This is a genomic window from Actinokineospora auranticolor, from assembly GCF_002934265.1.
GTDB lineage: Bacteria > Actinomycetota > Actinomycetes > Mycobacteriales > Pseudonocardiaceae > Actinokineospora > Actinokineospora auranticolor.
In genome coordinates this window covers 285,036-342,706 of sequence record NZ_PTIX01000007.1, presented here as the reverse complement: position 1 = coordinate 342,706, position 57,671 = coordinate 285,036, and the positions used below count along the sequence as shown (strand labels likewise).

The 57,671-nt window shown below is 71.9% G+C and carries 48 protein-coding genes; 12 read left to right on the top strand and 36 right to left on the bottom strand.

The features are described from left to right. Window positions 1-303 precede the first annotated feature (303 nt). The 12 genes from CLV40_RS16280 to CLV40_RS16225 form a co-directional block, all read right to left on the bottom strand. Window positions 304-837: a phage tail protein gene (locus tag CLV40_RS16280; protein ID WP_245931325.1), complete on the bottom strand. Its 534-nt coding sequence runs from the start codon at window positions 835-837 to the stop codon at window positions 304-306. Then, window positions 837-2,762, bottom strand: a complete 1,926-nt coding sequence (locus CLV40_RS16275) for a putative baseplate assembly protein (RefSeq protein ID WP_104479735.1) — start codon at window positions 2,760-2,762, stop codon at window positions 837-839. The genes CLV40_RS16280 and CLV40_RS16275 overlap by 1 nt, the downstream gene beginning before the upstream one ends. Further along, window positions 2,762-3,169 (bottom strand): GPW/gp25 family protein, encoded by a 408-nt coding sequence (locus tag CLV40_RS16270; RefSeq protein WP_104479734.1) that lies wholly within the window; start codon window positions 3,167-3,169, stop codon window positions 2,762-2,764. Before CLV40_RS16270 ends, CLV40_RS16275 begins: the two co-directional genes overlap by 1 nt. A 9-nt stretch (window positions 3,170-3,178) precedes the next feature. Continuing rightward, a complete protein-coding gene (locus CLV40_RS16265; protein WP_104479733.1) occupies window positions 3,179-5,092 on the bottom strand; it encodes a phage baseplate assembly protein V in 1,914 nt (637 codons plus the stop codon). Beyond that, a complete protein-coding gene (locus tag CLV40_RS16260; RefSeq protein ID WP_104479732.1) occupies window positions 5,093-5,857 on the bottom strand; it encodes a LysM peptidoglycan-binding domain-containing protein in 765 nt (254 codons plus the stop codon). It abuts the gene before it with no gap. A gap of 34 nt (window positions 5,858-5,891) precedes the next feature. Then, window positions 5,892-6,350: a phage tail protein gene (locus CLV40_RS16255; RefSeq protein ID WP_104479731.1), complete on the bottom strand. Its 459-nt coding sequence runs from the start codon at window positions 6,348-6,350 to the stop codon at window positions 5,892-5,894. 3 nt (window positions 6,351-6,353) lie between these two features. Further along, the gene (locus CLV40_RS16250) at window positions 6,354-6,818 is read right to left on the bottom strand and encodes a phage tail protein (RefSeq protein ID WP_104479730.1); all 465 of its coding nucleotides are present in this window, start codon (window positions 6,816-6,818) and stop codon (window positions 6,354-6,356) included. A gap of 8 nt (window positions 6,819-6,826) precedes the next feature. After that, complete coding sequence (locus CLV40_RS38045; RefSeq protein ID WP_181043537.1) at window positions 6,827-8,167, bottom strand: eCIS core domain-containing protein; 1,341 nt, start codon at window positions 8,165-8,167, stop codon at window positions 6,827-6,829. A 1,247-nt stretch (window positions 8,168-9,414) separates the two neighbouring features. After that, window positions 9,415-9,630: a DUF6760 family protein gene (locus CLV40_RS40545; protein WP_104479728.1), complete on the bottom strand. Its 216-nt coding sequence runs from the start codon at window positions 9,628-9,630 to the stop codon at window positions 9,415-9,417. Further along, complete coding sequence (locus CLV40_RS16235; RefSeq protein WP_104479727.1) at window positions 9,564-9,974, bottom strand: hypothetical protein; 411 nt, start codon at window positions 9,972-9,974, stop codon at window positions 9,564-9,566. The genes CLV40_RS40545 and CLV40_RS16235 overlap by 67 nt, the downstream gene beginning before the upstream one ends. Beyond that, window positions 9,971-10,432 (bottom strand): phage tail protein, encoded by a 462-nt coding sequence (locus tag CLV40_RS16230; protein ID WP_104479726.1) that lies wholly within the window; start codon window positions 10,430-10,432, stop codon window positions 9,971-9,973. Before CLV40_RS16230 ends, CLV40_RS16235 begins: the two co-directional genes overlap by 4 nt. Before the next feature lie 24 nt (window positions 10,433-10,456). After that, window positions 10,457-11,995 (bottom strand): phage tail sheath family protein, encoded by a 1,539-nt coding sequence (locus CLV40_RS16225; RefSeq protein WP_104479725.1) that lies wholly within the window; start codon window positions 11,993-11,995, stop codon window positions 10,457-10,459. Between the two features lie 192 nt (window positions 11,996-12,187). Here CLV40_RS16225 and CLV40_RS16220 point away from each other — a divergent pair, with 192 nt between their 5' ends. Genes CLV40_RS16220 through CLV40_RS16210 form a run of 3 tightly spaced genes read left to right on the top strand, consistent with a single transcriptional unit; the run spans window position 12,188 to window position 13,933 of the window. After that, on the top strand, window positions 12,188-12,787 hold the full coding sequence (locus tag CLV40_RS16220) for a Pvc16 family protein (protein ID WP_104479782.1): 600 nt from the start codon (window positions 12,188-12,190) through the stop codon (window positions 12,785-12,787). After that, window positions 12,784-13,179: a PAAR domain-containing protein gene (locus CLV40_RS16215; protein WP_245931324.1), complete on the top strand. Its 396-nt coding sequence runs from the start codon at window positions 12,784-12,786 to the stop codon at window positions 13,177-13,179. The genes CLV40_RS16220 and CLV40_RS16215 overlap by 4 nt, the downstream gene beginning before the upstream one ends. Before the next feature lie 10 nt (window positions 13,180-13,189). Continuing rightward, entirely contained in the window at window positions 13,190-13,933 is a 744-nt protein-coding gene (locus CLV40_RS16210; protein WP_104479724.1) for a papain-like cysteine protease family protein, read from the top strand. Window positions 13,934-14,150: 217 nt separating this feature from the next. Here CLV40_RS16210 and CLV40_RS16205 read toward each other — a convergent pair whose 3' ends face one another. Then, entirely contained in the window at window positions 14,151-14,786 is a 636-nt protein-coding gene (locus CLV40_RS16205; RefSeq protein ID WP_104479723.1) for a hypothetical protein, read from the bottom strand. 224 nt (window positions 14,787-15,010) lie between these two features. Here CLV40_RS16205 and CLV40_RS16200 point away from each other — a divergent pair, with 224 nt between their 5' ends. Further along, window positions 15,011-16,090, top strand: a complete 1,080-nt coding sequence (locus CLV40_RS16200) for a GNAT family N-acetyltransferase (protein WP_104479722.1) — start codon at window positions 15,011-15,013, stop codon at window positions 16,088-16,090. Window positions 16,091-16,168: 78 nt separating this feature from the next. After that, entirely contained in the window at window positions 16,169-17,728 is a 1,560-nt protein-coding gene (locus CLV40_RS16195) for a succinic semialdehyde dehydrogenase (protein ID WP_104479721.1), read from the top strand. Between the two features lie 191 nt (window positions 17,729-17,919). On the opposite strand, the gene CLV40_RS37260 is transcribed toward CLV40_RS16195, so the two are convergent. The 4 genes from CLV40_RS37260 to CLV40_RS16170 all read right to left on the bottom strand — a co-directional run bounded on the left by CLV40_RS37260 (window position 17,920) and on the right by CLV40_RS16170 (window position 23,425). Next, window positions 17,920-21,300: a helix-turn-helix transcriptional regulator gene (locus tag CLV40_RS37260; protein ID WP_146108051.1), complete on the bottom strand. Its 3,381-nt coding sequence runs from the start codon at window positions 21,298-21,300 to the stop codon at window positions 17,920-17,922. A 612-nt stretch (window positions 21,301-21,912) separates the two neighbouring features. Next, window positions 21,913-22,089 (bottom strand): hypothetical protein, encoded by a 177-nt coding sequence (locus CLV40_RS38040; RefSeq protein WP_181043535.1) that lies wholly within the window; start codon window positions 22,087-22,089, stop codon window positions 21,913-21,915. Window positions 22,090-22,339: 250 nt separating this feature from the next. Next, complete coding sequence (locus CLV40_RS16175) at window positions 22,340-22,546, bottom strand: DUF397 domain-containing protein (protein ID WP_104479720.1); 207 nt, start codon at window positions 22,544-22,546, stop codon at window positions 22,340-22,342. 15 nt (window positions 22,547-22,561) lie between these two features. Beyond that, window positions 22,562-23,425 carry a helix-turn-helix domain-containing protein gene (locus CLV40_RS16170; RefSeq protein ID WP_104479719.1) on the bottom strand — a complete coding sequence of 288 codons (864 nt, stop codon included), beginning with the start codon at window positions 23,423-23,425 and terminating at the stop codon, window positions 22,562-22,564. Window positions 23,426-23,843: 418 nt separating this feature from the next. Between CLV40_RS16170 and CLV40_RS16165 the strand changes: the two genes are divergently transcribed. Further along, window positions 23,844-24,125, top strand: a complete 282-nt coding sequence (locus CLV40_RS16165) for a hypothetical protein (RefSeq protein ID WP_146108050.1) — start codon at window positions 23,844-23,846, stop codon at window positions 24,123-24,125. 321 nt (window positions 24,126-24,446) lie between these two features. On the opposite strand, the gene tesB is transcribed toward CLV40_RS16165, so the two are convergent. The 7 genes from tesB to gltB all read right to left on the bottom strand — a co-directional run bounded on the left by tesB (window position 24,447) and on the right by gltB (window position 35,651). Beyond that, on the bottom strand, window positions 24,447-25,358 hold the full coding sequence (tesB, locus tag CLV40_RS16160) for an acyl-CoA thioesterase II (protein WP_104479717.1): 912 nt from the start codon (window positions 25,356-25,358) through the stop codon (window positions 24,447-24,449). A gap of 38 nt (window positions 25,359-25,396) precedes the next feature. Continuing rightward, window positions 25,397-26,821 carry a pyruvate kinase gene (gene pyk, locus CLV40_RS16155; RefSeq protein ID WP_104479716.1) on the bottom strand — a complete coding sequence of 475 codons (1,425 nt, stop codon included), beginning with the start codon at window positions 26,819-26,821 and terminating at the stop codon, window positions 25,397-25,399. A 97-nt stretch (window positions 26,822-26,918) separates the two neighbouring features. Beyond that, window positions 26,919-27,584: a DUF2461 domain-containing protein gene (locus tag CLV40_RS16150; RefSeq protein ID WP_104479715.1), complete on the bottom strand. Its 666-nt coding sequence runs from the start codon at window positions 27,582-27,584 to the stop codon at window positions 26,919-26,921. Further along, window positions 27,581-28,357, bottom strand: a complete 777-nt coding sequence (locus tag CLV40_RS16145) for an aminotransferase class IV (protein WP_181043534.1) — start codon at window positions 28,355-28,357, stop codon at window positions 27,581-27,583. The genes CLV40_RS16150 and CLV40_RS16145 overlap by 4 nt, the downstream gene beginning before the upstream one ends. 1,058 nt (window positions 28,358-29,415) lie before the next feature. Continuing rightward, window positions 29,416-30,936, bottom strand: a complete 1,521-nt coding sequence (locus tag CLV40_RS16140; protein ID WP_104479713.1) for a glutamate synthase subunit beta — start codon at window positions 30,934-30,936, stop codon at window positions 29,416-29,418. Further along, window positions 30,929-31,093, bottom strand: a complete 165-nt coding sequence (locus tag CLV40_RS38035; RefSeq protein WP_181043533.1) for a hypothetical protein — start codon at window positions 31,091-31,093, stop codon at window positions 30,929-30,931. The genes CLV40_RS16140 and CLV40_RS38035 overlap by 8 nt, the downstream gene beginning before the upstream one ends. After that, window positions 31,086-35,651 carry a glutamate synthase large subunit gene (gene gltB / locus CLV40_RS16135; protein ID WP_104479712.1) on the bottom strand — a complete coding sequence of 1,522 codons (4,566 nt, stop codon included), beginning with the start codon at window positions 35,649-35,651 and terminating at the stop codon, window positions 31,086-31,088. Before gltB ends, CLV40_RS38035 begins: the two co-directional genes overlap by 8 nt. A gap of 266 nt (window positions 35,652-35,917) precedes the next feature. On the opposite strand from gltB, the gene CLV40_RS16130 reads away from it, so the two are divergent. Then, window positions 35,918-36,529 (top strand): class I SAM-dependent methyltransferase, encoded by a 612-nt coding sequence (locus tag CLV40_RS16130; RefSeq protein ID WP_245931323.1) that lies wholly within the window; start codon window positions 35,918-35,920, stop codon window positions 36,527-36,529. Between the two features lie 262 nt (window positions 36,530-36,791). Here the strand turns inward: CLV40_RS16130 and lgt are convergent, their stop codons facing one another. The 6 genes from lgt to CLV40_RS16095 all read right to left on the bottom strand — a co-directional run bounded on the left by lgt (window position 36,792) and on the right by CLV40_RS16095 (window position 43,540). Beyond that, complete coding sequence (lgt, locus tag CLV40_RS16125) at window positions 36,792-37,862, bottom strand: prolipoprotein diacylglyceryl transferase (RefSeq protein WP_104479711.1); 1,071 nt, start codon at window positions 37,860-37,862, stop codon at window positions 36,792-36,794. A gap of 637 nt (window positions 37,863-38,499) precedes the next feature. Further along, a complete protein-coding gene (trpA, locus tag CLV40_RS16115; protein WP_104479709.1) occupies window positions 38,500-39,297 on the bottom strand; it encodes a tryptophan synthase subunit alpha in 798 nt (265 codons plus the stop codon). After that, window positions 39,298-40,545: a tryptophan synthase subunit beta gene (gene trpB / locus CLV40_RS16110; RefSeq protein ID WP_104479779.1), complete on the bottom strand. Its 1,248-nt coding sequence runs from the start codon at window positions 40,543-40,545 to the stop codon at window positions 39,298-39,300. It lies immediately after the preceding gene. Further along, a complete protein-coding gene (trpC, locus tag CLV40_RS16105) occupies window positions 40,542-41,351 on the bottom strand; it encodes an indole-3-glycerol phosphate synthase TrpC (RefSeq protein ID WP_104479708.1) in 810 nt (269 codons plus the stop codon). Before trpC ends, trpB begins: the two co-directional genes overlap by 4 nt. 115 nt (window positions 41,352-41,466) lie before the next feature. Next, entirely contained in the window at window positions 41,467-41,991 is a 525-nt protein-coding gene (locus tag CLV40_RS16100; protein ID WP_104479707.1) for a Trp biosynthesis-associated membrane protein, read from the bottom strand. Further along, complete coding sequence (locus CLV40_RS16095; protein WP_104479706.1) at window positions 41,984-43,540, bottom strand: anthranilate synthase component I; 1,557 nt, start codon at window positions 43,538-43,540, stop codon at window positions 41,984-41,986. The genes CLV40_RS16100 and CLV40_RS16095 overlap by 8 nt, the downstream gene beginning before the upstream one ends. An 86-nt stretch (window positions 43,541-43,626) precedes the next feature. Between CLV40_RS16095 and CLV40_RS16090 the strand changes: the two genes are divergently transcribed. After that, complete coding sequence (locus CLV40_RS16090) at window positions 43,627-44,244, top strand: TetR/AcrR family transcriptional regulator (RefSeq protein ID WP_374066559.1); 618 nt, start codon at window positions 43,627-43,629, stop codon at window positions 44,242-44,244. A 755-nt stretch (window positions 44,245-44,999) separates the two neighbouring features. Here the strand turns inward: CLV40_RS16090 and hisI are convergent. From hisI to hisF, 3 genes are read right to left on the bottom strand one after another with little or no spacing between them, the layout of a single operon-like run. Continuing rightward, window positions 45,000-45,338: a phosphoribosyl-AMP cyclohydrolase gene (gene hisI, locus CLV40_RS16080; protein WP_104479703.1), complete on the bottom strand. Its 339-nt coding sequence runs from the start codon at window positions 45,336-45,338 to the stop codon at window positions 45,000-45,002. After that, window positions 45,335-45,697 carry a hypothetical protein gene (locus tag CLV40_RS16075; protein WP_104479702.1) on the bottom strand — a complete coding sequence of 121 codons (363 nt, stop codon included), beginning with the start codon at window positions 45,695-45,697 and terminating at the stop codon, window positions 45,335-45,337. The genes hisI and CLV40_RS16075 overlap by 4 nt, the downstream gene beginning before the upstream one ends. After that, a complete protein-coding gene (gene hisF, locus CLV40_RS16070) occupies window positions 45,694-46,467 on the bottom strand; it encodes an imidazole glycerol phosphate synthase subunit HisF (RefSeq protein WP_104479701.1) in 774 nt (257 codons plus the stop codon). The genes CLV40_RS16075 and hisF overlap by 4 nt, the downstream gene beginning before the upstream one ends. An 87-nt stretch (window positions 46,468-46,554) precedes the next feature. Here hisF and CLV40_RS16065 point away from each other — a divergent pair, with 87 nt between their 5' ends. The 4 genes from CLV40_RS16065 to CLV40_RS16050 all read left to right on the top strand — a co-directional run bounded on the left by CLV40_RS16065 (window position 46,555) and on the right by CLV40_RS16050 (window position 52,739). Continuing rightward, window positions 46,555-47,154, top strand: coding sequence for a TetR/AcrR family transcriptional regulator (locus tag CLV40_RS16065; RefSeq protein WP_104479700.1), 600 nt, complete (start codon window positions 46,555-46,557; stop codon window positions 47,152-47,154). Window positions 47,155-47,263: 109 nt separating this feature from the next. Continuing rightward, on the top strand, window positions 47,264-48,205 hold the full coding sequence (locus CLV40_RS16060; RefSeq protein WP_104479699.1) for an ATP-binding protein: 942 nt from the start codon (window positions 47,264-47,266) through the stop codon (window positions 48,203-48,205). Then, on the top strand, window positions 48,202-50,385 hold the full coding sequence (locus tag CLV40_RS16055) for a hypothetical protein (RefSeq protein ID WP_104479698.1): 2,184 nt from the start codon (window positions 48,202-48,204) through the stop codon (window positions 50,383-50,385). The genes CLV40_RS16060 and CLV40_RS16055 overlap by 4 nt, the downstream gene beginning before the upstream one ends. Continuing rightward, window positions 50,382-52,739, top strand: coding sequence for a KAP family P-loop NTPase fold protein (locus tag CLV40_RS16050; RefSeq protein WP_104479697.1), 2,358 nt, complete (start codon window positions 50,382-50,384; stop codon window positions 52,737-52,739). The genes CLV40_RS16055 and CLV40_RS16050 overlap by 4 nt, the downstream gene beginning before the upstream one ends. 4 nt (window positions 52,740-52,743) lie before the next feature. Here the strand turns inward: CLV40_RS16050 and CLV40_RS16045 are convergent, their stop codons facing one another. From CLV40_RS16045 to CLV40_RS16035, 3 genes are all read right to left on the bottom strand, one after another. Next, window positions 52,744-53,658, bottom strand: coding sequence for a hypothetical protein (locus CLV40_RS16045; RefSeq protein WP_104479696.1), 915 nt, complete (start codon window positions 53,656-53,658; stop codon window positions 52,744-52,746). A 22-nt stretch (window positions 53,659-53,680) separates the two neighbouring features. Then, entirely contained in the window at window positions 53,681-57,376 is a 3,696-nt protein-coding gene (fxsT, locus tag CLV40_RS16040) for an FxSxx-COOH system tetratricopeptide repeat protein (protein ID WP_104479695.1), read from the bottom strand. A 64-nt stretch (window positions 57,377-57,440) separates the two neighbouring features. After that, window positions 57,441-57,626 (bottom strand): hypothetical protein, encoded by a 186-nt coding sequence (locus CLV40_RS16035; RefSeq protein ID WP_104479694.1) that lies wholly within the window; start codon window positions 57,624-57,626, stop codon window positions 57,441-57,443. Window positions 57,627-57,671: the final 45 nt, after the last annotated feature.

The following is a 57,671-nucleotide window of genomic DNA, read 5'->3' as shown; positions in this document are numbered from 1 at the left end:
GTGGCCGTGGAGGGCCGGGAGTGTTCGCGGCGGCGGGTCTGGGGGCACCAGGAGCGCCGGCCGGTGTCGGTTTGGTGGGCTCGGGAAGCGGCGGACGATGCCCCACGTCGAGGTAGAGCGCGGACTGGAGGCGCGCGAACAGGCCGCGCTTGGGCGGCTCCTCTTCCTCCTCCTCAACCACCACAACGGCCTTCACCGGTGTCGGGGCGACCTTCTCCCCCGTCCACTCCAGAAACCCACCGCACTTCCCGCAGAAGGTGTCGGTGTCCTGGTTGTGACTGGCGCACGACTTGCACACGATCATCACGCCACCTCCACCCGGTGCACGACATGGGCGGGCTTGGCGGCCGCGACCACCGCGTCCACCAAGTCCTCCGGGGCCGACAACGGGTCCTGCACCCGTACCCGGACCGCCAGCCGGGGGTGGGCGTCACCCGGCAGCTCCGCGTCCGGGTCCAGTGAGTGGGCGACACCGCCGCTGTCGACGATCTCCACAACGCCGCCGGTCAGGACCTCCAGGTTCGCCCGGAGGCCCGACACCGTGCCGCGCATGCGGTACATCTCCACCGCCGTGCCGACCACCGCGCGTCGGCGGTCGAGCGGCCAGCCCTCGTCCAGTTCGATGCCCACCCAGCCGGACAGCCACTCCAGGAAGTCCTCCGGGGCCAGCAGCGGGTCGAGGTAGTCCGCCACGCAATCCACTGTGGACAGCACCGGCGCCAGCACGTCGTCGAACCCGGCCATGAACCGCTCGGTGAACGGGTCCTCCTGGTAGATGGCGGGCAACAGTTCCAGCATCGGGACGGCGGAGGGCAGCCCCGCGACAGCACCGCGCATCAGTGGTCCTCCACCTTCACGTGGTGCTCGAAGGAGAACACCAGGCTGTGCCGGTCGACGTCAAGGCGCTGCGTCTCGTCGCCGCGTTCACCGGTGACCGGGTTGGCACCGAAGAGCCGGACGTCCTCGACCATGTCCACGCCTCGGACCCGTTGCAGGAGCGCGTGGATGTCACCCGCCTGCACCGGTCTCCCGAAGCGCCAGCCCGCGCCGTCCGACCCGCCGGTCACCGGGTTCAGGTGGCCGTACAACGCGGCCAGCGCCTCCGACCGCACGCGCGCGCGGTCCACCCGCGGTCGAGCGATCACCCGCGCGACCACCGTGACACCCCGGTACTTCGGCGGCGAGACCAGCACCCTGGTCCCGATGAGCCGGACCTCGTCCAGGCGGTCGGTGATCCGGGCCAGGGTCTGCCGCTCCGGCACCAGGTCCGCGAACTCGATGCGCCCGTCGAGTTGGGCGACGGTGGGCACGACCAGCACCCGCACCGACCCCGCGTCCGCGTCGTCGTCGCCCGCCGTCACGCACCGGACGCGCGCCACCTCCGGCGCGGCCTCCCGCGTGATCGCCTCGTAGTCCTCCGCAGTCACCGCCCGGCCACGGGTGCGCAGCAAAATTGGACCACGGGCCTTGGCCTGGTCCAGAGTCTCCCCGTCGACACCACCGGTCGCCGCGTCCAGGTTCTCCACGTCAGCCACGAACGGGATGGAGGAACTGAGCATGCGAATCGCGCCACGTCCGACATTGCCGCTGCGCCCGCCACCGTAAGCATACCCGCGAACACGGATCGTGCAACGTTGATCCGGCACGGCGCCGTACTGCCGCACCGTCCCATCCGGTTCTCGGATAGCGGGTCCGAACTGGACCACGCCCGTGGCACCGTCGAGCCGGTAGTGCCGATCGGCCGGACCGCTCCCGGCGAAGTGCGGCACCAGGGTCCACGGCACCCAACCGTCGTCGGACGTCGTCTCCAGCAGTCCACTCGCGACGATCGGCGCCCGGCCGAGGGTGAACTGCTGCCCGGGCACCCCCTCGGACTGCCCCAACACCTCGTCCTCGACGACATCGCAGTGCTGGGCCGTCGCGGTTCCCCCGACCGTGCTCGCGGCGAGCGAGGTGATCACCGGGCTCTCGTGGTACGTCGGGTACTCGTCGTCGACCTCGACGACCCGCGCGCGCAGCCACCCCGCGCTCTCCCCATCGATCACGGACGTCACGTGACCGGCCGGGACGTGCACATGCACCCAGCCGTCGGTGTTGATCGCGTCGGTCGTGTCCTGGCCGACCCGGCACCGCACCCACTCGGTTCCGTTATACGCCTCCCACACCAGCGGCGGGTGGTCCGGATGCACACCGACACCCGTGACCTGGCAACCGATGTCGACCCGGACGACACAACGCGGCACGGCGACGTCAAGCCCCACCAGCAGCGCGTCCCCGACCTGGGGCTCGGGCGAGAATGCCGGGAACGACGTGCCCATGCGCAGCTTGTCCGTCACGTCCCCGGCCGGATTCACCACCCGGGTCAGCACGCTCGGCACGATCCAGAGGTCCTCGCACGTGCTGAACACCACCGACTCGGCGGCTTCCGTCCGCGCGGTGGACACCTCCGTCCCCACCGACACGCCGACGGCCGTCACCGCGGGCGATGACAGCCAGAAGGTCACCGGCACCTGCGCGGCCGTCGGCGGTACCAGCCGAAGCCCGATCATCTCCAGGAACTTGACGTACAGGCGCTCCGGGACCTGGTTGAGCCGGAACAGCACCTGGTCGGTCATGAACGCGAAAGTCTCGATCAGCGTCACGCCCGGGTCGGACACGTTGTGGTCGGTCCACTCCGGACACTTGCGCATGACCATCCGCTTGGCTTCGTCCACCAGGTCCTGGAAGCGGCGGTCGTCGAGGTTGGGTGCGGGTAGCACCATCAGTAGTCACTCCCGTCCTCGGGGATGGTGTAGAACGGGAAGACCAGGTTGCGGCGGTCGTTGGTGTCCTTGACGACGTACCGGATGTCGATGTAGAGCAGGCTGCTGTCATCGGGGTCCGGTTCGACGCCGACGCCTTCGACGTCCACGCGCGGCTCCCAGCGCAGCAACGCGTCGCGGACCTCCTGCGACAGCTCGGCGGCCGTCTCCAGGTTGACGGGCCGGAACACGTAGTCGCGGATGCGGCTGCCGAACGCGGGGCGCATCGGCCGCTCGCCCGGGTAGGTCGCCAGGATGAGCCGCATCGCCTGCTCCAGCTCCACCTCCCGGCGCACCAGGGCGATGCCGCCCTGCGGCCCGACACCGAGCGGGAACGCCCAGCCCGCGCCGACGAAGTCCTGCGCCATCCGACCCTCCTAGTTGAGCTTGAGCATGGAGCCCTTGACCTCGGTGACCCCGGGGCTCGTGATCCGCACACCCAGTTTGCCGCTGAGTTCCAACGTCCCCTCGGACTCCAGCTTCATCCCGCCCGCGCCCGCGCGGATGGTGACCGTCCCGGCGCCGCCGCACTCGATGGTCAGCGAGCCCACGGGGTTGCGGCTGGCCGGTGGGCTGGGGGCGCAGGACAGCGTGACGGTGCCGCCGACCTGGTCGACGCTCAACCCGGTCTTCCCGTCCGCGGTACCGAGTTCGATCTTGGACTCGGTGGGTGGGGCCGGGGCCAGTACGCGGTCGGTGAACAGCAGCCGCGTCCCCGAAGGGGTGACTATGCCGCGTTTGTTGATGGTTCCGGCGGCCACGGCGGTGCCCAGGTGCCCGAAGGAGCAGGTATCATTGAGCAGGCCGCCCAGCACATACGGCCGACGGGCATCGCCGAACTCGAAGCCGACCAGCACCTCGTCACCGACTTCCGGCAGGAAGAGCGGTCCGCTGCGCTTACCCGCTCCGATGTGGACTGTCCGGGCCCAGTCGGACTCGTAGTTGTGCGCCAGCCACGGCAGGGTGACCTTGACCCGGCCCTTCTGCTCGGGGTCCTGCACGTTGGTGACCACGCCGCACACCAGACCGGTGAACTCCTGCGGGCGCTGGGGCGGGTTGGTGAGGCCGAGGAGGTTGCGGTTCTGCCGTCCGCTCACCCAGAACCGGGTGTGGTAGCCGTTCTCCTCGGCGTCGAAGACGTGCCGCGCGTTGGTGATGACCCAGGTGCCGACGAACTTCTCGGGTACGCCACCGATCTCCACCTCGGCGCCCGCCTGGATCGCGGGGTCGCCCAGCGCGTCGCCTTCGGCCTCGGCGAAGACGCTGCCGACGTGGTCGGCCACACCTTCGGCGATCTCCTTCGCGGCCGCGTCGGCGCTCGGCCCCCGACCAGCGGGCCGGTCGACGACCAGGTGCGCGGTCGTGCTCGGCGGCCGCACGAAAGCCAGGCCCGGGTTCAGCACCGGCGGGGGCAGCGCGGGGATCGGGACCATGCCCCGGGTGGCGTCCCTGGCCAGGTCGCCGGGTTCGTCGTCGAGTTCGGCGGTGCCGGTCATGACCCGGTTGCCCGCGACGGCGACTCGCGCGCGTTTGGTGTCCCACACGCGGACCTCGACGTCCGGCGTGAGGTTGGCGGAGGTGACGCGCGGCAGGAACGTGAGCAGGTTGTCCTTGAACACGAGCTTGGTGCTCAAGCCCAAGATGCTCTTCGCCGCGTCCGCCACGGCACCCGCGACTCCGCCCAGCGCGCCACCCGCCGGGCGCCCGGACGCGCGGCGGAAGAAGAACTCCCCGCCCTCGACGCCGGTCTCGAAGCCGATCTCGCGGGCCCGTTGGGTCAGGAAGTCCCAGTCGGTCTGCGCGACCTGCGCGAGGTGCTGGTGCACGGTGCGGGTCGTCTGCACGTCGCCGACGCGCAGACCCGCGGCCCGGGCGATGTCCGTGGCGATCTGGCTGTCGCGTTTACCCAGCCAGGTCCGGGTGCGTTTGGCGCGCTGCAGCCGGTGCGCGCGTTCGTACCCGCGCACCACAGAGAAGATGAGTCCGTCTTGGCAAATGGCCTCTATGGCCGTGACCTCGCCCGAGATCAGTGTACTGGTTCCGCTGTCATCCGCGCGACCCGCCGCGATTTTCACCGTGGTGCCGATGTCCAGTCCGGCGGTGGAGACGATGTTCCCCTCGTCGTCGGCGAAGATCAGCTCGAACATGTCCGGCAGGTGCAGGTGCGTGTCCACTACGGCGCGCACCAGGTTGGGCATGGCCAAGGGGTTGAGCGGGAGACCGACCATGCCGACCCGGATCGACGGCCAGACCAGGGCCGCGCTCTTGCCGCCGAGCAGACCTTCGAGCACCTACGCCTCCTGGAGCTCTTGCGGGTTGGGCAGGTAGACAGTCGTTCCAGGACGGACGCGCATGGGATCCTGGATACCGTTGACCTCGGCGATCCGCCGCCACGCCGCGGGGGTGCCGTAGTTGGCCGTGGCGATGGATTGCAGCGATTCGCCTTCGGCGACGGTGTGCCTGCGACGACCGGGCTGTCCACCGGAAGTGGGGTTCTGCGGCAGGGAGTCGAGGAGCGTGGGGACCCGGGTCAACTCCATCGTGACCAGGGCGCGCACCGGGATACCCGCGCCGGTGAAGCGGGTGTACTTCACGGTGCACCCGGAGAGCTTCACGGTGTAGACGAAGCCGACCATCGGTGGCCCGTACTGGAACGTCAGCTCGGGTGGCTCGGTCTTGAGGTTCTGCCCGGTGACCATGGAGAGGACCTGACCCAGGAACCCGGAGTCCGGGGACATCCAGCCGAGGAGCGTGTCACAGCGCAGCTTGGTGGTCTTGCCCTCGAAGACGATCTCCGCGAGCGTGATGGTCCCGCCGTCCACCTTCTTGGTGGTCGGCCGTACCGTGCCCGAATCACCCTTGCCGCCGCCGGGCGAGGCCGTCTTGCCCACCTTGCTCGTCCGCTTGATGGTGATGGTGGTGGGGTTGAAGTCGAAAGGCACGAAGCCGACGTGGGGCAACGTCGTGCACCGCAGCGAAGCCGGGAACTGGCTGCCCGCCAGTCCCGCGGTGATCCCGACGTTGGCCGCGAAGCCGAGTGCTGCACCGAGGACCATCACGACCTCCCTTGCGCGTGTACTCTTGTGGTGGTCACAGGAATCCCTCGTGCGCGAGCTCAAGCGTCTCGGTGGCGATCCCCAACGTCATCGCGTCCAGGTCCGGCCCCTTCCAGGTGGCCGGGTAGACGTTGCGCAACTGCCAGGCCGCCACCACCCCGGCCCGGGCGTCGAAGAGCGTGATCTGCGCGGTGCCGCCGTCGCCGCTGCTGTCCGCGCCGATCCACGCGCTGACCCGGTCACGCAGCCACGCCTGCACCCGGGCGGTGTCGGGCGCGTTCATCGCGCGGGTGAGCGTCACGTTCGGGTACTGCACGCGACCGGGCAGGATCACCTCGTACTCGTAGTTGCCGCCGTCGTTGATCAGCTCGGGGTTGAACTTCACCTGCAGGCCCTGGCACCGCGCCCAGCCGCCGAGGTCCACGCCGTCGACGGCGACGTGGAAGCGGGTGGTGAGCGCGAGCTGGGTCTCGGCGCTGTGCAGCGCGACCATGGGTCAGCCCACCAGCTTGCGCTGGTCCTCGAGGAACCCGCGGTGGGCCAGTTCCAGGGTTTCCACGGCGACCTGGCTGGCGCCCGCGTCCATCGAGGTGATCGCCCACTTCACCGGGATCACGTCCCGCAGCTCCCACTCGGTGATGGGGCCGTCCTCCAGGTGCGAGGTGAAGAGGCCGATCGTGCCGATGTAGAGCTTGTGCTCCCACGAGTTCTTGTTGAGCCAGTCCCGCACGGCGCTGGTCTCCTCGGAGACCGCGCGGGAGAGCTTGACGTTGGTGTACTTGGTGTTGCCGGGGAAGTAGAGGCGGTCGTTGCCGCCGTCGCCGCTGCGGTACTCGGCGACGTCCCACGCCACGTCGAGGCCGTCCGCCTTGGTCCAGCTCCCCAGGTTGTACATCTCCATGTTCTGCACGGTGACGACGAACCGGTTGCTCAGACCGATCTTGCTGCTGTCGCTGAGCATCACGCCTCCTAGCGGAAATCGGTGAGCAGGCCCGCCCGCTCGCGGTCGATGAGCAGTTCCATCCGCAGCCGGGAACGCAGCCGGTCGTAGAGCCGGGTGGACAGCTCGTCGAGGTCGAGGCGGTCGATGTCGATCTCGTCCGCGTCCTCGGCCTGGTCGGGCTGCTGGGGCTTGGGGGTGGCCTTCGGCTTGGGCTCGAACCAGTTCTTCGGGTTGAGCGAGGAGCGGAAGTCGTGGCCGACGAGACCGATGTCCGCCAAGACCTGGTCTGCTCCCCGCTCCTCGTCTTGGTGTTCGTCAACCTGAGTCGGCTTCTTCTTCTGTACCGCGTCAGGCTGTGTGCTCTGTGCCTTCTCACGGGTCTGCCGTCGACCGTGTTCGTCGTCTGAGGGTCGGACGCCGTGAATGCCCATGAAGCCGCTGCGCGGGTCCTGGCCGGCGAGGGCTTGCATGAGGCGGTGGGAGAACTTCTGCTCGACCGGCTCGTGTACCTCACCCGGCGGTGTCTTCCGGGGGCGCTGCGGAGATCTCGCGGTCCTGGTCGCGGGCCGGTTGCCCGCGGCGCGTTCCTCGAGGTCCAGCAGGTGTTCGATGCGGTCGAGGTCGAAGCCGTCGAGTTCGACCGGATCGTCGTCGGCGCGTTCGTCGTTCAGGCGGGTGAGCAGTTCCCTCGTCAGCTCGACGCGCCGGGCGTCACGGTTGAAGGTGGGCTTCTCCGACGCTTGGGCGCGTTGCCGTTCCAGCACGGGGTTGGTCCATTCCTCGACCACCCGGCGCGCGGACCGCTCGGCGATCTGGCCCACCTCCGCGCGGGTATCCGGGTCGAGGGCGGACGAGGGTTTCGGGTCGACTCGGGACCGCCTGGCGTGCTGCGCCTGGGTCTCCGTGAAGCTTTTCGTGGGGTGGACCAGGTCGGTCGCGTGTCCGGTGATCGAGATGGTGGGTTCGACGGCGCCCGCCTCCCCCGCGTACCAGCGTTCGGCGGCTTGGGCCTCGGCTTCCAGCAGCTGTCCGGCGGGGGTGTTCTCGGCGGGTAGTGCGTGGCCGTGGGCGCGCTGCTGGGCGACGTGGACGAGCTCGTGGGCGAGCAGCCCGCGGGTCTGCGGATTGTCGTGGGTGTCCGGTAGAAAGACGGCACCCTGGGTGGTGAAGGCACGGGCGTCCTTGGCCTGGGCGGCGGCGGTTACGCGGGCACCCCGGTAGACGGGCACGTCGGCGACATCTATCCGATGCCGCCTCCTCAACGCGTCCACCAACTCGGCCGGGGGGCGGGTGACGACGACTCCCGTGGGCATTCCCTGCGGACGGCTCGCGTCGATCTTGGCGGGTACGCCGCGCAGTCCGTGCACCAGCGGGGTCGTTGGGGCACCTCCAGCAGCGCCCGGCACTCCGGTCCGGGCGCCGATGGCGCCTGCCTGTACGGCCGTGGCGCCTTCAACGCCTGGTGAATCGGGACGGGCATCGTGTCGTGAGGCCGAGCCGCCGGATCCGACATGTACGGGGTCGGGTGCCACTGGCGGCGCGTTGTTTCCGAGGGCCGCAGTCGGTTCGCTCGAGGTAGTGCCGCTCTCCACGCTCTCGGTCGCGTGCCGGTCGTAGATCAGGTTCGTACCGGGTTCGACGCTGACCACGGCTGCCGTGACCTGGTGCAGACCGGAGGCCTCGCTCGGCTTCGTGTCGGTGGTCGGCGTGGGTTCAGTGCGATCTGGCGCGGCGGCGTCCACACCTCGGGAGGCCTCGACTGCTTCCGCCACGCCGTGGGCAAAGTCTGTTCTGCCAGGATCCGATGCGGTCGCGCGGTCATTCGAGGACGAGCCGGACGTCTCGGTGCCGGTCGGCGGGGTCACCGGATCCACCGACAGTGACGGCTCCCCTTGTCCGGGAGGTTCCTCCACGGAAGCCGCATCACCGACCGGATCCGGTTTGCGCGAGATTGGCGCGCCGAGGCCCAGCCGTCTGCTCTCCCCCAGAGACGGCCGGGGGCGGTCGCGTCGCACGGCGAGCTCCACCGGCTTCGGTTTCGGTTCCTCCACGGGTGCAAACGATTGCGGTGTGGGCGACTCCGGTACTCCGCCTGTCTGCGCCTGGGTGACCCAGTCCGGCACGTACCTCATCCACCCGGGGGCGCGGTAGGGTTCGGCCGCGACCCGGGGCTCACCGACGTAGTCCGAGGTCGCCTTGGTCAACGCGGACACCTCGACCACTTCACCCACGACCGGTCTGCCCACCAACGGCGTGCCACCGGGCAAATCCGTGTCGTGGCGTATCCGCGCGCGGTCACCCACCGGCAGCGGGGTCACCAGGCCTTCCACGCGTGCCGCGGGTTCTCCAGGACGCTCATCGGTAGGCGAGACCACTCGCACCCGGTGGATCCCAGGTCCGGCGAGCACCGAACTCATCGTGCCTCGCAACGGCTCCGACCCCAAGGCCGGTGCAACCGTCAGCGGTGCCTGGCCTGTAGTGGCCGTGCGCAGCGGTGGGAGCAGCACCCACTCACCCCGCGCCCGCTCGACGACCGGGGGCGCGGTCACGGGTTCCCGCCGGGCGGGCGCCTCGCGGCGGAACGGCCAGCGCATCCGTGGTCTCCTCGGGTGGTTCACTCAAGCTGTCTGCTGTGGATGCGGCCGATCTCGGTGATCAACCGCGTCCGCACCGGGTGCTCGAGGTCCAAGATGGACTCGAAGGCCCAGTGCAGGTAGTACGCCACGTACGCGACCTCCTCCCACAACCGGTCGGCCGCGTACGTCAGGATCCCCCCGGGGCACCACCGGCCACATCGCCCGCGATGTCCACCGCGAAGCCCTGGTCGCAATGCGGGCAGCGCACCGCGACCTGGGTGTGCCCGTCGGTGTTGATCCGGCGGTAGAGGTCCTGCAGGAACGCCAGGTCCGAGGCGAAGAGGTTCTCCACCACGAAGGTGTCCACCGCGGGCAGGTCACCCAATGTCGTGACGGTCCGCTCCAGCAGCAACACCGATAGGTACGCTGGGTTCTGCCGGGCTCTCTGGTCGGTCTGGGTCGTGATCTCGTCTCGCGCGGTGGCAAGGCGCATCACGCCGTCGCGGTGTACTCGGCCGTGCTCATCGACGTATCCGCGGGGTAGCGTGAACGGGTACTCCGTGCGCAGGCCGACCGCGCCCTCGGCCAGGGCGGTCACACCGACACCCGCTGGATCCGCTCGGAGACGATGGTGACGGTCTCCATCAGCACCTCGCTGGAGCCCGCCTTGAGCGCGCCGATCTCCAGTTTGGCCGGCCAGGCGTGTTCGAGGTGGTAGCGGGCGACCGGTTTGCCGTCGGTGGCGTACATGACCAGCGAGCAGCTCTTGCGGGCGGCGACGATGTCGCCGTTGAGGACCGCCTCGTGCCAGGCCCACAGCTCCATGCTGGAGTTCTTGCCGCGCTTGAGCACCAGCGTGGCGGGCTTGGTCTTGCCGGGGAGCTTCTTGAGCACGACCTCCTTGTCGGTCGACTCCATCAGTTCCACGGGCTCGACCTCGGTGGTGATGCCCTGGAGCTCGGAGAACGAGGCGATCTCGTAGCCGTCGATGGTGATGGAGAACCGCGCCGCGGTGAGGGCGTCGTTGGGCTGGCTCGAGCTGAGTCCGGCGACCATGGCCGATCCTTTCCGGTGGTGGGGTTACTCTTCGAGGCCCGCGCCCTCGGCGAACTGGGAGATGCGGAAGACCACGAACTCCGCGGGCTTGACCGGGGCGATGCCGATCTCCACGGTGAGGATCCCGGCGTCCCGGTTCTCCGGCGGGTTGTTCTCCGCGTCGCACTTGACGAAGAACGCCTCGGCGGGCTGCTTGCCGAACAGCGCCCCGTCGCGCCAGACCCGGCGCAGGAACATGGTGACCGTGCGGCGGACCGAGTCCCAGAGCTTGGGGTCGTTCGGCTCGAACACCACCCAGTTGGTGCCCTGCAGGATGGACTTCTCCACGTAGTTGAACAGCCTGCGGACGTTGAGGTAGCGCCATTGCGGGTCGCTGGAGAGCGTGCGCGCGCCCCACACCCGGATGCCCTGCCCGCGGAACGAGCGCACGCAGTTGACGCCCAGCGGGTTGAGCAGGTCGTGCTCGCCCTTGGTGATGTTGAGCTCCAACGTGACCGCGCCGCGCACCACCTCGTTGGCCGGTGCCTTGTGCACGCCGCGGGTGGTGTCGTTGCGCGCCCAGATGCCCGCCATGTGACCGCTCGGCGGCACGAAGACCTGCTTGCCCGCCACCGGGTCCGCGACCTTGATCCACGGCCAGTACAGGGCGGCGTAGCGGGAGTCGTAGCCCGCGACGTCGGTGCGCCAGTCCGCGACCTCGCGCGCCTTGAGGCCGGGCGGGGTGTCGAGCACGGCCACCCGGTCCGACATCAGCTCGCAGTGCGCGATCATGGCCAGCTGCACGGCCTTGACGTCGTCGAGGGTCAGCGCGCCCTGCTGGTAGGCGGCCATCAGGTCCGGCACGCACAGCATGGTGACCTCGTCGATGGCCTCCAACCCGGCGAACCCGGTGCGGTCGGCGGAGTCGCCGATGTACTCCCCCGTCTCGATCTTGGCGGGCAGTGTGGTGGGAGCGGGTGCGGCGAGCGCGATCTCCCCCGGGCGCGGCGCGCTGAGCGCGCGGCCCCGGGCTTCCTCGGCCTGCACCAGTTTGGACTGCTGGCGCAGCACGGTCGCGACGTTGTTGGTGCCGCGCTTGGTGGTGACGTTGTCGAAGGTCTCCACGGGTTCGCCCGCGCGCTTGACGACCAGCTTGAAGGTGTCCTCCCCCGGCTCGCCCGCCGGTGCGACCTCGACCGTCAGGTCGGCGGTCTCGGTCGAGCGCGCGGCGAGTACCAGCGGCGGCTGCCCGTCGGCGGCGGGCAGCTCGGCGACCGCGACGGGACCGGTGACGACCTCGCCGTTCTCGCCCGCGCTCGCGCCACCGATCCGCACGACGTAGGCGGATCCGCCGCCGTTGAGGAAGAAGCCGTAGACCGCGTGCGCCAGGTAGTTGCCCGCGACGAAGTCACCGAAGGCGGCTTTGAACTGGGTCCAGTTGGTGACCAGCACCGGCTGGTGCAGCGGGCCGCGCTCGGCGAAACCGACGAAGGCGGCGACCGCGGTGCCGACGGCCTCGATGGGCCGCGAGCCCGAGGACACCTCCTCCATGTAGACACCTGGCGCGAGGTAGCTGCTGGCCATCTGCGGTTCTCCCTCACCTTGCGGTAGCTGGGCTTCGGCCCTGAGCTTGGTGCGCGGCGCCGGTCGGCCGCAGTCGCCGCGGGGCGGGGGCGGGGGCGGCCGGGGACGCCCCTTCGGGCGGCCCGGGCGGCACCGATGGCGCGGGCGGCGGACCGGTGCGCGCCGGTCCACCGGCGCCCGACACTGGCTGCCGTGATCACCGAGGTGGACGACGCGCTGTGCGTGCTGCTGGGCCGGGCACTGCCGGAAGGCACGGCGGTGCGCCTCGACCCGCCGAAGCCGACCTGGCAGACCGAGCGACCGACGAAGGTCGTCGACCTGTTCCTGTTCGGACTGCGCGGCGACCCGAGGGGGCGGGAGGCGGGCTGGGCCGAGGTACGTGACGAGCGCGGCGCGGTGCTGTCCCGGCGCGGGCCGACCCGGCGGTGCGAGCTGTCCTATTTGGTCACCGCGCGCGCCGAGAAGGTCGGCGAGGAGCACATGCTGCTCGACCGCGCGCTGCGCGCGGTGCTGTTCGCCGACACCGTGCCCGAAGGCTGCCTGGCCGGCGAGCTCGCGGTCGCGGGCGAGCCGGTGTTCCTCGCGGTGGCCGACGCGGACCCGGGCGAGCTGTGGACGAACCTGGGCATGCCCGCGCGCGCGGCGTTCGTGGTCACCGCGAGCGCCGCTCTGCTCGCCGATACCGACACCGAACTGGCCCCGCCCGCCGAGCGGATCGCGTTGCGGTCCGGCCAGGACGTGCCGCGCGGACCGCTGGCACCGGCGGGCGCCAAGCGGTGGGTGCGCTCGTGACCCCCGCGGCGCGCATGGGCGACCGGGTGGTGGGCACGGACATCCACATCCTGTTGGTGCCGTCCGCGGGCGGGCCGGTGCCGACACCCACACCGCTGCCGTTCACCGGGATCATCACCGACGGGTGCAGCCGCGATGTGTTGATCTGCGGGCAACCCGCGGCGGTCGTGGGGTCGACCGCGGAGAACACGCCACCGCACGTGGCACCGCCGCCCACGACGTTCCAGAAGCAACCCACCAACCGCGGCACGATCACCACCGGCAGCGCGACCGTGCTCATCAACGGCAAATGCGCCGCACGAGCCAACGACATCGTCCGGACCTGCCACGACCCCGTGGACCAGCCTACCGGATCGATCATCGCCGTGTCCACAGTGGATGTCGGTGGCTAGAGGAGGAAACATGGCAGACGAGCCAGACCTGGCGCCCGGGGACAGTTCCGAGTGGGTGGCCTACCTGCAGCAGATGCTCAACCACCACTACCAGCAGGGCGTCGTCGGCGAGAGCGGCGAGTTCGACGACACGACCGCGGGCGCGGTCAGCCACTTCGCCGACCAGAACGGGCTCTCCTCCGGGGACCGCGTGGACAGCCGGTTCTGGGACGTGCTGCTGGGCCGCGCGACCGGCGAGACCGGCGAGACCGGGGGCGGTGACGGTGGTGGTGGCGGTGGTGGCGGCGAGACGGGCTTCCAGGACATCGACTACCCGGTGGAATTGCTGAGCCAACCGGACGAGACGACGTGTTGGGCGGCGTCGATGGTCATGGTCCTCAACGCCCGCGGTCAGAACTACACGGTCGAGAGCCTGTGCGCGGAGGCCGGGGTCGACCACCAGGGCAAGACGTGGGCCGAGGCCGAGCCGATCGGCAAGCAGGTCGGGATGAGCAGCGTGTACTGCGCCTGCTGGACCGAGCAGGGCTGGGCGGAGGTGCTGGCGGAGAGCGGTCCGCTGTGGACACCGGTGCCGGGGGCGGAATACCACATCATCGTGGTGGCGGGCATCCGCCAGGGCGCCAACGGCGCGGAGATCCACGTCTTCGACCCGTGGCCGCCCGGGGCGGGCGTCGAGTCGTGGCAGGACTTCGCCTCGTTCACCCAGCGGTACGAGATGGGCGAGGGCTACGGCGCCGACCTGCTGCGCTACTGACGCCTGGAACGGCCGGGGACCCTGTGCTCCGCCCGACCTCGATCGGGCGGAGCGCACCCGAAACCGCTGTTCCACGTGCGGACACCCGGTTTTGTCGGTGCCCGCGGCTATTCTTCGACCCGGTGTTCCCGGCGCAGGCTTCCTGGCGAGTCCGCGCGGTTCTCATCCAGGACGGAACTCCGGGGCTGTGGCCAGGCAGGCGTATCAGCGGCGCAGGTCAGCGCGCCGGGGCGAGGGCGTCCGGCGCGGGTGGAACCGCGACCAGCACGACCATGCCGATCGCGGACCGCTCGTGCTCGTGGCGGGTCAGCCACGTGCGGGCGTCGGGGCGGTCGCGGTCGGTCGTGGCCGAGACCGTCAGGCGGAACCGGGCGCGGCCGCGTACCCGCACGCGTTCGTGGGTGAAGTCGATCGCGCACTCACCCTCGTGCTCGACCGTGTCGGGGTTGCGGAAGCGCCTGCCGGTCTGCTGGAAGCGGTGTCCGGCGCCCGCGGTGATCCGCGGGCGCGGCGAGCCGACCCCACCGACCATGACGCTGGCGCCGACCTCGCGCACGGCGGCCAACGCGTCGTCCCGTGCCGCCACGCGGTCCCGCACCCGGGTGCCGACCGGAGCTGCCTCGCGGTCGTCCTCCGACTTGTCGTTCAGGACGGGGCCGCCGGACACCGGTGCGACAGTCGGCGGCTGGGCGGCATCCGGAGCGGCGGTGGTGACGTCGAGGTCGCCCGCCAGGCCGAGTTCCACGGTCACCGCGACGTGTCCGATGTCGACGGTCGCGGTCGCGACCGGGGTGCCGGGCAGGCGGTAGCGGTAGCGCGCCGTGGTGTGGCGCGGGTCGGGGACGTCGGTCATGTGTGCCTCGCCATCGCCGCTCGAGAGGAACCACGACGTTATGCCGCGGCGCGGTCGGGTCGGGTGGCCGATCGGGCAGCAGATGGGGACGGCGGCGCGCACTGCTCACACGGCGGCCATGCGCGGTTCCGCCGTGCGCACCGTCACGCGGTTGTCCCGAATGCTCACGCGAACGAAACACACCGGCACCCGTCCGGCAACAGTTCTGCCCGACCCTGGAACCCATGCGAAATTCCCCGACCACCCCCGGCACCCCGACGACCTGGCGGCTGCGCGTGCGCCTCGACGACCGGCCCGGCGCGCTCGCCCGCGTCGCCACCCGGCTCGCGGCGCGCGACTGCAACGTCCTGGCGCTGACCGTGCTCCCGGTGCCCGGTGGGGTCGTGGACGAGATCGTGGTGCGCACCGGTCCCGGGCACGCGCCCGCCGACCTGGTGGACGACATCCGCGCCGAGGGTGGCCGCTGCCTGGGTATCGCGCGCGCGGACACCCGGCACCTGGTCGACCACACGACCGCGGCCCTGCGCGTCACCGCGGCCGCTCTGCGCGATCCGGCGGCCGTCGCGGACGCCGTGCGCACCGTGCTGGACGCCGACTCGGTCACCATCGTCGACACCGCGACGGGCTTCGGCGACCAGAACGACCACCGCGTCGTACTCCCGCTGACCGACGACCTCACCGTCGTCGCCCGCCGTGGCTGGGCCCCGTTCACCGAGGTCGAGCTGGCCCGCGTGGCCGCGCTGTCCGAGGCACTCGTCGCGGGTGACGTCACCGCGCCCACGGCCGTGATCACCGGCACCGGCGCGGGAATCGTGCTGCGCCCGGGCACCCCGGCGGACGCCGACGCGGTCAACGACCTGCACTCGCGCTGCTCGGCGCAGACCCTGTTCACCCGTTACCACGCGGGCTTGCGCACCCTCCCCCGCCGCTGGCTGCACCGCCTCCTGCAGCCCCCGCGCGGTACGACGCTGCTGGCGCTGTGCGGCACCGAGGTCGTCGCGATGGCGCAGTTGATCCGCACCAACGACCCGGCCGAGGCGGAGATCTCGGTGCTGGTCGAGGACTCCTGGCAGCGGCAGGGCCTGGGTACCGCGATGATCACCCGTCTGGGGGTGTTGGGCCGGGCCGCCGGTCACCGCCGGATGATCGCCTGGTGCATGCCCGCCGAGGCGGGGTTCACCCGGGCGGCGAACGCCGCGGGTCTGCCGGTGGCGGTGCGCCGCGAGGACGACCTGCTCCGCGTCGCGATCTCAGTGGACGCTCCCGAGCGGACCGCCGAGTCGTCCGAGACCGCGGCCGCCTGAGGGCGGTTCGCGGTGCCACTGGAGCAGTGGCCTACTCGGAAGTAACATGAGGGCTCCGGCGCGAGTGGAGGAGCTTTCATGGGCACGATCGGCACGGTCCCCGGCGCACCGACGGCGGCGAGGGGGGCGGAGTTGGCGGCCCGCGCCGTGCCGGGGCCGGAGTCAGTGACGATGGCGGCGCCGTTCACCGGGAAACCGATCACCGGGTTGCCGCAGTGCCTGGACGCCGACGTACGGCGTGCGTTCGAGCGCGCGCGGCGGGCCCAGGTCGACTGGGCGGCGACACCGGTGCGGGAGCGGCAGCAGGTGTTCCTGCGTCTGCACGACCTGATTCTCGACCGCCAGGCCGAGGCGCTCGACCTGATGCAGGTGGAAACCGGCAAATCCCGCCTTGACGCGTACGACGAGATCGCCGTCACCGCGATGACCGCCGCCTACTACGGGCGCCGGGCGGCCGGTCTGCTGGCACCGCGCCGAAGGGCCGGCACACTCCCGTTCTTCACGCGAACCACCGAGGTGCGCCACCCCAAGGGCGTCATCTCGATGATCTCGCCGTGGAACTACCCGCTCGCGCTGACCGGCATGGACGCCATCCCGGCGTTGATCGCGGGGAACGCGCTGGTGCAGAAGCCGGACAACCAGACGGCGCTCTCCGCGCTGTGGCTGCACGAGTTCGCCTCGGCCGCGGGGCTGCCCGACGGCGTGTGGCAGATCGTGCTGGGTCGCGGGGAGGACGTGGGCACCGCGTTGATCGAGGAAGCCGACTACCTGGGGTTCACCGGGTCGACCGCGACGGGCAAGGGGCTCGCGGCGCGGGCGGCGGCGCTGCTGACCGGTTTCTCGATGGAGCTCGGCGGCAAGAACCCGATGATCGTGCTGCCGGACGCGGACGTCGAACGCGCGGCGGCGGGCGCGGTGACGGCGTGCTTCTCGTCGGCGGGGCAGTTGTGCGTTTCGGTGGAACGCATTTACGTGCATTCGAGCATTCGAGCAGAGTTCACACGCGCGTTCGTGGCGAAAACCTCGGCGGTTCGGCTCGGTTCCGATTTGGGTTATGGCGTGGACATGGGTTCGTTGACGTCCGAGAAGCAACTGGGGACGGTCTCGACACATGTCGCCGACGCCGTGGAGAAGGGCGCGACGCTGCTCACCGGCGGACGGGCGAGGCCGGACGTGGGGCCGCTGTTCTACGAGCCGACGATCCTCACCGATGTGCGCGACGGGATGACGTTGTTCGCGGAGGAGACTTTCGGGCCGGTTGTGTCGATTTACGGGTATTCCGAGGTGGATGCTGCGGTCGAGATGGCGAATCGGACTCGCTACGGGCTCAACGCGAGCGTTTGGGGGCGTGATTCCCGGGCGGCGGAAGAGGTCGCCACTCGGGTCCACGCGGGCACGGTGAATGTCAATGACGGGTTCGGCGCGGCTTTCGGCAGTCTGGACGCGCCGATGGGTGGCATGGGCGAGTCCGGGGTGGGGCGGCGGAACGGGGCGGAGGGGCTGTTGAAGTACACCGAGGCCCAGACCATCGCGACGCAGCGGTACGTGCCACTACGGCCCGCGCGGGGCATCCCGTCGCGGGCTTGGACCGCGTCGCTGACGCTCGGTCTTCGGGCGCTCAAGCGCTTGCCGCGCTGAGGACGCGCTCGTTCGTCAAGATCGGTTGACAGTTGTCCACATGGTTCGGATTCATCCACCGGTTTCGGTTCTCGATTGTTCACCCTTGCCGATGCGGGAAGACTCGGTGTTGCGCGGAAACCTCCGCGCAACACCGAGATCCCGTGGAGGTAGATGAATTGATGAACCCGACAACTGAATAACGTGAGAGTTCAGCGTTGGCCCGAGGCTTCGCTCAGCAAGCCTCGGTCGTATGCCACCGCCACGGCCTCAGCCCGTCGGCTCGCGCCGAGTTTCGCCATGATCCGGCTGAGGTGGACGCTGACCGTCTTCTCGCTGATGAACAGTTCCTCACCCACTTGCCGGTTCGTCCGGCCCGCCGCCACGAGGGTGAGAACCGCGCGTTCGCGAGGGGTGAAGGGGTCCACCTCATCCCGCACGACCACGGCGTCGCCCAGCGCGATCCGGGCCCGGCGAGCGGTGCGGCGCAACGCGTCGGAGAGCGGCTTGGCAGCCAGCCTGGTCGCTACCTCGTCGGCGAGCCGGAGCTGTTCGGCGGCCGGGTCGCGGTCGTCCCTTCCTAGGAGGGCTTCCGCCAACCGCCGCCTGCACAGCGCCTGCTCGTAGACGGCTCCGTAGCCGAACGCCGCCACCGCGCGCTGCCAAGCCTCGACATCCGGCCGGTCGAGGTGGGCCTCGGCGGTCCCGGAGCCATCGGGACCGCCGAGGAGGGTCGCGTCCCCGGTGTCGACGGTGGCTCCGCCCGGATCACGGGTGAGGGCCGCCACGGCACCAGCCACGGGGGCTGCGCGCCCGGGACCGCCGGTTGTCGAGCCGTCGGTTTCGGGGAGGCCGGTCACCGCACTCCCGGTGCTTGCCGGGGTGCCGGATTCCAGAGGGGCGATCGCCTGGGTGTGACTTGCCCGGGTGCTGGTCCCTGGGGTGTCGGGGCGCGGTGAGCGGGGATCGTTGGTCGTGCCACCGTCGGCGGCGGGGGTGGTGGCGGCCAGCGGGCCGGCGGGGGCCGAACTGGCTGACGGGGCCGCGGTGTCGGCGGCGGGGCCGTGGAGCCGGGTCAGTTCGGCCTCGCCGCGGGCGAGCCAGGCGCGGCCTTCCGGGCCGAGGGTGCCGGTGCGGGGTCGGCCGTTGGCGGCGGTCTGACGGGCCAGGCTCATCAGGCGCTCGCCCTCGGCGACGTGCGCGTCGACCGGGTGACCCGCGCGGCGGGCGGTGGTGGCCAGGTCGGCGTGGGCGGCGATGCCGTGGGCGGCCAGTCGGATGGTGGCCATCATCCACTGCTCGCCCGCCTGGGCGATCCAGTCCAGGGCCTCGCGGACGCCGTCGACGGCGCGGTCCGGCCTGCCCCGCCAGGCGGCCAGCTCGGCGGCGACGCCGCCCGCGACCAAGGGGATCTGGATGTCGCGGTGCCAGTCCGACCGCAGTTCGGTGACCAGGCGCTCGGCCTCGGCGAAGCGGCCGCGGGCGACGGCGATGTTGGCGCCGACGGAGGCCAGGCGGGCCGAGACCGTGCTGGAGACCCGGTGGCCGGGCGGTTCGGCCGCGGCCTCGGCGCCGTCCCAGTCGCCGCGGACGTAGCGGATGACGACCTGGATCACGCGCAGCTCGGTGCCGTACGCGCTCCAGGTGAGGCCGGTGGCGCGGGCCCGTTCGACGCCCGCGTCGACGACCCCGGCCGCTTGGTCGAGCAGGCCGGACTCGTAGAGGTTGACGCACAGGAAGTACCTGGCGCGGAGCTCGGTGCTGATGGCGCCGATCTCGCCCGCGCGGGGGATGACCTCGGCGAGCCGCTGTCGCGCCTCCACGGCCTGGCCGTCGGCCTCGTCGAGGACGGCCAAGGTCGCCAGGGCGTCGACCTCGGGGCCGCGGGCGCCGACCCGGCGGGCGACGTCGAGGGCGCGGCGGGCGTGCAGGCGGGATTCCTCCAGCCTGCCGACGGAGCGCAGGATCGTGGCGTACGCGGTGAGCACCCAGGCCTGGTCGGAGCTGTCGGGGCGGTCGGCGAGCATCGCCCACGCCTGCTCGACGGCGGCCATCGCCTCCTCCTCGCGGCCATCGATGTAGTACATGGCCTCGGCCAGGCGGCGGTGCAGGGTGGCGGCGCGTTCCGGGGTGACGGTGTCGCCCGCGGCCTTGGCGGCGGCGACGGCGGACTTGGCGAAGGCGACGGCGCGTTCGGGGTCGCCGGACATGCCCGCGACCCAGGAGGCGTGGCGGAGCAGGGTGAGTTCGTCGACCTTGGTGGGGCGCTGGTCCGCGGGCACGGCGTTCCACAGCTTCAGCGCGCGCTCGGCGTGGTCGAGGGACTCGGCCGGGGCGCCCAGTCGTTCGGCCTCCCAGGTGGCGGCGACGGAGGCGGCCAGGGCCGCGGGCAGGGCGTGGCTCTCCATGCTGTGGTGGGCCAGGGCCGCGGCGACACCGCGCGAGTCGGAGTCGGTGGCGAGGACTCGGGCGTAGGCGGCGTGCAGGCGGACTCGTTCGCCGGGCAGGAGGTCGGTGTAGACGGCTTCGCGGAGCAGGGCGTGGCGGAAGGCGTAGTGCTCGCCGTCGCCGGGGACGAGGACGTGGTGGGCCACGGCCTCGCGCAGGGCGGTCTCCAGGTCGCCGTCCTCGAGGTCGGCGACGGCGCGCAGCTGGGCGTCGCGCACGCGCCTGCCCGCGACCGAGGCGATCCGCACGACGCCCTGGGTGGCCGGGTTGAGGCGTTCGACGCGGGCGAGCAGGACGTCGACGAGGTTGGCGGGGATGCCGACGCTGTCGCTCATCGAGTAGGCGGCGAGCAGTTCCTCGGCGAAGAAGGCGTTGCCCTCGGAGCGGCCCGCGACCTCGCGCAGCACGGGTTCGGGGAGGCGTTCCTCGGCTAGGGCGGTGACGAAGGCGCGGGCGTCGGCGGTGCCGAACGGGGCGAGTTCGATCCGTTCGACCTGGGGCAGTCGGACGAGTTCGGCCAGCAGCGGGCGCAGCGGGTGGCGGCGGTGCAGGTCGTCGCTGCGGTAGGTGCCGAGGACCAGCATCCGCTGGGAGCGCAGGCGGGAGAGCAGGAAGGACAGCAGGCTGCGGGTGGAGGCGTCGGCCCAGTGCAGGTCTTCCAGGACCAGCAGCAGCGGGGCGCGCTCGGCGAGGTCGTTGAGCAGTCCGTGCACGGCGTCGAAGAGCTGGAGCTGGCCGATGTCCTGCTCGGCGCGGGTGCCCCACACCGAGGTGGCGATGGCAGCCACCTGCCCGCCGGGTTCGGGGCTCGCGGGGAGCGCGACCTCGGGGAAGAGCCTGCCCAGCGCGGGACGGCTCTGGGCGTGCTCGCGCACCTGGGCCAGCGCCTCGGCCACCGGGAGGTAGGGCAGGCCGGTCTCGCCCGCGTCCAGGCACCGGCCCGTGAGCACCCGCGCCCCCAGGTCGCGGGCGATCACGCCGATCTCCTCGGTCATCCGGGTCTTGCCGATCCCGGCGTCCCCGGCCAGCAGCACGGCCGAGGCCCGGCCCGCCGCCGCGCCCTCGAGCGCGGTGCGCAGCCTGCGCAGCTCGCGGCCGCGGGCGACCAGCGGGATTCCGGAACCAAGACGCGGCATGGTTGGCATGCTCGCACACCTCCCCGACACCGGAGGCCGACCGGCCACCGGTCACGACACCACCACCAGCGGCGATGCCCACCACGCCGGCGCGCGACCGGTGGCGGTCGGCGCCTTCCGGATCCGCGGACGTGGCCGGGCACCGGGCAAGTCGGCATCCCGTACCTGGTCGCCTACCGGGAATGCCAGCGAGAGTCCGGTACCCGGGAGGGCGGCGTGTTCACCGAACCCGCGCGCCCGGGTGCCCGCGCCAGCCGACCTGGTGACGCTCCGGGTCGCCGCGCGCGAAGACGTATGGCTCTTCACCGCACGCCCCGGCTTGCGCTGGGTGTGCGGTCTCTGGGCGCCAAAGACCAGCGGCGGCACCAAGAACGCGGTGCGCGGGAAGAGGCGAACGCTTCGCACAATGGGCGTTCGAGAACGCGTGGCCCGGATTTGAGGCCGCCGCGAGGCTCGTTTGTGTCGTTCGCGAGGCGCTGCCCCGGGCGGCTCCGGTCAACGGCAGGGTGGTCGGCGGGGAGCGCCACTCGAGCAAGCGGACCGGCGCGGTCGTGGACAGCTTCGGCTTTGGGTGTCCGGCGTGGGCACACCACCGGCCGGGGCGGGTGGTGTGCCCACGCCTCAGGCGGCGTGGCGGTCGGACTGGCGGGGATCGGGGCGGGTGCCCACGAGCTTGCGCCACCAGGGGGCGCGGGGGACCTCGCGCAGGTGCAGCCTGCTGGTGCGGTCCAGCGTGCCGTGCCTGCGGTAGTTGACCTCGGCCTGAACGGCTTCCGGGGTCCACTCCATCGTGCTCATCTCCTCGGTTCGTGCTCTTCGGCTACCGAGAAGACTCGTCCTGAGGGGGTGGGTACGGGGATCGGGCGATCACGCAGTCCTCCCCCTCAGGACCCCTTACCCGGTGCGCGGGTGGGGGTCCTCGGGAGGGGGTAAGGGGTGGTTGTCGCGCGGGTACGGGGCCACGGCCACCGCCGTGGCCCCGCCATCGAGGTGGCTGGGACCGGGATGCTGTCGACCATCCCGGGCACGAGCACCGCCGACCCGTTGGCTATCTGGCCGCCAGCAGGTCACCCTTCACGGCGTCGACGAAGGTCGACCACTCGATGTCCGCGAACGCCAGGTGCCCGTACTCCGCGTTCTTGGAGTCGCGCACCGCTGCGCCGCTTCTGCCGACCACGAGCTCGACGCAGTCGTTGGTCGCACCACTGCGGCTGCTCTTGCGCCATTCGGCGCTTGCCAGGTCAGAAACGGTCACGCCCTACTCCTCTCATCATGTCGTCGAATCGCGTCCCATTCCGTTCGCGATTCGCTGGATGAGGGCGACGGTGTCGTCAGGTCCCAACGCCGACGCCCGTAAATGGTCGAACATCAACGTGTACCGGCGGACATCGGACGGCTGTTCTAGATAGACGCCCGTGGTGGTGTTCTCGACGTAGACGACATCGGGATCCGCCTGCTCCGGGAAACCCAGGATCAGAAACGGAGTCTCCATTCCCGCGTGCGCGCCCGTACCGAATGGCACGACCTGAATGGTCACGTTCGGCAGGGTCGACGCCTCGACGAGCCGGGCCAGTTGCGCGCGCATGACCTCGGGTCCACCGGTGACACGGTGTAGCACGGCCTCGTCGAGCACCGCCCAGTAGTCGGGCGGATGGGGGTCGGTCAGCAGTCGCTGGCGCGCAAGCCTGCCCCGGACCCTCAGGTCGACCTCGGCCGGTTCGGCATCCGGGCGGATCGCCCGGATGACGGCTCTGGTGTATTCCTCGATCTGCAGCAGACCGGGGATCAGCAATGCCTGGTGCGTGTGCAGGAATGACGCGTCGGCCTCGAGGCCGACGAAAGAACCGGTGAAGACCTCGTTGTACGAGTGCCACCACCCCTTCTGCCGCGCCTCCCGGGCCAGTTGCACCAGTGCTTCCCGGCGGGCCTCCTCGATACCGTAGAGCTCGAGCATGTCGCGGACGTCCCGCGGCGTCACACCGACGTGCCCGGTCTCGATGCGGCTGATCTTCGAGGCGGAGCACTCCAGCTTTTCGCCCACCTCATCGATGGTGAGTTCCGCCGCTTCGCGGAATCTCCGCAGTTCCGCCGCGAGCCTGCGGCGTCGTACAGTCGGACTCGGTCCTCGGGCCACGTTCCCACCTCGTTTCTGACCGCGTCCAACGACCGGCCACAGCCCCTGGGCGCGCGGCGTCCGCGCACCGTTGGCCAGTCTCGATGCTGATCTTGTCCAGCACAAGGAGGCGCCAGGACCGTTCCGTGGCGCGGTCAACCGCATCGAGCAACCGAAGTCACCCGATCGAGTGGTGCAACTTGCAAAATGCCATTCGCAGGAAGCAGGCTGCACTCCAGGCGTCCACGGAAGGATCGGTTCGAGTTCCCGGGAGCGGGCCGGTGTCCGCCGCGAGGCGCGAATCGGGCGCGAGGGACTGGCGAATCGACGGGATCCGGGGACGACTGGCCGCACCAGACGGTCATCGGCCGATTCGGCCGTCCCCTTGAGAGCTGAACACGGCTGGAGGCCACGGGTGAGCGGGTCGATCTTCGGACACATGGAAGCCTCGTTGCAGGGCTACCTGACCGAGGTGAGCCACCGCGCCGAAGTGGACGGCGACGCCGCGGCGACCCGGCTGGCCCGCGCGGAACTGCCGCGGATCGTGGCCGCGCTGCGCGCGCTGCTGGCCGAGCACAGCCCGGACGAGAACGGTCGCTGCCCGTCGTGCCGCACAAGGCTGTTCACCCGCGCGCCCGCGCCGTGCCGCGCCTACCTGACCGCGCACCTGTGCTTGCTGGTCACCGAGGACACGTCCTACAAGGAACACCTCGCCCGCTGAACCCGCACCGACCCCGGGGCGCCGCCCACCCCCATCCCGAGGCGTCCCGGCAGGCGGGCAGGACCGGATCTCACCCCCCGACGAACCGGTCTTGCCCGCCACTTCCCTTGTCCGGCAGGCAAATCCCGGTCGGAGTCGTCCACAGCGGCGGCGCGCGTCTCGCCACGGATTCACCGATTCGCACCGACAACGGGGAAATCCGGGCCACGACGGCGAATTCGCTCGAACAGACCAACGCGTCGAGGCCCGTTCGGCGATCGTTCGCGCCTTCGGTGCCGACCGATCCGGTCGGCGCCGTCCTTTTCGCGCGGTCCGCCGTCCTCAGTCGAGCAGCCGCACCAGACCTTCTTGGACGACGGTCGCCACGAGTTGCCCGTCCCTGGTGAAGAACCGCCCGGTGGCCAGCCCTCGACCGCCGGACGCGCTGGGCGACAGGCAGTCGTAGAGGATCCACTCGTCGGCGCGGAACGGGCGGTGGAACCACATCGCGTGGTCGAGGCTGGCGCCGATGACCTTGTCGGTTCCCCAGTAGACGCCGTGGCGGGCCAGCACGGCGTCGAGCAGCGTCATGTCCGAGGCGTAGGCCAGGACGCACACGTGCAGCATATGGTCACCGTCGAGGGTTCCGTCGGCGCGCATCCACACCTGGTTGTGGGCGTCGCGCGGACCGGTCTCGCGGGAGAGCCACGGCGGTTCCGAGACGTAGCGGACGTCGATCGGGCGCGGGCGGTCCGCCCACGCGCCGAACCGCTCGCGCAGCTCCGGGGTGATCCGCTCGGCCTGCGTCGGCAGCGATTCCGGCGCGGGCACCTCGGGCATCGGGTCCGCGTGCCCGATCCCGGGTTCGTCGACCTGGAACGACGCGGACAGCGCGAAGATCGCCTTGCCGTGCTGCACCGCCACAACGCGGCGGGTCGTGAACGAGCGGCCGTCGCGGATGCGGTCCACCTCGTACACGATCGGCACGCTCGGGTCGCCGCCGCGGATGAAGTACGCGTGCAGCGAGTGCACGCGCCGCTCCGGCGGCACCGTCCGGCCCGCCGCGACCAGCGCCTGGCCCGCGACCTGACCACCGAAGACGCGCACCGGCGAGTCGTCCGGGCTGACGCCCCGGAAGATGTTCTCCTCGATGCGCTCCAGGTCCAGCAGCGCGACCAGCCCGTCCAGCGCGGCCTGCCCACGCAGCACGCCGTCGTCGGCCGCACCCGGCGCCGCCATCCCGTCCTCAGTCATGTACCGGACAGTAGCGCCGAGCGCGGCCGGACTCCGCGTCAGGCGTGGTCTTCCTCGCCCAAGCGGTGCACGCGGATCAGGTTCGTGGACCCGACGGTGCCGGGCGGTGAGCCCGCGACGATGACCACCAGGTCACCGGGCTGGTAGCGGCCGATGGACAACATGGACAGGTCGACCTGCCGGACCATGCGGTCGGTGGAGTCCACCTCGGGCACCAGGAACGTCTCCGTGCCCCAGGTGAGCGACAGCTGGCTGCGCACGCCCGGTTCCGGGGTGAACGCCAGCAGCGGGAGCCGGGTGTGCAGGCGGGCCAGGCGCTTCACCGTGTCGCCGGACTGCGTGAAGGCGACCAGGGCCTTGGCGTTGAGCCGCTCGCCGATGTCGCGGGCGGCGTAGGAGATCACGCCGCGCTTGGTGCGCGGGACGTGGGTCAGCGGCGGCACCGTGGGCCGCTCGGCCTCCACGGCCTCGATGATGCGGCTCATCGTCTGCACCGACTCGATGGCGTAGCGGCCGACGCTGGTCTCGCCGGAGAGCATCAGCGCGTCCGCGCCGTCGAGCACCGCGTTGGCCACGTCGGAGGCCTCGGCGCGGGTCGGCCGGGAGTTGCTGATCATCGAGTCGAGCATCTGGGTCGCCACGATGACCGGCTTGGCGTTCTCCCTGGCGATCTGGATGGCCCGCTTCTGCACCAGCGGCACCTGCTCCAGCGGCAGCTCCACGCCCAGGTCGCCGCGGGCGACCATGACACCGTCGAAGGCCAGCACGATGGCCTCCAGGTTGTCGACCGCCTCCGGCTTCTCCAGCTTGGCGATCACCGGCAGCCTGCCCCGGCCGACCCGGTCCATCACCTGGTGCACCAGGTCGATGTCGGCGGGCGAGCGGACGAAGCTCAGCGCGATGAAGTCCACGCCGAGGTGCAGCGCGAACTCGAGGTCCTCGATGTCCTTCTCCGACAGCGCGGGGACGGACACGTCCATGCCGGGCAGCGACAGGCCCTTGTTGTTGCTGACCGGACCGCCCTCGGTGACCTCGCAGACCACGTCGGCGCCCTCGACGCCGCGCACGACCAGGCCGACCTTGCCGTCGTCGACCAGCAGCCGGTCGCCCGCCTTGGCGTCGTTGGCCAGGCCCTTGTAGGTGGTGGACACCCGGTCGTGGGTGCCCGCGACGTCCTCGACGGTGATCCGGACGACGTCGCCGGTACGCCACTCCACCGGGCCGTTGGCGAAGGTGCCGAGGCGGATCTTGGGGCCCTGCAGGTCGGCGAGGACGCCCACGGCCCGGCCCGACTCGTCGCCCGCGGCGCGGACCAGGTCGTAGACCTGCTTGTGGTCACCGTGGCTGCCGTGGCTGAAGTTCATCCTCGCCACGTCCATGCCCGCGGCCACCAGGTCGCGCACCCGCTCCGGAGTGGCCGTGGCCGGGCCCATGGTGCACACGATCTTCGCTCGTCGGTTCACAGCCCCACAGCTTAGTCCCGTCGGCTTTACCGATCCCGATGAACGTGCGATTCGATTCAGATCGATTCAGAGTGTTCTACCGGCGGCAACGCGGTCGCTACCGAGCGCGTTCGGACAACCCCACATGGTCACGAGCCCACTCGTTGAACGGGCGGAGTTGCCGCCACGCGTCCCTCACCCGGGTGAAAGTCCCGCGCTCGTGCAGGGTGTCGTCCGGTTCCCAGACCCGCACGGCGTAAACCGAGCGATACTGGAGGAGGCTGAGGCGCGGGTGGTCCTTCGGGACACCTCGCGGAGTGGTGCGCAGACGGTCCCCTCTGATCGTCCACCCGGTGCGCTCCAGTTTGGCCAGAATCGCGCGGAACGGCTCGCCGTGGATCTCCTCGGCGACGGCGGCGCGAAAACGGGCGAGTTGGTCGGACTCCAGGTGGAAGCAGCCGCCGCCGACCCGCAGGCCGTCCGGGCCGACCTCGACGTAGTAGGCGCCCGCGCCGCGTCCGGCCTCGATGACGCCGCCGCAGTGGTCCTTGTACGGGCGCTTGTCCTTGGCGAACCGGACGTCGCGGTGCGGGCGGAACACCTTGGGCGAGCCGAAGTCACCGCCGAACTCGGGTTCCAGCTCGGTCAGCAGCGCCTTCATCGGGTCGCGGACGTCGGAGTCGTAGGTCTGCTTGTTGGCGTCCCAATAGCTCTTGGAGTTGTCGGCGACCAGACCGTCGTAGAAGTCGACCGCGTACTCGCCGAAGCCCTGGAAGCCGCTCACACCCGCTCCGCGGCGGTGAGGTCGTGCGCGCGCAGCAGCCGGGCGGTCACCTCGGGGTCGACGGCGTACTCGGTCTCGTCGACGTGGCTGATCGCGCGGACCGGCCGCAGCGCGTTGGTGGCGTACGCGCCGCGGAAGTCGGGCAGCTCGGCGGCGGTGACCGGGCGCACCTCGGTCTTGGCGCCCGCGCGGTGCAGGCCGCTCTGCACCAGGCTCATGGCGATGCCGGGCAGGGCGGGCGCGCTGGGCCAGACGAAGGTGTCGTCCGCGGTGTGGAAGCAGACGTTCCAGGTGGACCCCTCGCTGACCTCGCCGTCGGGGTTGACGAACAGGACGTCGTCGAAGCCCGCGCGGGTGGCGAGGCGGCGCTGGTAGTACAGGCCGAAGAGCCCGGTGTGCTTCACCTGGGGCAGGTCCCGCTGGTAGCCGGCGGTGCGCACCCCCAGGGGCTTCGGGCTGTCCTCGGGCAGGGCGGCGGTGGTCACCGCGACCTGGGGCGTGAGGTCGGCGGCGGGGTCGCGCGGGTCGAAGTCGGGGGCGTGGACCGTGACCCGGACCGCTAGTGGGTCGGTGGCGCCCTTGATGGCTTGTTTGATGGCGGCGCGGACCGCGGCCTCGTCGAGGCCCGTGCCGAACACGACCCAGGAGTCGCGGTCCAGCCGCTCCAAGTGGCGGGCGAGGCCGCGGACCCGGCCGGACTCCACCCGCATCGAGGTGAAGTGGGCGAAGTTGGTCAGGGCCAGGGAGGCGGGGAGGGAGTTCTGCGCGCTCATCGCTGGGCAGTCTCGCATCTCGCGCGCCCGCGCGGGAGCGCGGGACTCCCCTGGCTCGCTTGACCTCGCCCGAACGCCTTCGGGCCCGCGCCGTGACGTCCCGGTGTCCGGCGGCTTGTCGAGGTCGCCGGTGCGGCCAGGGTCGACCGGCAAGATCAAGATGCCATCGGGATGGTGACCACCCGCGCGGTTGTCCACATGCCACCGAGTTGCCCACAGGTGGCCGAGGGATCCGTTTTGCCGCGCTTCCGGTGGGTAGCGTTGAAATCCGGGGATCCCCTGGCTGGGCGGGGGATCTTGGTGGGGTGCGCGGAAACGGGGCTGAGCAGGATCGGATCGAGCGGGGTCTGCTCGAGCGAAGTCCGGTCGAGTGAGGTCGGGGCGACCAGGCTCAGGCGGCGAGGTAGGAGCGAGATCGCGCCGAGCAGGTCCAGGCGGGCAAGTCCGGGCAGGCAGGGTCGGAGCGAGCGAGCGTCGAGCGGGTCCGGTCGGCAGGTCGGGGCGAGTGAGGTTGGGACGACCAGGCTCGGCCGGACAGGGGCCGAGCGAGCAGGCTCGCGTCGAGCGGGTCCGCTGCTCGAGCAGGGTCCGATCGAGCAAGGTTCGGGCGACCTGGCTCGGTCGAACAAGATCGAAGCGAACGAGATCGCGTCAAGCAGGTCCGCTCGAGCAAGATCCGATCACGAAAGGTCCGGTCGGGCAAGGTTCAGGTGGGCAGGCACCGGTCGAACAAGATCGACGCGAACGAGATCACGTCGAGCGGGTCCGCTCGAGCAGAGTCCAAGCGAGCACGGTCCGGGCGGGCAAAGTCCGGGTGGGCAAAGTTCAGGTGGGCAAGGTTCAGGTGGGCAGGCTCGGTCGAGCGGGATCGGGTCTGGCGGGATCAGGTCGAGCGGGGGCGGTGCGCTCGATCGGTGTGGTGCTGGGCCGCTATGCCGATCAGGTGCGGCTGGAGGCGGTCCGGCTCCGGTTGTCGGGCAGCGCCGACAGCGTCGGATGGGTGGCGCGGGGTCGCGGGTGTGGCGGCACCGAAGCCGTGGTTACGGTGGTTACCGGGATTACCGGACGGCCAGGGGTAGGGCGTTGGGGTGGACCGGGGCGGGGAGGTCCGACGCGCCGGTGAGGTAGGCGTCGACGGCGTGGGCGGTGGAGCGGCCCTCGGCGATGGCCCACACGACCAGGGAGGCGCCGCGGTGGGCGTCTCCGCAGACGAAGGTGCCCGGGGTCGTCGTCTGCCAGTCCCGGCCGCAGGCGAGGGTGCCGCGCGGGGTCAGCTTCAGGTTGAGGGCGTCGAGGAGGGGCAGGTGTTCGACGCCTTCAAAGCCGATCGCGAGCAGGACCAGGTCCGCCGGGAGGACGTGCACCTCGTCGTTGAGGGGCACCACCTCGCGAACACCGGTGGTCGGGTTCTTGTGGACCCGCACCTCTCGCAGCTGGACGGCGGTGAGGGTGCCGTCTGCGTCGCCGACGAACCGGTCCACGGCGACCGCGAAGCGGCGTTCGCCGCCTTCCTCGTGGGCCGCGTAGGTGCGCAGGATCCACGGCCACACCGGCCAGGGCGACCGGTCGTCGTCGCGGGTGTTCGGGGGTTGGGGGTACTGGTCGAGCTGCACGACGCTCGCCGCGCCCTGGCGGATGGCCGTGCCGTAGCAGTCGGCGCCGGTGTCGCCGCCGCCGATGATGATCACGTGTTTGCCGTGCGCGTCGACGGGGGTGGGGCCGTCGCCCTCGCACTGGCGGTTGGCGGGGACCAGGTGGTCCATGGCCAGGTGGACGCCCGCCAGGTCGCGGCCGGGGATGTTCGGGGCGTCGCGGCCGCGCAGGGCGCCGACGGCCAGGACTACGGCGTCGAACTCGGCTCGCAGCCGCTCCACCGGCATCGCGCCGGGGCCGGCGCCGCCGACCTCGCAACCGGTGACGAACCGGGTGCCCTCGGCGCGCAGTTGGGCGAGGCGGCGGTCGAGGACCTTCTTCTCCAGCTTGAACTCGGGGATGCCGTACCGCAGCAGGCCGCCGAGGCGGTCGTCGCGTTCGAAGACCGTGACCTCGTGGCCCGCGCGGGTCAGCTGCTGGGCCGCGGCCAAGCCCGCCGGGCCCGAGCCGACGATCGCCACCGTGCGGCCGGTGGAGACGGCGGGGGTCACCGGCCGCACGTACCCGCGTTCCCACGAGACGTCGGCGATGGTGTTCTCGACCCGCTTGATCGTGACCGCGCCGCCGGAGTCCGGTGAGATCGCCAGCACGCACGCGGCCTCGCACGGCGCCGGGCACAGGCGGCCGGTGAACTCGGGGAAGTTGTTGGTGGCGTGCAGGCGTTCGCTCGCCATCGGCCAGTGGCCGCCGCGGACCAGGTCGTTCCACTCCGGGATCAGGTTGCCGAGCGGACAGCCCGCGGAACCCGAGTGGCAGAACGGGATGCCGCAGTCCATGCACCGGGTCGCCTGGGCGCGGACCTGCCGGTCGCGGTCGTCCGGGTCAAGGTGGCGGTAGACCTCACGCCAGTCGCCCAAGCGCTCGTCGACGGCGCGCTTGGCCGCGTCGACACGGGGCTGGGACAGGAAGCCGTTGGGATCAGCCACAGAACGCCTCCACGATCACCTCGGCACGGACATGCCCGTCGCGCTCCCACGGGCGTAGGTGGCCGCAGACCTCAAGCCAGTTGCCCAAGCGCTCGTCGACGGCGCGCTTGGCCGCGTCGGCGCGCGGCTGGGACAGGAAACCGTTGGGGTCAGCCACGGGACGCCTCCATGATCGCCTGGTCGACGTCGCGGCCCTCGGCGCGGGCCAGCCGCATCGCGGCCAGGACGCGCTGGTAGTCGCGGGGCATGACCTTGGTGAACCCGGCCGCGCGGCGGGTCCAGTCGCCCAGCAGGGACGCGGCGACCGCCGAGCCGGTGAGACCCTGGTGGCGGGTCACGGTTTCGCGCAGCCACCGCAGGTCCTCCGGCGCGGGGGTCTGCAGTTCCACCATGTCCGCGTTGACCGACGCCGGGTCGAGGTCCAGCACGTAGGCGATGCCACCGGACATGCCCGCGGCCAGGTTGCGCCCGGTCGGGCCGAGCACGACGGCGCGGCCGCCGGTCATGTACTCGAAAGCGTGGTCGCCGACGCCCTCCGCGACGATGACCGCCCCGGAGTTGCGCACGCCGAACCGCTCCCCCACCCGGCCGCGCAGGTACACCTCGCCCGCGGTGGCGCCGTAGGCGATGACGTTGCCCGCGATGACCTGGCGCTCGGCGGCGAAGGTCGCGTCCGGGTGCGGGCGGACGACGATCCGCCCACCGGACAGGCCCTTGCCGACGTAGTCGTTGGCGTCGCCGACCATGTCGAGGGTGACGCCGCGCGGCAGGAACGCGCCCAGCGACTGGCCCGCCGACCCCGTCAGCGTGACGTGGATGGTGTCCTCGGGCAGCCCGTCGCCGCCGAAGCGGCGGGTGACCTCGGAGCCCAGCAGCGTGCCGACCGTGCGGTTGACGTTGCGCACCGGCAGTTCCAGCCGCACCGGGTGCGCGTCCTCCAGCGCCGCCTCGGCCAACTGCACCAGGGTGCGGTCCAGCGCGTGCTCCAGACCGTGGTCCTGGGCGCGGACGCGGCGGCGGGCGGTGCCGTACCTGGTCTGGGGCACGGCGAAGACCGGCGTCAGGTCGAGACCCTGCGCCTTCCAGTGTTCGACGGCTTCGTCGACCCCCAGCAGCTCGGCGTGGCCGATGGCGTCGTCCAGGGTGCGAAAGCCCAGCGCGGCCAAGTGCTCGCGGACTTCCCGCGCCACGAAGCGGAAGTAGTTCACGATGTGCTCGGCCTGACCAGTGTACCGCTTGCGCAGCACCGGGTTCTGCGTCGCCACGCCGACGGGGCACGTGTCGAGGTGGCACACGCGCATCATCACGCAGCCCGCGACGACCAGGGGCGCGGTGGCGAACCCGTACTCCTCGGCGCCGAGCAGCGCGGCCACGACCACGTCGCGGCCGGTCTTCAGCGCGCCGTCGACCTGCACGGTGACGCGGTCGCGCAAGCCGTTGAGCATCAGCGTCTGCTGGGTCTCGGCGAGCCCGACCTCCCACGGCGTGCCCGCGTGCTTGAGCGAGTTCAGCGGCGACGCGCCGGTGCCGCCGTCGTGGCCCGAGATCAGCACGACGTCGGCGTGCGCCTTGGACACCCCCGCGGCCACCGTGCCGACGCCGACCTCGGACACCAGTTTGACGTGCACGCGCGCGTTCTCGTTGGCGTTCTTGAGGTCGTGGATGAGTTGTGCGAGATCTTCGATGGAGTAGATGTCATGGTGCGGCGGGGGCGAGATGAGGCCGACCCCGGCGGTGGAGTGACGCGTGCGCGCGATCCAGGGGTACACCTTGTTCGGCGGTAGCTGGCCGCCCTCGCCGGGCTTGGCGCCCTGGGCCATCTTGATCTGGATGTCGTCCGCGTTGACCAGGTACTCGCTCGTCACGCCGAAGCGACCGGACGCCACCTGCTTGATCGCCGAACGCCGGGCCGGGTCGTAGAGCCGCTCCGGGTCCTCGCCGCCTTCACCGGTGTTGGACCTGCCGCCGATCATGTTCATGGCGATGGCGAGGGTCTCGTGCGCCTCGGCGGAGATGGAGCCGTAGGACATCGCGCCGGTGTTGAAGCGGGCCAGGATCGCCTCGACGGGTTCCACCTCGTCGACCGGGATCGGGTCGGCGGCGCGCTTGAGGGAGAACAGGCCGCGCAGCGCCCCGCCTTCGCGGTTGAGCCGTTCGACCTCGTCGGCGTAGGCGCGGTAGACCTCCTCGCGGCCGGTCTTGGTGGCGTGCTGCAGGAGGAAGACCGTTTCCGGGGTGAACAGGTGCAGCTCGCCCTCGCGCCGGTAGGCGTACTCGCCGCCGACGTCGAGGCGCCGGTGCACGCGGTCGGTCGGGTTGTCCGGGTGCGCGCGGCGGTGCCGGGTCTGCGCCTCGCGGGCGATCACGTCGAGGCCGACGCCGCCGAGTTTGGAGGTGGTGCCGGTGAAGTACTCGTCGAGCACGTCGACCGCCAGGCCGAACGCCTCGAACACCTGGGCCGCGGTGTAGGCGCCGACGGTGGAGATGCCCATCTTGGACATGATCTTCAGGACGCCCTTGACCAGCGCCTTGACGTAGTTGCGCACGGCGGCGGCCGGTTCGACGCCGGTGATGGCGCCGTTGGCGATCAGGTCCTCGATGGTCTCGAACGCCAGGTAGGGGTTGACCGCGGCGGCTCCGTAGCCGAGCAGCAGGGCGATGTGGTGGACCTCGCGCGCGTCGCCGCTCTCCACGACCAGTGCGACCCGCAGCCGCTCGCGGGTGCGCACCAGGTGGTGGTGCACGGCCGAAACGAGCAGCAGGGACGGGATCGGCGCCATGCGGTGGTCGGAGTCGCGGTCGGACAGCACGAGCGTGCGCGCGCCCGCGGCGATGGCCTCGGACGCCTCCCGCCGCACGCGCGCGACCGCCGCCGCCAGCGCCGGACCGCCGCCGTCCACCTCGTACAGTCCGGAGAGGACGGTGCAGGCGTAGCCGGGCAGGTCGCCGTCGTCGTTGACGTGGATGAGCTTGGCCAGCTCGTCGTTGTCGATGACCGGGTACGGCAGCTGGATGTGCCTGCAGGACGCCGGTCCCGGCTCCAGCAGGTTCTGCTCCGGGCCCATGATCCGCTGCACCGAGGTGACGATCTCCTCGCGGATCGCGTCCAGCGGCGGGTTGGTGACCTGGGCGAAGTTCTGCTTGAAGTAGTCGTAGAGCAGCCGCGACCGCTGCGACAGCGCGGCGGGCGGGGTGTCGGTGCCCATCGACCCGATCGGCTCCGATCCGGTGACGGCCATCGGGGCGAGGAGAATTTTCAGCTCTTCTTCGGTATAACCGAAGGTGAGCTGACGGCGGTGGACGGACTCGTGGGTCTGCACGACGTGCTCGCGGTCGGGCAGGTCGGCGATCTTGAGCAACCCGGCGTGGAGCCATTCCTCGTACGGGTGCTGGGCGGCGAGCGCGTCCTTGACCTCGGCGTCGTCGACGATGCGACCCGCGGTGGTGTCGACCAGGAACATCCGGCCCGGCTGCAACCTGCCCTTGGCGATCACGTCGCCCGGCGGCACGTCGAGCACGCCGGTCTCGCTGGCGAGCACGACGCGGTCGTCGGCGAGGTGCCACCAGCGGGCCGGGCGCAGGCCGTTGCGGTCGAGGACGGCGCCGACCAGGGCGCCGTCGGTGAAGGTGACGCAGGCGGGGCCGTCCCACGGTTCCATGAGGCTGGCGTGGAACTGGTAGAACGCGCGGCGCTTCGGGTCCATCCCGGTGTGGTTCTCCCACGCCTCCGGGATCATCATCAGCACCGCGTGCGGCAGGCTGCGGCCACCGAGGTGCAGCAGCTCCAGCACCTCGTCGAAGCTCGCCGAGTCGGAGCCGTCCGGGTCGATCACCGGGGACAGCCGGGAGAGGTCGCCGGGCAGCAGCGGGGAGGTCAGCAGCGCCTCGCGGGCGCGCATGCGGTTGCGGTTGCCGCGCACGGTGTTGATCTCGCCGTTGTGCGCGACGAAGCGGAACGGGTGCGCCAGCGGCCACGACGGGAACGTGTTGGTGGAGAAGCGCGAGTGCACCAGGGCGATCGCGCTGCGCAGGCGGCGGTCGCGCAGGTCCGGGAAGAACAACGGGAGCTGCGCGGTCGTCAGCATGCCCTTGTAGACCAAGGTCCGCGCGGACAGCGACGGGAAGTAGGTGCCGCAGCCCGCGGCGACGCTGTCGCGCTCGACGCGCTTGCGCAGGCAGTACGCCAACCGGTCCAGGTCGATCCCGGTGGGACAGTCCCCTTCGGCGTCCGGGTGCGCGGCGACGAACGGCATGGCGAAGTGCGGCATGACCGAGCGCGCGGTCGGTCCGATGTCGGCGGCGTCCGGGTCGACCGGCACCTCGCGCCAGCCCAGCACCCGCAGGCCCTCCTCGGCGGCGATCCGCTCGACCAGCGCGACAGCGGCGGCGCGGGTGTCCGGGTCGGCGGGCAGGAAGGCCAGGCCGGTGGCGTAGCCGTGCACGCCGCGCTCGCCGGTCTCGGGGAGGGTGAAGCCGACCTCGGCGCGCAGCAGGTCGTCGGGGAGCTGGACCAGGATGCCCGCGCCGTCGCCGCTGGTCGGCTCGGCGCCCGCGGCGCCCCGGTGCTCCAGGTTGGCCAGCGCGGTGAGGGCGTCCTCGACGATGCCGTGGGAGCGGCGTCCGCGCACGTCAGCCACCATCGCCACGCCGCACGAGTCGCGCTCGTCGGCGGGGTCGTAGAGGCCGTGGGGGCGCGGGAATGCCGAGAACAGCATGGGAAACGGCCTCCTGTCCTGCGATCACGCGCTCAGTTCGGTTGCCGGCGGGGAGCGCCGGGCACTGGGCGCGGGACGGCAGCGGCCCGCGTAGTGACCCGAGCTTAACAGTCCGGAAACGCGCGAGTCACTTCCGTCACGCGGTGTCCCGCGCACGGCTGAACACCCGGTTCGCGCCCACCCCAGGAAGATCATTCTCCGGGTGCGAGCATAGCCGGTGGGAGGTCGGCAGGATCAGCAGGTCGCGGTGTGAAAAGGTGTCCGCTGTGACCAGAGCCTTCTACGACGCGTTGGCGGTCGACTACGCCGAGATGTTCGCCGGTGAACCCTCGGACCCGTTGGGCCGGGCGGTGTTGGGGTCCTTCGGCCGGTTCGTCGGGAGTGGACCGGCGGTGGACGTGGGGTGCGGCCCCGGACGGGTGACGGGATACCTGGCCGACCTCGGGGTGTCGGTGTACGGGGTGGACCTGTCGCCCGAGATGGTGAAGATCGCGCGCGGTGAGCGGCCCGATCTTCGGTTCGAGGTGGGGTCGATGTGGGACCTCGGGCTGGCGGACGGGTCGCTGGCGGGCCTGTCGGCGTGGTACTCGGTGATCCACACGCCCGCGCCGGAGGTGGGCGATTTGCTGGCGGAGTTCGGGCGGATGCTGCGGGTCGGCGGGCACCTGGTGCTGGGGTTCCAGATCGGCGACGAACCCCTGCGGCTGGAGCGGCCGCTGGGGCACGACGTGTCGCTGGACTTCAACCGGCTGCGGCCCGCGTGGGTGGTGGGGTTGCTGGAGGAGCGGGGGTTCGAGGTGGTGGTGCGTGTCGAGCGGGAGGCTCTTGAGGGGGAGACGGCACCGCAGGCGTACCTGATCGCCCGGCGTCAGGGGTAGTGGCTGCCGGCAGCGGGGGCGACTTGGCTGATCGGTGGCGGCTGCTGGCGGAAGGGTGGAGGTGGGGCAACGGGCTCGCCGCTGCCCCTGGAGGTGTTCCGCGAGCCTCGCCTGCTTGATCCGTGGAGCAGCGGCTGGCCCGCCGCGGCGGCACCGCCGAGCTGTTCGGCCGCGCGTCGGCGTGGTCGCGGTGCGCGGGGACGGTGGCGGACATGGAACGTGCCCGCGACCTGGGGGCGCGGGCACGTTCTCGGCTTGGGGTTCAGTCGTCCTTGGCCGGGGTGTCCTTGGCGGCGGAGACTGTGGCTTCCTCGTCCGGCTTGTCGGTGTCCGGGGTGGGGTCGTCGTCCGCGGGCTTGTCGGTGTCGTCGGACTTGTCGTGGTCAGGCTTGTCGGTGTCCTCGGGCTTGTCCGGGGTTTCCGCGGGGGTGCCGAGCCTGGCGGCGATGATGGCGGCCAGGTCCTCGCGGGGGCCGCGGCGGGCGGCGAGGACGAAGTAGGCGATGGCGCCCAGGAAGAGCAGGATCGACGTCCAGACGTTGACGCGGAGGCCCAGGACCATGGTGGCGGGGTCCGTGCGCATCATTTCGATGAGGGCGCGGCCCAGGGTGTAGCCGGCCACGTAGACGGCGCACACGCGGCCGTGGCCGAGGCGCAGGCGGCGGTCCAGCACGACCACGACCACGGCGACCAGGAGGCACCAGATCAGCTCGTAGAGGAACGTGGGGTGCACCGGGCTGCCGTCGATCAGCGTGTGGTCGATGGCCACGCCGTTGAGCGGGTCGTCCTGGCCCTCGGCGTTGACCCGGCGGTAGATCTCCAGGCCCCAGGGGAGGTCGGTGGGACCGCCGTAGAGCTCCTGGTTGAAGTAGTTGCCGAGGCGGCCGATGGCCTGGCCGACGAGGACTCCCGGTGACACCGCGTCGGCGAAGACCGGGAGGGGGACGCCCTTGCGCCTGCAGCCGATCCACGCGCCGACGGCGCCCAGGGCGATGGCGCCCCAGATGCCCAGGCCGCCGTCCCAGATGCGGAGGGCGTTGAGGGGGTTCTTGCCCTCGCCGAAGTAGCGGTAGTAGTCAGTGATGACGTGGTAGAGCCTGCCGCCGACCAAGCCGAAGGGCACCGCGAACACCGCGACGTCGACGACCGTGCCGGGCGCGCCGCCGCGCGCGATGAAGCGCTTCTCACCCCACCAGATCGCCACGATGATGCCCGCGATGATGCACAGCGCGTAGGCCCGCAGCGGCAGGGTGAACACCCCGAGGTCCAGCTGCCAGACGCCGCGGTCCGGACTGGGGATGCTCGCCAGGATCAGGTTGGAGGCGCTCGTCACGGGGCTACCGTAACGGGACCAGGTGGCCTGACCGTGAAGTGGTGCCGCTCGCAGGCCGGTTCGAGATCGACCTGGAATGGCTCGTCGAACCGCGATCGGCCATCAACGCGCACCGCGACGGGGTCCGCGCCACCCGACGCGCGCAGCGCCGATCCCGGCGGACCGGTGGTCGAGTCGACGAGCAGGAGGTACGGGATACCCGCCTCGGCGTAGCGGACCGGCTTGAACACCGAGTCGTGGGCGCGACCGCGCGGAGACCACCTCGCCCACCAGGAGAACCCGCTGGGCGTCGACAAACAGCCAGTCGCGTTCCGGCGCGGTGACCACGGCGAAGTCCGGGATGAGCACGCGGTCCGCACCGCGGCGCACAGTGATCCCCGGTAACGCCTCGGTACCCGGCGGCAGTGACTCGGGCAGCGCGCACAGCACCCTCGACAGCAGCGGCCGGTACCGGCCCGATGGCGTCGGGCTGAGCATGAGCCGCCCGTCGATCAGTTCGACGCCCCGGCCTGAGTCCTCAGGCAGGGTGCAGTACTCGTCCGCGGGGCCGGGTGCCGGGGGATTGCTCGGTCCACGGCCCAAGGGTCTCGGCGGCCACCGACAGAAACCGGCGCTCAGGCGGGGGTGAGCTGGAGGTTCACCCGATGGTGGAGGGGGATTTCCGGACGCCCTCGGCCAGTTCCGCGGCCAAGGCGCGCACGCCTTCCACGCCGTGTTCCGTCGCCTTGGTGACGAAGGCCGAGCCCACGATCACCGCGTCCGCGAAAGACGCCACCTCCGCCGCTTGGGCGCCCGAGCGCACGCCCAGGCCCACGCCGATCGGCAGGGCCGTGTGGGCGCGGGTGCGGGCCACCAGGCCCTCCGCCGACGTGCCGACCTGGTCTCGCGCGCCCGTCACGCCCATGACGGCCGTGGCGTACACGAAACCCGACGACGCCGCGACGGTGAGGGCGATGCGCTCCTCCGACGACGACGGGGCCACCAGGAAGATCCGGTCCAGGTCGTGCGCTGCCGAGGCCGCGATCCAGTCGGCGCCCTCGTCGGGGATCAGGTCGGGGGTGATCAGGCCCAGGCCGCCCGCGGCGGCCAGGTCGCGGGCGAAGGCGTCGACGCCGTAGCGGAACACCGGGTTCCAGTACGTCATCACGACCGCCCGGCCGCCCGCCGACGCCACGGCCTCGACCGTGGTGAACAGGTCGCGCAGCCGGAAACCCGCGCGCAGGGCCGTGTCCGCTGCGGCCTGGATGACGGGGCCGTCCATGACCGGGTCGGAGTAGGGGACGCCCACCTCGACCAGGTCGCAGCCCGCGTCGACCATGCCGCGCAGCAGCTCCGCCGAGCCGTCGACCGTGGGGAACCCGGCGGGCAGGTAGCCGATGAGCGCGCCGCGGCCCTCTTCGCGGGTCCGCGCGAACAGCGGGTCCAGCCTGCCCATCTAGCTCTCCTCGTAGAAGCCGAAGTACTTCGCGGCGGTGTCCATGTCCTTGTCGCCGCGGCCGGAGAGGTTGACCAGGAGGTACCCGTCCGGGCCCAGCTCCTGCCCCAGCTTGAGCGCCCCGGCCAGGGCGTGCGAGGACTCGATGGCCGGGATGATGCCCTCGGTGCGCGACAGCAGCCGGAAGGCGTGCATGGCCTCGTCGTCGGTGGCCGAGCGGTACTCGGCGCGGCCGGTGTCCTTGAGCCACGAGTGCTCCGGGCCGACGCCCGGGTAGTCCAGGCCCGCCGAGATCGAGTACGCCTCGGTGGTCTGGCCGTCCTCGTCCTGCAGCAGGTACGACATCGCGCCGTGCAGGGTGCCGGGGCTGCCGTGGCCCAGGGTGGCGCCGTGCTCGCCGGTCTCGATGCCCTTGCCGCCCGGCTCGATGCCGACCAGGCGCACGCCCGGGTCGTCGATGAAGCCGTGGAAGATGCCGATGGCGTTGGAGCCGCCGCCGACGCACGCGGCGACCGCGTCCGGCAGCCTGCCGGTCTGGTCCAGGAACTGGGCCCTGGCCTCCATGCCGATGACCTTGTGGAAGTTGCGCACCATGACCGGGAACGGGTGCCCGCCCGCGGCTGTGCCCAGCAGGTAGTGCGTGGTGTCCACATTGGTCACCCAGTCGCGCAGCGCCTCGTTGATCGCGTCCTTGAGGGTGCGGGAACCGGACTTGACCGGGATGACCTCGGCGCCGAGCAGCTTCATCCGGGCCACGTTGAGCGCCTGCCGCTCGGTGTCGACCTCGCCCATGTAGACCACGCAGTCCAGGCCCATCAGCGCGCACGCGGTGGCCGTGGCCACGCCGTGCTGGCCCGCGCCGGTCTCGGCGATGACCCGCTGCTTGCCCATCCGCTTGGTCAGCAGCGCCTGGCCCAGCACGTTGTTGATTTTGTGCGAGCCGGTGTGGTTGAGGTCCTCGCGCTTGAGGAAGACCCGCGCGCCGCCCGCGTGCTCGGCGAACCGGGGTGCCTCGGTGAGCAGCGACGGCCTGCCCGCGTAGTCGCGCAGCAGGCGGGCGAACTCGGCGGTGAACTCGGGGTCCAGCCGGGCCTTGTCGTACTCGGCGGAGAGCTCGTCCAGGGCGCCGATGAGCGCCTCGGGCATGAACCGGCCGCCGTACGGGCCGAAGTGGCCGCGCTCGTCCGGGTCGTGCGGGCCCGCCGCGTTCGGGTCCGGGGCGCCGGTGGAGGTCTCCTGCGCGCTCATCGACCGGGCCTCGGGCACGCCGGGTGCGATCCGGCCGTGACCAGCTGGACCAGGGCGGCCTTGGGGTCGTCGGTGGTGACCAGGCCCTCGCCGACGAGCACCGCGTCGGCACCGGCGCCCGCGTAGGTCATCAGGTCGCTGGGTCCGCGCACGCCCGACTCGGCGATCTTGACGGTCTCGAACGGCAGCCCCGGCGCGAGCCTGCCGAAGGTGTCCCGGTCGACCTCGAGGGTGTGCAGGTTGCGGGCGTTGACGCCGATGACCTTGGCACCGGCCTCCAGCGCGCGGTCCGCCTCCTCGGCGGTGTGCACCTCGACCAGCGCCGTCATGCCCAGCGACTCGACCCGGTCCAGCAGCGAGGCCAGGGCGTTCTGCTCCAGCGCGGCCACGATCAGCAGCACCAGGTCGGCGCCGTGCGCGCGGGCCTCGTGCACCTGGTACGGGCTGACGATGAAGTCCTTGCGCAGCAAGGGGATGTCCACCTTGGCGCGGACCGCGTCGAAGTCGGCCAGCGAACCGCCGAAACGCCGCTGTTCGGTCAGCACGCTGATGACCCGCGCGCCCGCCGCCTCGTAGTCGCGGGCCAGCGCGGCCGGGTCGGCGATCGCGGCCAGGTCGCCCTTGGACGGGCTGCGTCGCTTGACCTCGGCGATGACGCCGACGTCGGAGCCGCGCAGGGCGCTCATCGCGTCCCGCGGCGGCGCGGCCTTGGCCGCCAGTTCCTTGATGCTGTCGAAGGGGATCGCCGCCTCGCGGACGGCGAGATCTTCCCGGACCCCGTCGATGATCGAGTCCAGAATGCTCATTCGGCACCCCGGACCGATGATGTCTGACTGGTGTAGTCCCTCACAACCACTGCCCCTTCCCGCCGAATTGATGCTAACTCCGGCCCTTCTCCCGCCCCGGCACCGGGTCCTCGCTTCAGCGGCCCTCGGCGGATTCCGTGGGGTCGTCGCCCGCGGACAGCGCCTGCCAGAGGTCCGGTTCGGCACGTGCCGCTTCCTTCACCGCGGCGGGGCTGCGGTAGCGGGACCCCAGCCTGGGCGCGCGGTGGCCGCGCAGCAGCAGGACCACGGCCGCGGCGACCATCAGCGCTCCCCCGGCGGCGGCCAGCACGCGACCCCACAGCGCGTCGGCGTCGGTGTGCTGGACCAGGCCCGTCCACACCGGCACCAGGCCCGCCGCGGCCAGCAGGGCGCCGACGACCCGGCGCCACGGTCCCGCGACGGCGAGCAGGCCCGCCACCGCGGCGAGCGCGAGGACGGCCAGCGGCAGCAGCGCGGGCGCGATCTCCGCCCCCGGCACTGGCACGCTGGTCGTGGCGTCGGTACCCGGCCTGCTCCGGATGGTCGCACCCCAGGGCAGCCGGGAGGCGCCCCACAGCGCGGCGGCGGCGAGCGGCAACAGCCCGACGGCCGTCCACAGTGGACGGCGCGACTCAGTCACCGGTACCGGCCGCCGGGCGCATGGTCGAGGCGGTGGCGATGGCGGCCAGCACCGCGCCCGCCTTGTTGACGCACTCGGTGTCCTCGTAGCGCGGGTCGGAGTCGGCGACCACGCCCGCGCCCGCCTGCACGTACGCGACGCCGTCGCGGACCAGGGCGGTGCGGATGGCGATGGCGGTGTCGGCGTCGCCCGCGAAGTCGAGGTAGCCGACCACGCCGCCGTAGAGGCCGCGGCGGGTGGGCTCGAGTTCCTCGATCAGCTCCATGGCGCGCGGCTTGGGCGCGCCGGAGAGGGTGCCCGCCGGGAAGCACGCGGCCACGGCGTCGTAGGCCGTCTTGCCCTCGGCCAGCTCGCCGGTGACCGTGGAGACGATGTGCATGACGTGGCTGTAGCGCTCGACCCGGAAGAAGTCGACGACCTGCACCGTGCCGGGCTTGCAGACCCGGCCCAGGTCGTTGCGGCCGAGGTCGACCAGCATGACGTGCTCGGCGCGCTCCTTCTCGTCGGCGAGCAGGTCCTTCTCCAGGATCTGGTCCTCCTCGGGGTCGACGCCCCGCCACCGGGTGCCCGCGATCGGGTGCGTGGTGGCGCGGCCGTCGCGCACCGTGACCAGGGCCTCGGGGCTGGAGCCGACGATGCTGAAGCCGTCGAGGCGCAGCAGGTACATGTACGGGCTGGGGTTGGTGGTGCGCAGCACGCGGTAGATGTCGAGCGGGTCGGCCTCGGTGCGCATCTCGAACCGCTGCGAGACCACCACCTGGAAGGCCTCACCGGCCTGGATGGCTTCCTTGGCCGCGCGCACGGCGTCGTGGTAGTCGGCGGGGGTGGTCCGACGGTCGTACTCGGGCTTGGGCCGGTCGAAGACGGTGGCGGTGGGCGCGGCGGTGGTCTGCAGGCCCAGGACCATGGCGTCGAGCCGGGCGACCGCGTCGTCGTAGGCGGCGTCGACCCGCTCGGGCGAGTCGTCCCAGTTCACGGCGTTGGCGATGAGGGTGATGACGCCCTCGTGGTGGTCGAGCGCGGCCAGGTCGGTGGCCAGCAGCATGACCAGCTCGGGCAGCTTCAGGTCGTCCTCGGCCAGCTCGGGCAGCCGCTCGAGCCTGCGCACGGCGTCGTAGCCGATGTAGCCGACCATGCCGCCGGTCAGCGGGGGCAGGCCGGGCAGCGGGTCGGTGTGCAGCAGGGCCACGGTCTCGCGCAGCGCGGCCAGCGGGTCGCCGCCCTGGGGCAGGCCGGTGGGCGGGGTGCCGGTCCAGTGCGCCTCGCCGCCGGTCGCGGTGAGGGCGGCGGCGCTGCGCACGCCGACGAAGGACCAGCGCGACCAGGAGCGGCCGTTCTCGGCGGACTCGAACAGGAAGGTTCCGGGCCGGTCGGCGGCCAGCTTGCGGTACACGCCGACGGGGGTCTCGGCGTCGGCCAGCACCCGCCGCACGACGGGGATGACCCGACGGTCGACGGCCAGCGCGTGGAACTCCTCGCGCGTGGGGCTGACCCCGCCCATACCGCTCTTGCTCACCGGGGGGGTGGGCACACCGATCGCACTCGCCATGGACCCATTCTGCCGTGCGGGTGACGCGCGCCGGGCCATCGGGGGTAATTCAACACATGTTGAACGAGTAGGGCCGTTGGTCCATGATGACTCAGGTGACGACTTCAGGACAGGCCGAACGGCGGCGCGGGCGGCGGCCGGGCGGGACCGACACCCGGGCCGCGCTGCTGGCGGCGGCCCAGGAGGTGTTCCGCGAGCAGGGCTACGACGGCGCCACCGTCCGGGCCATCGCGCGCCGCGCCGGGGTGGACGCGGCGATGGTCAACCACTGGTTCGGCGGCAAGGAGTCGCTGTTCGCCGAGGCCGTGCTGCGGCTGCCGTTCAACCCGCAGGACCGGATCGGCGCGCTGGTGCGGGAGGGCAGCCTGGACACGCTCGGCGAGCGGCTGGTGCGGGCGTTCTTGACGGTCTGGGACGCGCAGGACGGGGGCGTGTTCGCGGCGCTGATCAGGAGCGTGGCGGCGCACGAGCAGGTGGCGAAGGCGCTGCGGGAGTTCTTCCACAACAACGTGTTCGGGCAGCTGGTGGACGTGTCGGACGGGCTCGGGGAGCTGCGGGCGAACCTGGTGGCGTCGCAGATGATCGGGCTGGGGATGGTGCGGTACGTGGCGCGGTTCGAGCCCGCGGCGGAGCAGGATGTGGAGACGGTGGCCAGGGCGGTGGGGCCGACGGTGCAGCGGTACCTGACGGGGAAGATCGACTGAGGCGGGTCGGGGGGCGCGGCCGGGCTGGCCGGGCTGACGCGGTGGTATCTGCCGCGTCCGGGCTCGGCCTTGGCGCACGAGAAAGCGATGGGTGGCGGGCTGGATATGCCTCCGGCCCCCGGTATCCATTCTACCGGGGAGGGGTGACAGTTCCGAGCGAAGATGATCATGCCTGTGGACAACTCGGCTGAGGCGATGGCGGCCGGGGTGCGGAGGGATCGCGGCCGCGCGGACCGCCGGGCCGCGCGGCGGGGTGCCTTTGGTCGGCGTGGTTCGGGCGGCTCGGGTCGCTCGAACGCGGCCGTCTCTCGAACGAGCCGACTCGGACGCGGTCGGCTCCCCCGGCCTCGTCGTCGGAGAGGCGGAGAGGCGGAGAGGCGGAGAGGCGGAGAGGCGGAGAGGCGGAGAGGCGGAGAGGCGGAGAGGCGGAGAGGCGGAGAGGCGGAGAGGCGGAGAAATGATCACCACATGCCGCCGGCCCCCGGAATCAATTCTACCGGCGGGGACTGACAATTCCGGTCGGAGATGATCATGCCTGTGGACAACTCCGGTGACCACCGTGTTGCCGTGGAAGGCGGAGCGGTGGCGGGAGTCGCGAGCGGTGGCGAGGTCGTGGAACGGGGTGCGAGTGGGCGCGAACGCGCGACGGTGAAGCGAGGGGCGGGGCGCGGCGAGGCCAGGGTGGCGGGAGCCGTGGCGAGGTCGCGGAGCGGGGGCGCGCGACGGTGCGGCAAGCGCGGGGCGCGGGGGGCGGGTTAGAGCAGGGAGTCCGCGTCGAAGCAGGTGGGGGTGCCGGTGTGGCAGGCCGGGCCCGTCTGGTCCACGACCAGCAGGATCGTGTCGCCGTCGCAGTCCAGGCGGACGTCGTGGACCTGTTGGGTGTTTCCCGAGGTCTCGCCCTTGACCCAGAGTCGGTTGCGGCTCCTGGAGAAGTAGGTGGCGCGGCGGGTGGTGAGGGTCTGGTGCAGGGCCTCGTCGTCCATCCACGCGACCATGAGGACCTCGCCGGTGCCGCGCTGTTGCGCCACCGCGCACACCAGGCCGTCGGCGTTGCGCTTGAGGCGGGTGGCGATCCGGGGGTCGAGGGTGGTCACGTGGTGCCCTTCAGGTACTCGGCGGCGGGTTTGGTCAACAGGAGCACCGCCGCGTAGACGTGTGCGGCGGCCAGGATCCCGGAGGCGACCCGGTACCACACCGGCAGTCCCCCGAAGGCGAACGTGGTGTGGGCGACCGCGGCGAGGACGGTGAACACGATGACCGGGATCCGGGCGCGGGTGAGGCCCACGAAGACGCTCACGGCGCCCAGGAGTCCGATGACGCCCATGCCGACCGGGAAACCGAGGACGCCCGCGTCCGAATCGGACAGCCGCGCCAAGCCCAGCGCGACGAAGGCCAGGGCGGTGGCCGCCAGCAGCGCGGCGGCCACCCGGACCTCCAGGGGGCGGGTGCTCACCGGACCACGATACCGGCCGCGCGCATGGTGTCCTTCACCTCGCCGATCCGCAACTGTCCGAAGTGGAACACGCTGGCCGCGAGGACCGCGTCCGCGCCTTCCCGCACCGCGGGGGCGAAGTGGGACAGGGCGCCCGCGCCGCCGCTGGCGATCAGGGGGACGTCGACGCGGGCCCGGACCAGGCGGATCAGCTCCAGGTCGAAGCCCGCCTTGGTGCCGTCGGCGTCCATGGAGTTGAGCAGGATCTCGCCGACGCCGAGCTCCTGGCCGCGCTCGGCCCACTCGACGGCGTCGAGGCCGGTGCCGCGGCGGCCGCCGTGGGTGGTGACCTCGAAGCCCGACGGCGTGGGGGCCGACCCCTCCGGCACCCGGCGGGCGTCGACCGACAGCACCACGCACTGCGCCCCGTAGCGGCGGGACGCCTCGCCGAGGAACTCGGGGCGGGCGATGGCGGCGGTGTTGACGCCGACCTTGTCCGCGCCTGCGCGCAGCAGGCGGTCGATGTCCTCGACCGTGCGCACGCCGCCGCCGACGGTGAGCGGGATGAACACCTGCTCGGCGGTGCGGCGGACCACGTCGAAGGTGGTCTCCCGGTTGCCGGAGGACGCGGTCACGTCCAGGAACGTCAGCTCGTCGGCGCCCTCGGCGTCGTAGGCCGCGGCCAGTTCGACCGGGTCCCCCGCGTCGACGAGGTCGGTGAAGTTGACGCCCTTGACCACCCGGCCCGCGTCGACGTCGAGGCAGGGGATCACGCGGACCGCTACGGACATGCCGGTGAGCCTACGGGGCACCGACCGGCGGGCATCGGCCACAGTGCACTGTGTCACCAACCGCACCGGAAGGGGGACGCCAGCCCGATGGCCAAGACCGGTCGCCGCCCCGGCCCCACGCGCACCCGCGAGGCCATCCTGGCCGCCGCCCGCGCGGAGTTCGCCGCGCGCGGTTACCCGGGCGCCACGATCCGCGGCATCGCGGCCGCCGCCGGGGTCAACCCGGCGCTGGTGCACCACTTCTTCGGCACCAAGGAGCAGGTCTTCGTCGCCGCCCTCGCCCTGCCCGTCGACCCCGCCCGGGTCGTGGCCGCCGTCGTCGACGGGCCGCGCGCCGAGGTCGGCGAGCGCCTGCTGCGGCTGTTCCTGGGGCTGTGGACCGCGCCGGAGTCGGCGGCGGCGTTCCTGGCGGTGTTCCGGTCGGTGTCCGGCAGCGAGCGGGCGGCCGCGCTGCTGCGGCAGTTCCTGGAGAGCGCGGTGCTGGGCCGGGTGGCGGCCGCGCTGGACGTGCCCGCCCTGCGCGCCGCGCTGGTGGCCGCGCACCTGGTCGGGTTGGCCATGGCCAGGTACGTGGTCCGCGTCGAGCCGCTGACCTCGGCGTCCGACGACGAGATCGTCGCGGTGGTCGCGCCGGTGCTCAACGGGTACCTGGCGCCCTTGCCACCGGTGGGAGCATCACCGGTGTGAGCGACGTAACGGCCCGGTTTCGGCGAGCGACCCTCCGGAGGAGCCGGGAGCGAGCCAGGGGGCGTGCGGACGTGGTGGCTGGGCTGTGGTGTGCGCGGGGTGAGCGGTGATGGCTCCGCCGAAGGCGGAGGTCAACCCGTTCCTGCTGCCGGGGTGGGAGAGTTCCCCGCTGCGCCCGCTGTGCCCGTGGGAGCGGCCGGAGGACGAGGGGTACTACGTCCCGATAAACCACACCGCCGAGGCGTACGAGGAGTTCACCGCGCAGATGGGGGCGCTGCGGTGGCTGGACTCCGGGGGCAGGCTGACGCTGGTCACCGGGGATTCCGGCTGCGGCAAGACATCCCTGGTCAACCGCTGCGTCGGCTGGCTGCTGCGCGCGCTGCAGGAGCGGTACCAGCGCGGCGTGGTCGTCGACCTGTCGCTGGGCCCGAAGACCCGGCAGAGCGTGGACGAGCGGATGGCGGGCGTGTGCGCGCTGCTGTTCGACCGGCTGCTCCAGGAGAAGGTGCTCGACGGCGAGCGGGCCGCGGCGCTGCGGGAGCGGTTGGCGCAGCCGGAGCGGTTCTACCGGTACCTGGCCGGTGAGCTGCCCGACGAGGTGGTGCTGGTCGTCCTGCTGCCCGCCACCGACCTGGTCGACGAGGTGGTGTCCTACGCCCACCTGGCGGGCCGCAAAACGCTGTTCTTCACGGAGTCCTCCTACCTCGACGAGCGGCACGCGCACCTGGTCCGGCAGGGCACCGCGAAGGTCCCGATCCCGCCGGTGGCGCTGCGGGTGGGGTCCCTGCGCACGGGTGACGTGGCGCGGTTCGCGGCCGATCGGCTGGGTCGGCACGACCGTGGACACTTCCCGACCATGAGCGCCACCACGGTGCGGTCCATGGCGGGCCCGCTCCGCTCGATCGCCATGTTGCAGCGCGTGTTGTCGGGGGTGTACGAGGACCGCAAGAACCGCGGCGACCGCTACTCCGACACCGACGAGATCACCTTCGCCGACATCACCGAGTACTTCTACGACCGGTTCCTGCGGGACCCCGGGACGGCCCCATGACGCGACCGCCCAACGCCGAGGAGAACCCGTTCTCCCCGCTGGCGATCGCGCGGGTCAACGCCACCGACGAGGTGACGGTGGAGACCGACGCGGTGCGCGCGGCGGCGGCGGAGCTGGCGGCGTTCCTGACGCCGACCGCGCCCGACGGTGACGGGTTGCCGCCGGGCAACGTGGTGGCGGTGGTCGGCGACTACGGGACGGGCAAGTCGCACCTGGCGACCTGGCTGCGGAACCGGGCCGCGGGGTCGCCGCTGCCGATCGTGGCCGTCTACCTGGAATCCATGTCGGCCAACTTCATCAGCGTGTACCGGCGGGTGGTGGCGCAGCTCGGCAAGGAGAGCGTGCGCAGCCGGGTCGTGGAGACCTACAAGGACGTCATCGCGGGCCACCTCGCAGGCAGCGACCTGTTCCGCGCGCTGGCGTCGCGGCTGCGGGCCGACGACCTGGACCCGTTCGACATGATCGAGCGGTTGCGGCTGCCGGAGAGCGAGCTGCAGCGGATCACCGCCGAGCGGCTGGCCCGCGTCACCCAGAACGACGCGTTCACCATCGCGCTGACGCTGCTGCTGCGCGGCGGGTTCGACGAGATGGTGTGGGAGTGGCTCAACGGCGCCCAGCCGGACAAGGTGCTGACCGAGCAGGGCATCCCCGCCGCGATCGACACCGAGGCCGCGGCGCTGGAGGCGCTGGGCGTGCTGGCGCTGCTCTACGGCGGCAGGCAGCGCCGGTTCCTGCTGCTGCTCGACGAGGCCGACAAGGTGCTCGTCAGCCGCGACCGGGACAGCGACTTCGTGCCCGCGCTCAAGCAGCTGCTGCAGGTGTTCGTGGCGTCCGGGGCGATGCTGGTGCTGGTGGGTCTGCCGGACATGCAGTCGGAGCTGACCGAGGACGTGCGCCTGCGGATCAGCCGCACCATCACCACCCGCGGCCTGACCGGCGACGACGTCCGCGCGCTCATCGGCGACCTGCAGCACCGGCAGTTCAACACGCGCAGGTTGGCGCCGTTCACCGCCGAGACCGTGGACTACCTGACCGCGCTCGCCGACGGCAACCCGCGGCGGATCATCCGCATGTGCCACCACCTGTACCGGCGCGCGAGCGGCGGCGCGGTCAGCATGGCGATGGTCCGCGAGGTCGCGCTGGAGCTGGCGCCGACCGGCGGCGCCACCGTGGCCACGCGGGTGCGCCAGTTCTTCGACGCGCAGGGCTGGGACTACCGGACGAGGTACCGCTACGGCAACCAGGACGACGCGGTCGTGGACTTCCTGGTCACCTTCGACGGCGGCGGGTGCGCGGTGCTGCTGTGCGGTTCGGTGCTCGGCGACGAGGACGTGCGGCGGCTGACCCGGCGGGCGACCGCGGTGCGCGGCGGTCTGCCGGGGGTGGAGCTGCTGCTGGTGGTCGACGGGGTGGTGGCCGAGGCGATGGCGGCGGCGCTGGCGGACGTGTTCCCGCCGCGGCCGCTCGTGTTCTCCCCCGAGAACATCGGCGAGGACCTGCTGTCCCTGTTCGACGCCAAGGTGAAGCGCCTGCGCGCGGTGAACGAGGCGGGAGACGCGAGCGTGCTGCGGGACCGGGTGGAGCAGGTGGTGCGCCAGCAGGCGCAGCTGTTCACCGCCATCGACCAGCTCACCGCCGGCCTGGCGGACAACGCCCGGTACCTGGAGGGCTTGGTCACGGCGCAGCGGGTCCCGGACGACGCGGTGCCCGCGCAGCGGGCGCGGGAGATGCCGGAAGCGGTGGACAGGCTGTTCCGCGCGGCGCTCGGCGCCATGGACCGGACCGAGGAGTGGCACGAGGTGCTGGCGGCGGCGTTCGGGCCGGACGCGGCGCGGGCGCTGGACCAGAAGTACCTCAACGAACTGCGGGTGGTCCGGTTCCGGGAGGAGCTCGCGGGGTCGGTGCTGGTGGTGGACGTGGTGCGGCGGTTGCGGAAGGCGGTGGCCGAGTGGTTCGGGGGTCTGGCCGGTGACCTGCCGTCGACGGCGGAGCGCGACCGGCTGGACATGCTGATGCTCAACTACGAGGAGCTGCGCACGAGCCTGCCGTCCCCGCGCGGGGACGCGCTACCGCCGCCGGACGGACAAGTGGACCTGCGGGAGACGGTGGGCGGGTTGGCGCAGTTGCTGCTGGACGCGGTGAACCGGTGGAGCGAGCAGGGCGGTTTCGGACCTCGATGACCGACCCCGCACTGCCGTACGGCAACCCGTTCGTCCTGCCCGATGGCGAGTCCAACCGCCCGCTGCGACCGCACGTCCACCCGGAGGACGTGCCGCTGGTGCAGGACATCGGTGGTCTCGGTGACAACCTGGACCTGCTCGCCAAGTCGCGGTCGGTGTTCGTGGCGGTGACCGGGCCGTCGGGGACGGGACGCACTACTTCCCTCAACGTGTGCGCCTGGGAGCTGCTGACGCGGGAGCGGGTCAGCGAGGTCGTGGACGTGTCGGTGGAACCGCTGCGCACGGATCGGGCGCACCGGATGTCGTCGGCGTGCGCGCGGGTGGCCGAGGAACTCGGGTTCGGTGAAGACACCGAACTCGTTGCCGCGGTCGAAGACCCGGCGGAGTTCTACCGGTTGTTGGAGGAGTTGGTCGACTGCGCCGTCGTGTTGCCTCCGGTGGAGAGCGCGCGCGAGGTCGAGGCGTACTTGGAGCTGGGAACGCGCAAGACGGTGTTCCTGGCGGAATCGCCGGAGATCGGCGTTTACGGCGACGCGCTCTTGCTGAGCACCCTGAACCTGCGGCCCGGTGAGGCGCGGAGGTTCATCGACAACCGCTTGGACCACTGGTCCAAGCGGATGGCGTTCCCCCGCGTGGGCGGGGAAGCGCTGGCGAAGCTGGAGAAGGACGTCACGAACGTCGGCCTCCTGCACAACCTGATGGTCGAGGTGTACGCGACCCGGTTGGCGCACTCGCCCACCCGACCCTACCCCGACACGGTGACCGTCGAAGACATCCTCCTCGGGTTGAACGTCCTGATCATCGGTATCCGCGTCACGCCACCGGTTTCGGTGAAACCGCCGGTGGGCACGGGTGCCAAGTGGCTCTCGGACGCCGTGGCCGAGAAGGACCTCCTCAAGCGCGAAGGCGTCGCCCAGGTCATCACCAACCGGATGGTCGAGGCCGCCAAGAACGAACCCGGCACCTCGATCCTGGTACACCTCGACGGTCGTTGGGGTACCGGCAAGAGCACCCTGCTGTCCTTTGTGGAGCGAAAGCTCACCGAGAAGGACTTCCTCGTGGTGCGATTCGACGCGTGGCAGCAGGCACGGCTGTCGCCGCCGTGGTGGGCGCTGCTGACGAACCTGCGCGGCGCGGTGCTCGCCGATCGCAAGCGCTTGCGGCGGTGGGGTTTCCGGATCGCCGAGCTGCGGGAGCGGCTGCGGCGGACCGGGGCCGCGTACGTGCTGCCGCTGGTGCTGACGATCCTGACCGTCGGTGGGCTCGCGCTGACCCTGCTGGGGATCAACTCGACCACCACGTTCGCGGACGCGCTGAAGGTCGTGGTGGCGGTGCTGACGGCCACCGGGTCGGTGTGGGTGGCGGCGCGCGGGGTCGGCAAGGCGATGCTGTGGCGGTCGGCGCGCGGGGCGCGGTTGTTCGAGCAGTCGAACACGAACCCGATGGTGCGGGTGGCCGAGCACTTCGACTGGCTGCTGAGCCGCTCGTCGAAACCCGTGGTGTTCTTCATCGACGACCTCGACCGCTGCAAGCACGACTACGTGGTCGACCTGCTGGACGCGGTGCAGACGCTGGTGCGCACGACGCCCGGCGCGCACCCGTTCACCCGCGTGTCCCCGCGCGCGGCGTACTTCGTGGTCGCGGCGGACGGCGCCTGGCTGCGCCGCAGCTACACCGCCACCTACTCGACCTTCGACAGCGACCCGGCGCGGGCGGAGGCGCTGGGCTACCAGTTCATGGACAAGCTGTTCCAGCTGACCGTCCCCATGCCGTCGGTCAGCGAGTCCGCCCAGCGGCACCTCTTGGACTCCCTGTTGGGCGTGGCCGACACCGGGGTGGAACACCCGGCGGTCAAGGCCGTCCGGGAACGGCTGACCGCGGCCAAGGGCGAGACCGAGGTGCTCAGGATCATGAACAGCGCCCCGCCGGACGTGCGCGCCGCCGTCGCCCCCGACGCGGCCGTCGCGGTGTCCGAGCCCGGGATCCGCGCGCACACCGAGCACCTGCTGAGCGACTTCACCCGGCTCCTGGGCACCAACCCCCGGGAAGTCAAGCTGTTCGTCAACACCTACACCATGCTCCGGGCCGTCCGGATGGCCGAGGCGGGCACGCCGCCGCACGGGCTGCTCGCCCTCTGGTCGATCGTCCGGGTCCGCTGGCCGGAGATCGCCGACCACCTCCAGCGCTCCCCCGACGCGGTCCGGGGCATCCTCAACGAGGGCTGGCTCTCGGAGGACTTCCCGGAACGCTTGCGCGCCATGGCGTCGGGGTCCGCGCTGCGCGCCGTCGTCGGCGACCGCAAGGCCGGTCCCCTGACGCCCGAGGGCATCCGCCGCTGTTGCGGTCTGGAGTAGCGGTTCAGCCGAGCGCGGCGACCTCGGCGGTCAACCGCTCCATGGCGGTCTCCGCCTCCGCGACGCGTTCCTGGCGCAGGGTCATGCCCAGCAGGAACGACCCCGGGGTCAGCCGCCGGTAGTACAGGGCGCCGTGTTCGGGGTCGAACGTGACGCGGTCCAGCGGAACCGGTTCGAGCAGCCTGCCCACGATCCGGTTGCACCTGGTCGCGATCGTCGGCACCTCGCGGGTCAGCGCGCGGAGGCGGTCTCGGCGGGACTCGACGGTGACCGAGGTGTGGAAGTCCGCCAGCGCCGGGTCGTCCAGGCAGTCCACCGTGAAGATGACCGCTTCCCCCGCGTAGTAGGCGACCCACTGCAACGCGCTCGGGTCGATCACCGCCGAGGCCAGGTCGCGGATCGCGGTGGAGCGCGGGGAGAGGGCGGTGGTCTGGAAGGAGTGGACGGCGACCGGGTGGTCCGAGGCGACCGGGTCCGCGCTGGCCACGAAACCGCCCGGGTTCTGGTCGTCGAGGCCGAGGTCGCGGCGCAGCGCGGTGGTCAGCTCGGCCATGGCCTGGTCCGCCTTGTGCACCCTCGCGTCGGGCAGGGCGGCGACGATGTCCTTGGCGGGGAGGACCTTGTAGTGCAGGACCGACCCGGCCGCGCCCGTGAGGACCGTGCGGATCAGCGTTCCCATGCGGAGTTCGTCGAGCCGCTCGTCGAGTTCGTCCAGCAGGGAGCAGAGCAGGGCCGCGTTGGAGGAGACCCGGTCGCGGGACCCGACGTGCGCCCTGTCGTCCAGGGACAGGACCCGGACGTGGTTGGCCAGGTGCACCAGGTGCCGCAGCCCCGCCCGGCGGAACGCGTCGACCGACAGCGGGCGGGCCTCCCCGTGGGGGCCGCCGTTCGCTTCGAGGACGACGGGGTCGGTGGGCACCGGGCGGGCTCCTCGGTCGGGTTCAGGTCTGCGGGATGTCGAGGTCGACGTCCACCAGGCGGACGTTGCCCGCGTTCTTCACGTTCTCCGCGGCGACCCGGGTGTACGGGTGGTCGGCACCGACGAAGTCGACGCACTGCTGCCAGATGACCTCGGTGTCGCGGCGGGCCTGCGCCACGTCGCCCAGGTCGGCGAGCACGGCGGCCACGACCAGGGCCGCGGCCAGGGTCCACGGGTGCTGACCGTCCACCGTCTCCCCCAGTTCACGATACGCGTTGCGGGCGTGCCCGTAGGCGGTCTCGTGGTCCCCGGCCGCCCGCAGGCACATGGCGTACTCGAGGTGGCAGATGGCGATGAACGGCCGGTGGTCCGGCCGCTTCGTCCGGTACTGCTCCAACACCTCCACCGCCACGGCCGCCGCGTTGTCGGCGCCGCGGGCGCGGGCCACCGCCGCCATGCTGAGCCGCGCCGCCAGCGTGTGCGGGTGGACGTCGCCCAGCGACGCGCGGTACTCCGCGCAGACCTGGCTGGTCAGCTCGTGCGCCACCGACACCCGTCCCGCGTGCCGCAGCGTGAGCGCGTAGTGCCAGCGGACCCGCAGTTCGTCCGGGTGGGCCGGTCCGCGCAACCGGAGGATGTTGTGCCGGGCGGCGGTCAGCGAGCGCAGCGACTCGTCCAGCCTGCCCATCTCCCGCTGGTAGAAACCCACGCTGCACAGGGAGAACCAGGTGTTCGGGTGGTCGGTGCCCAGCAGCCTCAGCCGCCGCGCGTAGTTGCCGCGCTCGATGTCCAGCGCCGTCTGGGGGAAGCCCGCGAGCAGTTGGGACAGCGCGAGGTTGTTGGCCGCCTTGCGCGCCTGCGGGTGCTCCTCCCCGAGCGTGGCCCGCAGCCCCCGCCACGCGGTCACGTCGCTCTCCAGCGCCTCGCCGAACCGGCCCAGCCCGCGCAGGTCGGCGCTGAGCCCGCGCACCGCGGTGTGCGTGACCGGGTGGTCCGTCCCCAGCTCCGGGTGCTCCCGCGCGCGGTCGACGGCGAACCTGTCGAAGGCGTACGCGGCGCGGAAGTCGCCCAGCGCGCGGCTGAGGTTGGCCAGCTGCCCCGCGAACCGCACGTCGAGCTGGTCCGGCTGGTCGTGCCGCTCCCGCCACGCGGCCAGCACCGGCATGCCCGCCTTCAGCGCGGCGCTCCACGTGCGCGGGTTACCCTCCAGGTACTGGTACCGCGCCTGGTTGACCAGCCAGCGCCGCACCAGCGGGTCATCGCTGCGCAGCGCCTCGGCCGGGCCGAGGTGCCGTTGCAGCTCGGCGTGCCGGTTCTCCCGGTCGGCCTCGTGCCCGCCGACCTCCAGCGGCGCGTACGCGGCCAGCACCCGCAGCGCGTGCGCGCGCTTGTCGGCGCGCTTGGCCTCGGACATCCGCGCCAGCAACCACTCCCGCACCAGCGGGTGCAGCCCGACCGACGGCTCCTCGCCCCACGCCACCTCGAACAGCGCGCACCGGGCGCCGGTCCACAGCACCTGGTCGACCTCGGTGGCGTCGTAGCGCAGCACCTCCGCCGCCGGACCGCCCAGTTCGGCCAGCCGGGCCAGCATCCCGTTGGAGCGCACCAGTTGCAGGCTCGCCCCCTGCGGCGACAGGAACGCCAGCAGCTCGGCCAGGTGCACGGCGAGCGCGCCGCGGGCCTCGCGGCGCAGCCAGCTAAGCGCCACCTCGACGGTCTGGGCCACCGGCAGCCTGCCGGGCGGGACCGCCGCCGGGTCGAGCGGGGGCCGCAGCTCGGCCAACCGCGCGGTCGCGGTGACCGCGGCGGAACTCCTGGTCAGGCCCCGGGTCTCGGCCGCGTCCTCGGCGATGGTGCGCAGCAGCGCGGCCGACAGCGACAGCGCCAGCGGCAGGTGCGCCACGGCGGCCGCGGTCTGCCGGGCCTCGGGGTCGAGCAGCCCGGGGACCGTCCGGGTCAGCAGGGCGACGCTGTCCGCGTCGGGCAGCGGCGGCAGGTCGACCTGGTCGCCGCCGCGGTGTTCGGTCGACGTGCACAGCACGTGCAGCCACCGCGGCCGGGGACCGGGCAGCAGGGCGTCCACGGGCGGCGGTCCGGCCGCCACGTCGTCGAGGACCAGCAGCCACCGCGCGTTCTCGACCGGCGGGTCGTCCGCGCGCAGCTCGGCGGCCGACGCCTCGACCGAGTCCACGTCCTGCGCGGCGACCCACCACGTGACGTCGTAGTCGCAGGCGAAGCGGTGGGCGTACTCGCGGGCGGTCTCGCTCTTGCCGACGCCGCGCACCCCGGTGAGCGTGACGGTGGTGTGCTCGTCGGAGACCAGGTTGTCGCGCAACGACTCCAGGTCCGCGCCGCGGCCGACGAACCGGCCGTTGCGCGCGGCCACGTTGGACACGGCCGGGGTGCGCGCGGGGAACCGGGCGTCCGCCGGGTCCGCGCCGCCGGTGCGGTCGACCAGCCCGAAGCGGCCCAGCAGCGTCGCCTTGGCCTGGTCCTCGTGCAGCCCGGTGACCGCGAACCCGCCGGTCGACGGGAGTTCGACGGCGTCGTCGGAGACCTGCATCAGCACGACGTCGGTGGTGCCCAGGCGCAACGCGTCCAGCGCGCCGCGCAGTTCGGGGACGCCGGGCGCGCCGTACAGCGCGGTCGAGGCCACGACGAGCACGCCGCGCTGTTCCTCCTCCGCGAGGAGGCGCACCGGTCCGACGCCCAGCGGGGTCCGCCGGACGTGCGCGCCCGCCGCGGTGAGCCGGTCGTGGGCCCACTCCGCCCACGCGCGGTCCGGGGGCGCGTGGACGATGGTGACGGTGTCGGGCACGTCGCCGCCGAGGCCGAAACTGGCCCGGTAGCGGGCGCGCAGCAGCGGCGTGACGATGTCCTGCCGGTTCACCGCGTGGCCGCAGACGTCCCTGGTGAAGGTCTCGTAGGACTCGCCGAGGCCGGTGTCGAGGGCCAGGTCGTCGGCGACGACCGCGAGCATCGGGTCGTAGGACTCGCCGGGCTGGTACGGGATCTCGACCGGTTCGGCCAGCCGCTCGACGTCGCCGCCGAGTTCGTGGTGGAAGGCGGTGCGCACGGCGGAGCGGCCGCGGTGCTCGCGCTCCTCGAAGCGGGGGTCGGTCATGGTCAGCACCGGCACGACCGCGAGCGGCCCGTGGGCGGCGCGCGCGACCTGGCTCGCGACCTCCGCGCCCCGGGTGATCGCGGTCGGGCGGGCGGTGCAGAACACCGCGACGCGGTCGCACACCGCGGCCACCGCGGCCAGCACCGCGGGCGACGGCGCGGTCGGCACGTCGACCAGGACGTAGTCGTAGCCCGCGGTGCGCAGCCGGGCCCTGAGCATGGCGGCGGCGGGCAGGTCGAGCACGTCGAGCCTGCGGTCCCAGTGCTCCACCCGGAGCACGTCGACGTGGCCGTGGGCGCCGGGGACGGTGAACCGGGCGGCGGGCAGCGGCCGCACGGGCTCACCCGGCAGCGGCGGCTCGGCCAGCGCGGCGCCGAGCTCGTCGGGCAGGTCGACCTCGGCGGCGTAGAAGGGGGCGAGGTAGTCGGCGGCGCGGGGCGGCTCGGTGCCGCCGTCGAGGACGAGCACGCGCGCGTCGTCCCCGGCGAGCAGCCACGCCGCGTTGGCCGCGGCGCTGGTGCGCCCGGACCCACCGCTGACCGCGAGGAGAGCGATGATCCGGACCTGGTCGAGGTCACGCGCGGGGCTGCTCATCACTAGATGATGTCGCGCGCCGCGGCGGCCGGGTTACCGCCGAAGGATCTTTTCCCCCGCCCCGTCACATCGCGTTCTGGAAGGCGGCGAAGTAGTCCTCGTCGGCGCCCGCGAGCTGCCTGCGCACCGCAGCGGCCAGCGCCGAGTCGGGGATGGCCGCGAGCGCGGCCGGGTCTAGCGACCCGACGTCGGGCAGGTCGGACTCCAGCGCCGCAGGGTCGGCGCCTGCCTCGTGCTGAGGGGTGCTCACGTTGACGTCCTTTCACTCTTTCGGCGGGCGGTGGTCGGCCACCAG

Excerpts from the sequence above, each read along its gene's own strand:
- CLV40_RS16050 (WP_104479697.1), top strand. The coding sequence starts at position 50,382 with ATGACCGACCCCGCACTGCCGTACGGCAACCCGTTCGTCCTGCCCGAT.
- CLV40_RS16090 (WP_374066559.1), top strand. The coding sequence starts at position 43,627 with ATGACTCAGGTGACGACTTCAGGACAGGCCGAACGGCGGCGCGGGCGG.
- trpB (WP_104479779.1), bottom strand. The coding sequence starts at position 40,545 with ATGAGCGCGCAGGAGACCTCCACCGGCGCCCCGGACCCGAACGCGGCG.
- trpC (WP_104479708.1), bottom strand. The coding sequence starts at position 41,351 with ATGAGCATTCTGGACTCGATCATCGACGGGGTCCGGGAAGATCTCGCC.
- CLV40_RS16225 (WP_104479725.1), bottom strand. The coding sequence starts at position 11,995 with ATGGCCAGCAGCTACCTCGCGCCAGGTGTCTACATGGAGGAGGTGTCC.
- CLV40_RS37260 (WP_146108051.1), bottom strand. The coding sequence starts at position 21,300 with ATGCCAACCATGCCGCGTCTTGGTTCCGGAATCCCGCTGGTCGCCCGC.
- CLV40_RS16060 (WP_104479699.1), top strand. The coding sequence starts at position 47,264 with ATGGCTCCGCCGAAGGCGGAGGTCAACCCGTTCCTGCTGCCGGGGTGG.
- hisF (WP_104479701.1), bottom strand. The coding sequence starts at position 46,467 with ATGTCCGTAGCGGTCCGCGTGATCCCCTGCCTCGACGTCGACGCGGGC.
- CLV40_RS16250 (WP_104479730.1), bottom strand. The coding sequence starts at position 6,818 with ATGCTCAGCGACAGCAGCAAGATCGGTCTGAGCAACCGGTTCGTCGTC.
- CLV40_RS16260 (WP_104479732.1), bottom strand. The coding sequence starts at position 5,857 with ATGGTCCTCGGTGCAGCACTCGGCTTCGCGGCCAACGTCGGGATCACC.
- CLV40_RS16230 (WP_104479726.1), bottom strand. The coding sequence starts at position 10,432 with ATGGTCGCCGGACTCAGCTCGAGCCAGCCCAACGACGCCCTCACCGCG.
- CLV40_RS16205 (WP_104479723.1), bottom strand. The coding sequence starts at position 14,786 with ATGACCGACGTCCCCGACCCGCGCCACACCACGGCGCGCTACCGCTAC.
- CLV40_RS16095 (WP_104479706.1), bottom strand. The coding sequence starts at position 43,540 with ATGGCGAGTGCGATCGGTGTGCCCACCCCCCCGGTGAGCAAGAGCGGT.
- CLV40_RS16195 (WP_104479721.1), top strand. The coding sequence starts at position 16,169 with ATGGGCACGATCGGCACGGTCCCCGGCGCACCGACGGCGGCGAGGGGG.
- CLV40_RS16280 (WP_245931325.1), bottom strand. The coding sequence starts at position 837 with ATGCGCGGTGCTGTCGCGGGGCTGCCCTCCGCCGTCCCGATGCTGGAA.
- trpA (WP_104479709.1), bottom strand. The coding sequence starts at position 39,297 with ATGGGCAGGCTGGACCCGCTGTTCGCGCGGACCCGCGAAGAGGGCCGC.
- CLV40_RS16145 (WP_181043534.1), bottom strand. The coding sequence starts at position 28,357 with ATGAGCGCGCAGAACTCCCTCCCCGCCTCCCTGGCCCTGACCAACTTC.
- tesB (WP_104479717.1), bottom strand. The coding sequence starts at position 25,358 with ATGACTGAGGACGGGATGGCGGCGCCGGGTGCGGCCGACGACGGCGTG.
- fxsT (WP_104479695.1), bottom strand. The coding sequence starts at position 57,376 with ATGAGCAGCCCCGCGCGTGACCTCGACCAGGTCCGGATCATCGCTCTC.
- CLV40_RS16270 (WP_104479734.1), bottom strand. The coding sequence starts at position 3,169 with ATGGCGCAGGACTTCGTCGGCGCGGGCTGGGCGTTCCCGCTCGGTGTC.
- CLV40_RS16275 (WP_104479735.1), bottom strand. The coding sequence starts at position 2,762 with ATGGTGCTACCCGCACCCAACCTCGACGACCGCCGCTTCCAGGACCTG.
- CLV40_RS16055 (WP_104479698.1), top strand. The coding sequence starts at position 48,202 with ATGACGCGACCGCCCAACGCCGAGGAGAACCCGTTCTCCCCGCTGGCG.
- CLV40_RS16065 (WP_104479700.1), top strand. The coding sequence starts at position 46,555 with ATGGCCAAGACCGGTCGCCGCCCCGGCCCCACGCGCACCCGCGAGGCC.
- CLV40_RS16255 (WP_104479731.1), bottom strand. The coding sequence starts at position 6,350 with ATGGTCGCGCTGCACAGCGCCGAGACCCAGCTCGCGCTCACCACCCGC.
- CLV40_RS38040 (WP_181043535.1), bottom strand. The coding sequence starts at position 22,089 with ATGAGCACGATGGAGTGGACCCCGGAAGCCGTTCAGGCCGAGGTCAAC.
- CLV40_RS16210 (WP_104479724.1), top strand. The coding sequence starts at position 13,190 with ATGGCAGACGAGCCAGACCTGGCGCCCGGGGACAGTTCCGAGTGGGTG.
- gltB (WP_104479712.1), bottom strand. The coding sequence starts at position 35,651 with ATGCTGTTCTCGGCATTCCCGCGCCCCCACGGCCTCTACGACCCCGCC.
- CLV40_RS16165 (WP_146108050.1), top strand. The coding sequence starts at position 23,844 with ATGGAAGCCTCGTTGCAGGGCTACCTGACCGAGGTGAGCCACCGCGCC.
- CLV40_RS16200 (WP_104479722.1), top strand. The coding sequence starts at position 15,011 with ATGCGAAATTCCCCGACCACCCCCGGCACCCCGACGACCTGGCGGCTG.